The organism is Sphingomonas sp. CD22 (assembly GCF_034556155.1).
Lineage (GTDB): Bacteria > Pseudomonadota > Alphaproteobacteria > Sphingomonadales > Sphingomonadaceae > Sphingomonas.
The window spans coordinates 1-55014 of the sequence record NZ_JAYDYX010000008.1 but is presented as its reverse complement, the minus strand read 5'-3'; the positions used below and the strand labels follow the sequence as shown (position 1 = coordinate 55014).

The following is a 55014-nucleotide window of genomic DNA, read 5'->3' as shown; positions in this document are numbered from 1 at the left end:
CGCCGAGTTCGGTGAGGCCGATGCCCGAGCGCGAGCGGTAGACGCCGTCGATGAACACCGCGACCGAGCTTTCCAGCCCGGGATTGTCGCCGACGGTGCCGATGCCGCGGATACGCGCCGAGCCGTTCGATTCCGACCCGGTCGAGGACACCAGCAGCGAGGGCGCGAGCTGGTTGAGCTGGCGGATGTCGCTGGCACCCGAATTCTGCAACGTCTCCGCGGTGATCGCCGACACCGCCACGGGCACGTCCGACAGCGCCTGGGCGCGGCCCTGCGCGGTGATGACGATATCCCCCTGATCGCCCTCGTCCTGCGCGACCGACCCCGCCGCGGTCGGCGAGGTGGTCTGGGTCGCCGGGCTCGACGGTTCGGGCGAATTGTTCTGCGCCATGACGGGCGAGGCAATTGCGATCGTCGCTGCCGACAGCAGATACGCAGTAAGGCGCATGGTCATCCTCTCCTCTGCCGATTTCGATTTTCGAATATCGGGTTTTCTTTTGAGGCTAGGGTCGCGCAGGTGTGAGCGTCTAGTAATTTGTGGTTGGGGTTCGCATTTTCGAACCAAGTGTCGCCAAAGCGCAACACCGGGCCCGTTGCCGGACCCGGTGTTCGAAAAATCCTTGACGTCGCGGCAGGTGCCGGATCGGCGGGATTATTTGGGCGCGAGCACCATCAGCATCTGACGGCCTTCCATGCGCGGATAGGCCTCGACCTTGGCGACCTCGGCAACCTGCTCCGCGACGCGCTGAAGCACCGCCATGCCGAGCTGGCCGTGGCTCAGCTCGCGACCGCGGAAGCGCATCGTGACCTTGACCTTGTCGCCCTCCTCGATGAACTCGACGACCTTCTTCATCTTGGTGTCGTAATCGTGGTCGTCGATGTTCGGACGCATCTTGATCTCCTTGATCTCCTGCGTCTTCTGCGACTTGCGGGCGAGGTTCGCCTTCTTCTGCGCCTCGTATTTGAACTTGCCGACGTCGAGGAACTTGGCGACGGGCGGATCGGCGTTCGGCGACACCTCGACCAGATCCAGGCCGAGTTCCTGCGCTTGCGCCATCGCCTCGCGCGTGTACATCACGCCAAGATTCTCGCCCTCATGGTCGATCACGCGGACCTTGGGGCTGACGATCCACTCGTTGAAACGAGGGCCATTCATTGGCGGCGCCTGATTCGGTCGGCGCATCATGGGAGGACGTATGGGTATAGCTCCTGTGGTGGTTTGTTCGCTATATAGGCGAATACCGAGCAGATTTGAAGGCTAGTCGAGGTCATTCAATCGGATCGTCACGCCGGCGAGCAACGCGGCCACCGGCTGATCGGCTTCGAACTCCTCGACGTCGGTATACATGCCGTCAACGGGCGCACGATGAACGCGGATCGTCTGTCGTACGGCGTCGACCACCCAGTAATCGCGAACGCCATGTTCCGCGTAAAGCGGCGCCTTGACGCGCAGGTCGTAACCCAGCGAGCTGTCGGCGACCTCGATCACCAGCACGAGATCCGGCCCCCTAACCTGTCGCGGCAGGCCACCGACGGCCCATATCGCCAGATCGGGTTCAAGGAGCCGGACCGGCGACAGCGTAACCGAGGGCTCGACGAACAGCCGCAGGTCGTCCGGCAGGGCCCGCGCGAACGCCCGTGTCAGCCGCGACTTCATGAGCTCGTGCCAATCCGCCTTCGCCGCCGCCATCGGTACGATCTCCCCGTCGATCAGCTCGAAATTGTCGTCTTCCACGAACACGCCCGCCGCCGTCAGATCATAGACCTGATCGACGGTGAGCCGCTGTGGGATCGTACCGGCATGGATCGCCTGCAGGATCGTCATGACACCTCCATCAGCGCAGATCGGGCGGAGTCGCCTCCTCGCGCAGCATAGCGACCACCTCGTCGACCGTCACGATCTGTTGCGCCTGGCTGCCGAGGCGGCGGACGGCGAGCTTGCCCTCCTCCGCCTCGCGCTTGCCGACGACGAGCAGCACCGGGACCTTCGCCACCGAATGTTCGCGCACCTTGTAGTTGATCTTCTCGTTGCGCAGGTCGGTCTCGACGCGGATACCCGCCTTGCCCAGCGTCGCCGCCACGTCTTCGGCATAGCCGTCGGCATCCGAGACGATCGTCGCCACCACCGCCTGCACCGGCGACAGCCAGAGCGGGAAGCGGCCGGCGTGATGCTCGATCAATATGCCGATGAACCGCTCGAACGTGCCGAGGATCGCGCGGTGGAGCATGATCGGGCGGTGGCGATTGCCGTCCTCGCCGACATAGCTGGCGTCGAGTCGCTCGGGCAGCACGGTGTCGGTCTGGATCGTGCCGACCTGCCACGTCCGGCCGATCGCGTCGGTCAGGTGGAATTCGAGCTTGGGCGCGTAGAAGGCGCCCTCGCCCGGCAGTTCCTCCCAGCCATATTCGGGCGTGTCGCGGCCGGTCGCGGCGACCGCGTCGCGCAGCGACTGTTCCGCCCAGTCCCACATCTCCTCCGAGCCGAAGCGCTTCTCGGGCCGCAGCGCCAGCTTGATCGCGTAAGAATCGAAGCCGAGATGCTGGTAGACCGAGTCGAGCAGCTCGCAGAACTTGCGCACCTCGTCGACCAACTGGTCCTCGCGCACGAAGATATGCGCGTCGTCCTGCGTGAACTGGCGGACGCGCATGATGCCGTGCAGCGCGCCGTGCGGCTCGTTGCGGTGGCAGCAGCCGAATTCGGCCATGCGGATCGGCAGGTCGCGGTACGATTTGATCCCCTGTTTGAAGATCAGCACGTGCGCCGGGCAGTTCATCGGCTTGAGCGCCATCAGATCGCCCTCGCCCGACAGGACCGCGCCCTCATCCTCGGTATTGGGCACCTCATCGGGCACGACGAACATATTCTCGCGATATTTGCCCCAGTGGCCCGACTGCTCCCACTGTTTGGCGTCCATCAGCTGCGGCGTCTTCACCTCGGCGTAATCGGCGGCGTCGAGCCGGCGCCGCATATAGGCTTCGAGCTGGCGCCACAGAAGGAAGCCCTTGGGGTGCCAGAACACCGAACCCTGCGCCTCCGACTGGAGGTGGAACAGGTCCATCTCCTGGCCGATCTTGCGATGGTCGCGCTTCGCCGCCTCCTCCAGCATGAAGAGATGCTGGTCGAGCTGCTTTTTGTTGAGCCAGCCGGTGCCGTAGATGCGGCTCAGCATCGCGTTCTTCTGGTCGCCGCGCCAATAGGCGCCCGACACGCGCGTAAGCTTGAACGCTTGTGGGTCGAGCTTGCCGGTCGACGCCATGTGCGGCCCGCGGCACATGTCGAGCCATGCGCCCTGACGATAGATCGTCAGTTCCTCGTTGTCGGGCAGTTCGGCGGCCCATTCGGCCTTGAAGGTCTCGCCCTGCTTTTTCCACGTCTCGATCAGCTGCTCGCGCGTCCACACTTCCCGCGTGAAGGGCTCGTTCCTCGCGATGATGCGGCGCATCTCGGCTTCGATCGCGGGCAGGTCCTCTTCGGTGAAGGGGCGGTCCTTCGGCGCGAAATCGTAATAGAAGCCGTCGTCGGTCGCCGGGCCGAAGGTGATCTGCGTGCCGGGGAACAGATGCTGCACCGCCTCGGCCATCACATGCGCGAGATCGTGGCGGACGAGTTCGAGCGCGTCCGCCTCGTCCTTCGCGGTGACGAGAGCGAGGTTGGTGTCGCCCTCGAATGGCCGGTTGAGATCGCGCACCTGCCCATCGATCCGCGCGGCGAGCGCCGCCTTGGCGAGGCCGGGACCGATCGCAGCGGCGACGTCCGCCGGGGTAGTCCCGGGCGCAACCTCGCGGACGGAACCGTCGGGCAGCGTGATACGGAACATGGCGGACATGATGGACTTTCAGGTTGGTTGAGGGAGCCGCGAATAAAGCGCCGCGGGGTATATAGGCAAGCGTTGCCGTAATTCCTCCCCGGCACGCGGAAGTGGCACGGCACAGACGTGACGGAGGGGGGGCCTCCACGAGCGCAGCGTCTGCGGCGAGGCCCCCTCCACCACTCGGCTGCGCCGAGCGGTCCCCCTCCCCGTACCGGGGCGGATTCAGGCGATACCGAACGGCACGACGCAATTGGTCTGCGTATGGCCGATCTCCGCCCGGCCGAGATACGGCACGCCGAGATCCCCGCACCAGCGCCGGATCATGAACTCCAGCGTATCGCCCCATTCGGGCTCGTTGGGCTGGACCGCGGTCACCGCGCCGAGGCGGACGCCGGCGATCCCCTTGAGCTGCGTCGCATGGCCCATGTGGAACAACAGCCGGTCGATATTATACATCGGCTCCGACACTTCCTCGATCAGCAGGACATGGTCGGTGAGGTCGGGCAGATAGGGCGTGCCGATCAGCGCGCCGAGGATCGACAGGTTGAACGCCGCCGCGGGGCGGCCATCGAGCCCCGGCTCCAGCCCCTGCCGGTCGCCGCGTGCCAGCCAGCCGAGCGACCGCGCGATCGTCTGGTCGCCTTGCCGGCGGCGGATGTCGCTTGCCATCGGGCCATGGCAGGGCCGGCCGATCCGCCGCGCGTAGAGCGCGCCGAGCAGGAACCCCATGTCGGAATAGCCGAGATAGCTCTTGTGCCGCGCCGCCGGGCCGAGTTGCGGCATCACCAGCGGCAGGATGCGGTTCGAGCCATAGCCGCCGCGCAGGAACCAGATCGCGTCGAAGCCGGGATCGTTGGCGAATTCGAGGAAGGCCGCCGCACGCCGCGCGTCGTCGCCGGCGAAATGGCCTGCGGTCTCCCAGCATTGCGGATGGACGACCAGATCGACCTCGGGATAGGCCAAAGCGGCGAAGGCGATGAACGGCGCCTCGGCATCCTTGTTGCCGATGCTCGCCGGCGCCACCACCCCTATCCGCATCGTCTCGTCGCTCCGCCTCGTCGCAGAGCCTTGCCCCTACGCGGCCGCGTCGATAGCGCAGCGTCATGGCGAACGGCAATCTTTCCGGCCCGGTGGCGGGCAAGCGCTTCTTCCTCGTCGGTATCGGCGGATCGGGGATGATGCCGTTGGCGACGATCCTGTCGGGGCGCGGCGCGATCGTCGCCGGCTCCGATCGCGGGCTCGACCAGGGCCGCGTCCCCGCCAAGTTCGACGCGTTGCGCGCGCGCGGCATCGCGCTGTTCCCGCAGGACGGCAGCGGCGTGGCGTCGGCGGAGCAGATCGTCGTCGCCTCCGCCGCGGTCGAGGACAGCGTCGCCGATATCGTCGCGGCGACGCGGCTCGGTTGCGCGAGGGCGAGTCGGGCGGAATTGCTCAGCGCGCTGTTCAACCAGAGCGCGCTGCCGATCGGCGTCGCCGGCACCAGCGGCAAGTCGACCGTCACCGGCATGATCGGCTGGATCCTCCATGCCGCCGGGCGCGATCCGACGGTCATGAACGGCGCAGTGATGAAGAATTTCGCGCGCCCCGAAGCGCCCTTCGCCAGCGCGCTGGTCGGCAACGGCGAGGCGTTCGTCAGCGAGGTCGACGAGAGCGACGGGTCGATCGCGCATTATCGGCCGCGGATCGCGGTGCTCAACAACGTCAGCCTCGACCACAAGGGGCTGGAGGAGTTGCGCAGCCTGTTCGCCGGCTTCATCGCGCGCGCGGAGACCGCGATCGTCAACATCGACAATGCCGAGGCGGCGGCGCTCGCCACGGCGCTGCCGGCGGCGCAGGTCGCGAGCTTCGGGCTCGATCGCGACGCCGATTTCGCCGCGCGCGCGATCGTCGAGGCGCCGTTCTCGGTGAGCTTCGACCTCATCGCCGGCGGCGGTGCGCCGATCGCGGTGCGGTTGCAGGTACCGGGGCGCCACAACGTATCCAACGCGCTCGCCGCGATCGCCGCCGCGGTCGCCGCCGGCGTGCCGCTCACCGTTGCCGCCGCGGCGATCGGCGGCTTCACCGGCCTGCGCCGCCGCTTCGACCTGGTCGGCGAGGCGGGCGGCGTCGCGGTGATCGACGATTTCGGCCACAACCCCGACAAGATCGCCGCGACGCTCGACACGCTGCACGCCTTTCCCGGCCGGCTGCTGCTGCTGTTCCAGCCGCACGGTTATGGCCCGCTCAAGGTGATGCGCCGCGAATTGGTCGGGACGCTGGCGGGCAAGCTGGCGCCGGGCGACGTGCTGGTGCTGCCCGATCCGGTCTATCACGGCGGCACCGTCGCGCGCGAGGTGACCAGCGCCGACATCGTCGCCGACCTCGCCGCCGCCGGCCGCGATGCGCGCCACGTCGCCGATCGCGCTGCGGCGGCGGCGATGCTGGTCGCCGGGGCCCGCGCGGGCGACCGGATCGTCGTGATGGGCGCGCGCGACGACACGCTGAGCCTGCTCGCCGCGGACATGCTGGAGTCGCTGCGCGCGCGCGGCTAGACCGGCGGGCAGGAGGTACGCGTCATGAAGCTCTTCACCCAGCATCCGGCATCGGTCGGGGAAAGCTATATCGAGCATTGCGGCGTCGCGACGCGGTTCGGGCTGCGCATGATCGGCGGCGGTGTCGCCGCACTGATCCACGGTGTGCTGCCGTTCGTCTTCACCACCACCGGCAGCCGCACGATCGCCGCGCTCCACGCCGAGATGGTCGCCAAGCGCGGCGACACCGCGCAGACGCATACGGTGGAATTCGTCATCTGATTGTCAAGTTCGCTTGACGTAAAGCGTCCTTTCCATGTAAAGCTTCCTTCACAACGAGTCGAAGGAGGACGGATCATGTTCGAGATGTGGCGTGAGCGGCGGGGCGAGCAGCAACGCAATCCGGCGCAGCGGCGCTACGTACGGCGGTTCCTGCCGACGATGGCCGCTTATGTCGTGATCCTGTTCGCGGTGACCGGCTATTTCCGCGATCATCACCCGTCCGGCGCGTTGCTCGTGCTGCTGTCGGTGCTGCCGGCCTTGCCGCTGGTGGCGGCGATCGGGGTGATCGGCCTGTATCTGAGCGAGGAGCGCGACGAATTCGTCCGCCATCGGCTGATCCTCGCGATGATCGGCGGCACCGGCGTCTTGCTGACGATCACCACCGTCTGGGGCTTTCTCGAAATGAATGCGGTGGTGCCGCATTTCCCGACCTTCCTCGCCTTTCCCCTGTTCTGCGCCGCCTTCGGGCTGATCCAGTGCGCGATGGGCGTGCGCGACCGGATGACGGGGGAGCGGCCGTGACCAACCGCCTGCGCGACCTGCGGAGCGATCGCGGCTGGTCGCAACAGCACCTCGCCGAGCACCTCGATGTCAGCCGGCAAAGCGTCAATGCGATCGAGACGGGCCGCTACGATCCGTCCCTGCCGCTCGCATTCCGCATCGCCGAACTGTTCGGCCTCGCCATCGAAGACATTTTCGTCAGTCCGTCGAAGGAGCAATGACATGATCCGACATCTCGCCCTGCGCCTCGCAGTGACGGCGTTCCTCGACGACGCGGACGGGCGAGGATGACGCGCCACGCCGCGCGCGATACACAGCCGGCATGACAGACCCGCGCCCCCGCCTCGCCTATCACCACACGCCCGGCACCGGGCCGACGATCGTCTTCCTGCCGGGCTATGCCTCGGACATGCAGGGCGCCAAGGTGCTGGCGTTGGAGGCATGGGCGCGCGCCGGGGGCCGCGCGTTCCTGCGCTTCGATTACGGCGGCTGCGGGCAGAGCGAGGGCGCGTTCGAGGAGCAGACGCTCGCCGGCTGGCGCGACGACGTGCTGGCGATGCTCGATCAGGTCGCGACCGGGCCGGTGGTGCTGGTCGGCTCGTCGCTGGGCGGCTGGCTGATGCTGCTCGTCGCCAAGCTGCGCGCCGAACGGGTGGTCGGGCTGGTCGGCATCGCGCCGGCGCCCGATTTCACCGACTGGGGCTTCACCACCGAGGAGAAGATGGCGATCCTCACCGAGGGACGGCTGGAGCGCGCCAATCCCTACGGCCCGGCGCCGACCGTCTATACGCGCGCCTTCTTCCAGTCGGGCGAGGCCAATCGGCTGATGTTCGGGACGATCCCGGTCGACGGCCGGGTGCGGTTGGTGCAGGGCCAGGCGGACAAGGACGTGCCGTGGCATCGCACCGTGCGACTCGGCGAGATGATCCGTTCAGCCGACGTGCAGACGCTGCTGATCAAGGACGGCGACCACCGGCTGTCGCGCGCGTCCGATATCGCGCTGATCGTCCGGGCGACCGAGGATGTGTTGCGATGATCCTGATCCTGGCCGCGTTGCAGGCCGCCGCCGCGCCCGCACCGAAGGCGACTATCCCCAACGTCGATCCGCGCGAGGCGCGCTACGATCGCTGCCGCCAGCTCGCGGTCAGCGACCCCGCCGCGGCACGGGTCGAGGCGACGCGCTGGGCGACGGGCGGGGGCGCGTGGTTCGCCCGGCAATGCGCCGGGCTGGCGCTGGCGCAGCAGGGCGAGTTCGCCGCCGCCGCGACCGAATTCACCGCCGCCGCCAGGGCCGCCGACGCAGCGCACGACAAGCGCGCCGCCAATTACTGGGCGCAGGCGGGCAATGCGCGGCTGGCGGCTGGCGACGTCCCCGGCGCCCGCGCGGCGCTCGACACCGCCCTGGTCGCGGGAACGCTGGAGGGGCTGGCGCTCGGCGAGGCGCAGCTCGACCATGCGCGCGTCCTCGTCGCCGCGGGCGAGCTGCCGGCGGCGCGACGCGACATCGATCTGGCGCTCGCCGGGGCGGGCGACGATCCGCTCGCCTGGCTGCTGTCGGCGACGCTGGCGCGGCGCATGGGCAACGTGACGCGCGCGAAGACGGACATCGCCGAGGCGCTGCGCCGCTCGCCCGACGACGCCTCGGTGCAGCTCGAAGCCGGCAATATCGCCGCCTCGACGCAGGACGAAGCGGGCGCACGCGCCGCCTGGGCGGAAGCGGCGCGGCTCGCCCCCAATGCCCCGGCGGGCCAGCATGCGCGCGCCGCGCTGGCGCAGTTCGGCGACGCGCCGGTGTCCGCCAAGGTGCCGGCGGGGCGGTAACGTCTTCGCGCGTGCGATGACCCGGCGTTCGGAGACTTCGCCCGGACACCCTCTGGCGCGCCGTGCGTTGGCATCTTAAATCCGGACCATCAACCGCAGGACCCCCGCATGCAGTATCTCCACACGATGATCCGCGTCAGCGATCCCGACGCGACGATCGCCTTCTTCCGCGTCCTCGGGCTCGAGGAAGTGCGGCGGATCGAAAACGAGGCGGGACGCTTCACGCTGATCTTCCTCGCCACCGCCGAGGACCGCACGATCGGCGATCGCCGCGCCGAGGTCGAGCTGACCTACAATTGGCCCGCCGAGGACGGTACGCCGCCGGAGACCTATACCGGTGGCCGCAACTTCGGCCATCTCGCCTATCGCGTCGACGATATCTACGACAGCTGCCAGCGGCTGATGGCGTCCGGCGTGACGATCAACCGGCCGCCGCGCGACGGCAATATGGCGTTCGTGAAGACTCCCGACGGCATCTCGATCGAGCTGCTCCAGGCCGGCGATGCGCTGGCCCCTGCCGAGCCCTGGTCGTCGATGCCGAACACCGGGAGCTGGTGACATGACGCTGGCGATCGTCCGCGTCCCCGTGCTGACCGACAATTACGCCTGGCTGCTCCACGATCCCGCGAGCGGCGAGACGGTGGCGGTCGATCCGGGCGAGGCGGCACCGGTACAGGCCGCCGCAGCCGAGCGGGGCTGGACGATCGACCAGGTGTGGACGACGCACTGGCACCCCGACCATACCGGCGGGAATGCCGCGTTGCAGGCGGCGGGCGCGCGGATCACCGGCCCCGCCGCGGAGGCCGCCAAGATCCCGACGCTCGACGCGACCGTCGGCGAGGGCGACGTGGTACGGATCGGCACCGAGGTGGCGAGCGTGTGGCACGTGCCGGGCCACACCGCCGGCCATATCGCCTTCCACCTCGCCGGGGCGGAGGCGATCTTCACCGGCGATACGCTGTTCGCGCTCGGCTGCGGGCGATTGTTCGAAGGCACGCCGGCGGAAATGTTCGCCAACATGCAGCGCTATGCGACGCTGCCCGACGCGACGCAGGTCTATTGCGGTCACGAATATACCCAGTCGAACGGTCGCTTCGCGCTGACCGTCGAGCCGGACAATGCGGCGCTGGCGACGCGGATGACGGCGGTCGATGCGGCGCGCGCGGCGGGCGAGGCGACGGTGCCGACGACGATCGCGCTGGAGCGGGCGACCAACCCCTTCCTGCGTGCCACCGACGCCGCGGAGTTCGCCAAGCTACGTGAACTAAAGGATAATTTCCGCGGCTGAAACGTTCCGGTCGCGGTGCAGGAGACGTGCTGATGATGACCGTGAGACCTTTCGTCGCGTTGCTCGCTGTCTGTGCGGCGGGCTGTACGCAGACCCCGAAGCAAGTCGCCGCCGCGGAGCAGGCGAGCGCCGTCGCCGCCACCGATCTGGCCAAGGAACTGGCCGGGCTGACGCCGGGCAGGTCGGGAACCTGCATGCCGCCCTTCCCGAGCACGCAGGTCAAGGCTTTCGGCCCGACGATCGTCTATGTCGCCAGCAACGGCGTGAAATACCGCAGCGATACCGCCGGCGGCTGCGAGCGGATCGCGCGCGGCGACATCCTCATCACCCGCACGGTCACCGGCCAATTGTGCCAGGGCGACATCGCCACGACGGTCGATTCGGCATCGCGCACGTTCACCGGCAGTTGCTCGTTCGGGCCGTTCGTCCGCTACAGCCGAGACGGCAAATGATCCGCCCGCTGCTGATCGCCGCACTGGCGCTGCCGCTGCTCGCCGCCAAGTCCGATCCTCTCGCCGGGCGGGTGGCGGAGGCTCCCGCCAATTGCATCAGCCTGTCGTCGATGCAGGGGCCGTCGATCGTCGACGCGCATACCATCCTCTACACGCAGGGTGCGCGCGTGTGGAAGACCGGCCCGGTCGGTGCCTGCCCGTCGCTGGCGCCGCTGACGACATTGGTGATCGACGTCTATGGCGGGCAATTGTGCAAGAACGACCGGTTCCGGGTGATCACGCCGGGGATGACGATCCCGTCGGGCTATTGCCGGTTCACCGAGTTCACGCCGTACGTGCGGGTGAAGAAATAGCGTTCACACCGGTCGCTCGACGCATGGTGAAGGGCGTCGCGCCTCGATGTGCTTCGACGGGCTCGGCCACGAACGATCGGGTCCGTGGCCGTGCCGATTACAGCACGAACCGGCTGAGGTCGGTATTGCGCGCGATCCCCGCGAGCTGCTTGTCGACATAGGCAGCATCGACCGTCACCGCATCGGTGCGGTCCTCGGCATCGAAGCTCACCTCTTCCAGCAGCTTCTCCATCACCGTCTGCAACCGCCGCGCGCCGATATTCTCCACCTGGCCGTTCACCTCGGCGGCGATGCGCGCGATCGCGGCGATGCCGTCCTCGGTGAAGCTCACCTCGGCGCCTTCGGTGGCGAGCAGCGCCTTGTATTGCAGCGGCAGCGACGCCTTGGTGTCCGACAGGATCGCGATGAAATCCTCTTCGGTCAGCCCCTTCAGCTCGACGCGGATCGGCAGGCGGCCCTGCAGCTCGGGCAACAGGTCGCTGGGCTTGGCGACGTGGAACGCGCCGCTGGCGATGAACAGGATATGGTCGGTCTTCATCGGCCCGTATTTGGTCGCAACCGTCGTGCCCTCGATCAGCGGCAACAGGTCGCGCTGCACGCCCTCGCGGCTGACCGAGCCGCCGCGCACGTCGCTCACCGCGATCTTGTCGATCTCGTCGAGGAAGACGATGCCGTTCGCCTCGGCATCGGCGAGCGCGGTGCGGCTGACCTCGTCCTGGTCGAGGCGCTTGTCCGCCTCTTCCTCGACGAGCTTGTCCCAGGCCGCGCGCACCGACAGCTTGCGGCGCTTCAGCGGCTGACCGCCGCCGAACGACTTCATCATTTCCGACAGATTGATCATCTGCGGCCCGGCACCGGGCACCTCGAACGGGGTGGCGGCAGCCTGTTCCAGCTCGATCTCGATCTCGGTCGCGTCGAGATGGCCGTCGGCGAAGCGCTGCTTGAAGCTCTCGCGCGTCGCCGCGCTCGAATCCTTGCCGACCAGCGCGTCGAGCAGGCGCTTCATCGCCGCCTCCTCGGCCTTGTCCTTCACCGCGACGCGGCGGCGTTCCTTCTCCAGCCGGATCGCTTCCTCGACCAGGTCGCGCGCGATCTGTTCGACGTCGCGGCCGACATAGCCGACCTCGGTGAACTTGGTCGCCTCGACCTTGACGAAGGGCGCGTCGGCGAGCTTCGCCAGCCGGCGGCTGATCTCGGTCTTGCCGCAGCCCGTCGGCCCGATCATCAGGATGTTCTTGGGCGTCACCTCGTCGCGCAGATCGGCGGACAGCTGCTGGCGGCGCCAGCGGTTGCGCATCGCCACCGCGACCGCACGCTTGGCGTCGCGCTGGCCGATGATATGGGCGTCGAGGGCGGCGACGATCGCCTTGGGGGTGAGGTTCTGGTTCATGGTCTGCCGGGTTGCCCGAGGCCGGGGTAACGGCCCGGGATCAAGGAAAGGTCAGGGAAAGTCGGGGGTCCGAACGACGACGGATCAGGTGGTGCTGTCCATCACCTCGATCGTCGTGCGATCGTTGGTGTAGACGCAGACCTCGGCGGCGATCGCCATCGCCTTGCGGCAGACGGTCTCGGCATCGGCCTCGTAATCGACCAGCGCGCGCGCCGCGGCGAGTGCGTAATTGCCGCCCGAGCCGATCGCCGCCACGCCGTTTTCGGGTTCGAGCACGTCGCCGTTGCCGGTGAGGATCAGCGTCACGTCCTTGTCGGCGACGATCATCATCGCTTCGAGGTTGCGGAGATATTTGTCGGTGCGCCAGTCCTTGGCCAGTTCGACCGCGGCGCGCATCAATTTGCCCTGATGGCGTTCCAGCTTGGCCTCCAGCCGTTCGAACAGCGTGAAGGCGTCGGCGGTGGCGCCGGCGAAGCCGCCGATCACCTGGCCGTCGGCGCCGAGGCGGCGGACCTTCTTGGCGTTGGGCTTCATCACGGTCTGGCCCATCGAGACCTGGCCGTCGCCGATGACGACGACCTTGCCGTTACGACGGACCGACAGGATGGTGGTGCCATGCCAGACGGGCATGGAATGGGGATCGCTCATGGTGGGCGATGTAGGGTGCCGTTGCGTCGGGGCAACCATGCGATCACTTGGGGTCGCTAAGCCGCGAAGCGCGCCCCACCCCATCGTCATCCCGACTTTCGTCAGGATGACGAAGCGTGCGAGCGGATGCGTCTCCGCACACACTCACCTGTCCACCCCCCGCACCTTCCCCCATGTCCGCGCCGCGGTGTAACCGAGATAACCCGTTCCGAAGAGCGCGTAGAGCGGTTCGGGAATCGCCGACAGATACGCCCCCATCCCCCGCGCCATCGCCGCCGCGACATCGGGACGGACCGCCGCAACGATCCCCATCGGAATCGACCAGAGCAGCAGCGCGTACATCACGTAGAGGAACGCCGGCCGCGCCCGCGTCACCCAGCGATCGGGCGGCGTCGCGGCGGTCATGCGACGCGTCCCGCCAGCCAGCCGTACAGGAACGCCTCGTCGGCGGGGCGGCGCTCGGCGAGCGAGAGATAGCGTTCGCCCTGCAGCGCATCGACCGCCTTGACCAGCACCGCCTCGCCGCCACGGCCGCGATGGGCGAGAAACGCGTCGAGCGCGGCGAGCGTCCGCGCGCCGATCGTCCGATCGAGCGCGAGATCGGGATAGTCGCGCGCATCGCGGTTGAGCGCGTTGAGCGCGCGCTGGAGAAAGCCGATCGCGGTCGCCGTCCCCATATTGACGCCGGTATCGAACAATTCCGCCGCCAGCGCCGGCGCGCGCGTCGCGACCTGATCGAAGCCCGGCGCTTGCCAATAAACCCGCTCGTAGATGTCCGCCGCCACCGCCTGCGGCAGGTCGCGGATCGCGCCCTGATAGCCATTGGCGCGGGCTACGGCGGCGGTGATCCCCCAGCGCGTCGCGCCGCCGCGGTCGGCGGGATGATCGACGTAACCGCCTTCGCGGTCGATCAGCTGGTCGATGAGGGTCCGGATCGTCATAACGCACTCCCTTGCCGTTGCGAGGCAAAGGCGGACCATGGCTTTTCCAAATAGGACAGCGGACTTTGCGAGGCAGCGAAAAGGCGAGCCGCACCAGTGACATGGCCGGGCAGGCCGCGACGGCCGGTCCAACATGCGAATCGGCCCCGGTGGCCCCTTGAGCGGGACCACCGGGGCCGAGATAGGTGTGATTATGCGCTAGATCAGGCCAGGCGCCTCAATACACGCGCTTCTTCGGCTTGATATAATCGATGTCGTCGGTGAGCGTGTAATCGTGCACCGGGCGGTAATCGATCGCGGTGGCGCCGCCGACGCCACCCCAGCCGATGAAGCTGGTGATCGTGTGCTTCATCCACTCGCCGTCGTCGCGATCCGGATAATCCTCGTTGACGTGGGCGCCGCGGGATTCCTTGCGATTCGCCGCCGAATCGATCGTCACGACCGCTTGGGCCGCGAGATTGTCGAGTTCGAGCGTCTCGATGAGGTCGGTGTTCCAGATCAGGCTGCGGTCGTTGACCGACACGTCGGCGATCTGCCCGTAGATGTTCTTCATCAGCGCCTGGCCCTCGGTGAGCAGGGCGTTGTCGCGGAACACCGCGCAATGCTTCTGCATCGTCCGCTGCATCTGGCCGCGGATCTCCGCGGTCGGGATGCTGCCGGTGGCGTTGCGGAACTTGTCGAGCCGCGTCAGCGACAGCTCTTCCGAGCCCTTGGGCAGCGGATTGTGCGTGCCGTTGGGCTTGCAGATGTCGGCGATGCGCTTGCCGGTGGCGCGGCCGAACACGACGAGATCGATCAGCGAGTTCGAACCGAGCCGGTTGGCGCCGTGGACCGAGACGCACGCCGCCTCACCGACCGCGAACAGGCCGGGCACGACGGTGTCGGGATTGCCGTCCTTGAGGTGGACGACCTCGCCGTGGAAGTTGGTCGGGATGCCGCCCATATTGTAATGGACCGTCGGCGTGACGGGCAGCGGCTGGCGGGTCAGGTCGACGCCGGCGAAGATCTTGCCGGTCTCGGTGATGCCGGGCAGCCGCTCGTGCAGCACCGCGGGATCGATGTGATCGAGGTGCAGGAAGATATGGTCGCCGTTCTTGCCGACGCCGCGGCCCTCACGCATCTCCATCGCCATCGAGCGCGACACGACGTCGCGGCTGGCGAGGTCCTTCGCCGACGGCGCGTAGCGCTCCATGAAGCGCTCGCCCTCGGAATTGGTGAGATAGCCGCCCTCGCCGCGCGCACCCTCGGTGATGAGCACGCCCGCGCCGTAGATGCCGGTCGGATGGAACTGGACGAACTCCATGTCCTGCAACGGCAGGCCCGCCCGCAACACCATGCCGCCGCCGTCGCCGGTGCAGGTGTGCGCCGAGGTCGCCGAGAAATAGCAGCGGCCGTAGCCGCCGGTCGCGAGCACCGTATTGTGCGCGCGGAAGCGGTGGATGCTGCCGTCTTCCATGCACAGCGCGACGACGCCGCGGCACTGGCCGTTCTCCATGATGAGATCGAGCGCGAAATATTCGACGTAGAAGTCCGCGTCGTAGCGCAGGCTCTGCTGATAGAGCGTGTGCAGCATCGCATGGCCGGTACGGTCCGCGGCGGCGCAGGTGCGCTGCGCCGGCGGGCCTTCGCCCATGTTCTGCATCATGCCGCCGAACGGGCGCTGATAGATGCGGCCCTCGTCGGTGCGGCTGAACGGCATGCCGGCATGTTCCAGCTCGTAGACCGCGGCGGGTGCCTCGCGGACCATATATTCGATCGCATCCTGGTCGCCGAGCCAGTCGGAACCCTTGACGGTGTCGAACATATGCCAGGTCCAGTGATCCGGACCCATGTTGCCGAGGCTGGCGGCGATGCCGCCCTGCGCCGCGACGGTGTGGCTGCGGGTCGGGAACACCTTGGTGATGCAGGCGGTTTTGAGGCCGTTCTGCGCGCATTCCATCACCGCGCGCAGGCCGGAGCCGCCCGCGCCGACGACGACCGCGTCGTAACTATGGTCGATGATCTTATAGGCGTCCGACATTATGCGGCGGCTCCGAAGGCGACCTTGAGGATCGCGAAAATGGCGGTCGCCGCGGTGGCGACCGTGAAGAAGTTGAGCAGCAGGATCGCGGCGACGCGCTTCTGCTCGTGCTGGTAATCCTCGATCACCACCTGGAGGCCCAGGCGGAAGTGATAGAAGACCGAAACGATCAGCAGCAGCATCGGCACCGCCGCCCAGCTGTTCTGCAGCCAGCTATGCACGCTGGCGTAATCGTAGCCCGGCATGCGCAGGATCGCGAAGACGAACCAGAGCGTCAGGAACAGGTTCGAGCCGGCGGTGACGCGCTGGCGCCACCAATGGTGCGCGCCTTCCTTGGCGCTGCCGAGACCGCGGACGCGGCCGATATGCGTACCCGAACCCATCACTTCATCCCCAGGTAGAGCCAGAAGGCCGCGGTCAGCACGAAGCCGCCGGCGATCACGATCAGGCTGAACATCTTGTTGCGCTTCAGTTCGAACGCCGCGCCCGCATCCATGACGAGGTGGCGGACGCCGTTGAGCGCGTGCGTGAAGAAGGCATAAGTGATGCCGACGAAGACCACCCAGCCGATGACGTTGAGATTGCCGGCATCGGTGGTGAAGACGTTGAGGAACGTCGCATAGGCTTCCGCCCCGGACGCGATCGCGGCGAGCCACCAGACGAGCAGCACGGTGCCGACCGTCGCCATGCCCGAACCGGTGGCGCGGTGGAGGATGGAGACCAGCATATGCGGTCCCCAGCTATAGTGGAGCTTCAGGAAGCCCGAAAAGAGATGCGGGCTGCGCGGACGCGCCGGAGTGCGGGATGCCATGAACGGTCCTCGGGCAAAATCGAATGACTGCCTATTAGGCCTGGCGTGCTGCGATGCAACCCATAGCGGCCGCATCCGCCGCCGTCGCCGAACCCTGCGCGCAGCGGTTTCGCGCCGCTGACCGGCGCACGCCTCTAACCGCACATTAACCAGTGAAGTCTAATTCGGACAATATCGTTCACGCCCCCGCTGATCGCCGGAGACGCTCTTGCCCGACATTGCCCTTCCCAAGCCGGCCAGCATCGCCGCCGCGATCGACCTGCGCAGCCGCATCGTCGCCTTCGACGGCGGCGAGAATACGCTGATCCCGCGCGCGGCGGAATTGTGGACGATCATCGAACCCGACGCGCCGACGATCGTCGAGGCCTATTGGGCGCATTGGCGGCGCGCGCACCCCGGTGCCGCCGAATGGACGCCGCTGGAGAATGAACGCCGCATCGTCGCCGGTATCACCTATCTGCGCAACCGCTGCTGCCACCTCGACGGGCTCGCCTGGGTCGAATCGCTCGAACGCTCGGTCGCCGCCGCTTATGCCGCCGGCGTCTCGACGATGGAGGTGCTGGCGATGTCCTGCGCCAGCGACCGTGCCGCGCTGCGCGCGTTGTTGGCCCGCGTGCCCGCCGACGATTCGCGTCAGGGGGCGTTGGTCGATGCGCTGATGCGGCTGTTCGGCATGGAGACCGAGCTGACCGTCGAACTGTTCGCCGGCTATGCCGAACACGGCGCCCGCATCGCCCGCGAGGGGCTCGCCTCCGAATTCCGCGAGGGCATCGCCACCGCGGTCGAGACCGCCACCGACGAAGGCCGTTCGCTGCGCGACCAGGCGCAGCGCAGCTCGGGATCCGCGCGCGGCATGCTCGGCAAGGCGAGCGAGGTCGCCGCCGCCGCCGAACAATCCGCCGTCGCGATGCGCGAGGCGGCGCAGACCGCCGCCGGCCTGATCCGTGCGATCGAGGATGCCCGCACCGAGGTCGAGGCCGCCGCCGAGATCGCCAGCCGCGCCAGCGTACAGGCGACCAACGCGGTCGGCATGTCGGAGACGTTGAGCGATCACGCCAAGTCGATCGAATCGATCCTCAGCCTGATCCGCGACATCGCCGGGCAGACCAATCTGCTCGCGCTCAACGCGACGATCGAGGCGGCACGCGCTGGCGACGCCGGCCGCGGCTTCGCGGTGGTGGCGCAGGAGGTGAAGAGCCTCGCCAACCAGACCGCGCGCGCCACCGACGACATCGCCGCCAAGATCGCCTCGATCCAGTCGGCGACCCGCTCGACGGTCGAGACCAACGCCAGCATCAAGACGACCGTCGCGGAGGTGCAGGAGAGCGCCGACCGCATCCGCTATGCGATGGAGGCGCAGGCGCAGACCGTCACCGCGATCACCGCCGCGGTCGACGAGACCGCACTCGCCGCCGATTCGATGTCGAGCACGATCGCCGCGATCCGCACCGATACCGAGACGGTGGCGGCGGAGATTGACGATGTCGGCCGCGGCTTCGACCGGCTCGACGGCCAGCTCAACTCGCTCAAGACCAGCGCCGGCGAGTTCGTCGCCAAGGTCGCCGCCTGATATGGTCTCCGCTCCGATCCGCCGGCATCAGATCACGGGCGAGACGCTGCAGGCGCGGCGTAGCATCGTCGAGCATCTCGGCGAATATGACTGGGACGGAACGCTCGCTTCGGCGTGCCGCCAAATTTCGGCGCTGCTGCGGCCCGACGATTACCGCGAGATTTCCAGCCGTTTCTGGGATCATTATCTGTCCCTGCCCGCCGCGCAGCACTTGCGATCGCTGTTCACCCCCGAACGGCTCGACCGGCGGGTGCGCGAGAGCGCGCATTACGCCTTCCTCAAATACAATGCGCCGTTCGACGAGACATGGGGCGAGATCGCCATCACCCATGCCGAACGGTCGGAACAATCGGGCATCCCGCTCCCCAGCCTGCAGGCGGCGCTGGCCCAGTCGCATAGCTTCACCGTGCAGACGATCGAGCGGCATTGCGAGGGCGACACCAAGCGGCTGCTGCGCCTGTGCGATGCGGTGCAGCGCATCGCGCTGGTCGAATCGGATCTGATGACCGGGCGGCTCGCGACGCTGCGCGCCGAGGCGGCGCGGCAGGAACGCCAGACGCGCTCGGCCGCGTTCCGCGAGAGCATCGCCACCTCGATCGAGGGCGCGGCGACGCTCGGCGCACGCATCCGCGTCCAGGCCAGCGCCGCCTCCGCCTCGACGCGCGAGGTGCTCGGCAAGGCGAGCGAGGTCGCCGCCGCCGCCGAGGAATCGGCGGTGGCGATGCGCGAGGCGGCGCAGACCGCCGCCGGGCTGATCCGCGCCATCGAGGATGCCCGGATCGAGGTCGATTCGGCCGCCGGCATCGCGCTGCGCGCCAGCGAACATGCCGGCGAGGCGGTGCGGGCGAGCGGCCTGCTCAGCGACCACGCGCAATCGATCGAATCGATCCTCGGTCTGATCCGCGCGATCGCCGGGCAGACGAATCTGCTCGCGCTCAACGCGACGATCGAGGCGGCGCGTGCGGGCGACGCCGGCCGCGGCTTCGCGGTGGTGGCGCAGGAGGTGAAGAGCCTGGCCAACCAGACCGCGCGCGCCACCGACGACATCGCCGCCAAGATCGCCGCGATCCAGCATGCGACGCGCACGACGGTGGCGACCAACGCCTCGATCAAGGCGACCGTCTCCGAGGTGCAGGAATCCGCCGACCGTATCCGCGACGCGATGGCGGCACAGGCGCACACCGTCACCGCGATCACCGCCGCGGTCGACGAAACCGCGCTCGCCGCCGATTCGATGTCGAGCACGATCGCCGCGATCCGCGCCGACACGCAATCCGTCGCCGGCGAGATCGATTCGCTCGGCGAAGGCTTCGGCGAGGTCGGCGACCGGCTGGGGCAGTTGCAGCAATCCGCGGACAGCTTCTCGGCCAGCGTGGGGTGACCGCGGGGGAGTTGTCCAACGCACCCCCCCGGTTGCCGCCCCCTCCCCCGCCGCCTAAAGCCGCGGCATGGCTATCCTTCTCACCGGATCGAGCCGCGGCATCGGCGCGGCGATCCTCGACATTCTCACCGCCGGCGGCGCCGAGGTGATCGGACACGGCACGCGCAGCGGCATCGCCGCCGACTTCGCCGATCCCGCCGCCCCGCAGGCATTATGGGACGCCGCGCTCGCCCGGGCCGGCACGATCGACGTGCTGATCAACAACGCCGGCGTCTTCGAAGCCAATCCGCTGACCCGCGACCATGACGAATGGGTCGCCGATTGGGAGCGGACGCTGCGCATCAACCTCACCGCTTCAGCCGAACTCTGCCGGCTCGCGGTGCGCCACTGGCAGGAAACGGGCACCGGCGGCCGCATCGTCAACATCGCCAGTCGTGCCGCCTATCGCGGCGACAGTCCGGCGCATTGGCATTATGCCGCCGCCAAGGCGGGCATGGTCGCGATGACCAAGACGATCGCGCGCGGCTATGCGAGGGAGGGCATCCTCGCCTTCGCGATCTGCCCCGGCTTCACGATGACCGGCATGGCCGACGACTATCTCGCCAGCCGCGGCGGCGATAAGCTGCTCGCCGACATCCCGCTCGGCAAGGTCGCCGACCCCGAGGAGGTGGCGGCGGTCGCCCGCTTCTGCGCGCTGGAGGCACCGCCGTCGATGACCGGCGCGGTGCTCGACGTGAACGGGGCGAGCTATGTCCGCTGACGCGACCGGCACGAGCTGGAAGGTCAGCCTGCCCTGCACCCGCGCCGAGGCGGAGGCGATCGACGGCGCGTCGGACCTGACGATCGACGCGGTGCTGATGACCACCGAAGAGGTCGAGGACGATGTCGAGCGCTGGCGGCTCGACGCCTATCTGGAGCAGGAACCCGATGCGGCGACGCTCGCGACGCTGCACGCCTTGGTGCCGAGCGCGAGCGGCCACGACCCGGTGGTCGAGCGCCTCTCCGACCAGGATTGGGTGGCGATGAGCCAGGCCGGGCTGGAGCCGATCCGCGAGGGGCGGTTCGTCGTTCACACCAGCGCGCATCCGGTCGCGCCGCCCGCGGGCGGCCGCGCCTTCCTGATCGAGGCGGGACAGGCGTTCGGGACGGGGCATCACGGCACGACCAGCGGCTGCCTCGCGATGCTCGATGCGCTGGCGAGCGCCGGGCGCGACTTCGCCAAGGTGATCGACGTCGGCACCGGGACCGGGCTGCTCGCCTTCGCGGCGGTGGACCTCTGGCCCGCGGCGACGGTGGTCGCGACCGACATCGATCCGGTCGCGATCGCGGTGACGCGCGAGAATGCCGCGCGCAACGACATCGCGGGCGTCGCGCTGTTCGTCGCCGACGGCGCGCGCCATCCGGACATCGATGCCGCGGCGCCCTATGATCTGGTCATCGCCAACATCCTCGCCGGACCGTTGGTATCGATGGCGCCCGAACTGGCGGCGATCGCCGCGCCCGACGCGGTGATCGTGCTCGCCGGCTTGCTGGAGACGCAGCGCGAGACGGTGGTCGCCGCCTATGCGGCATGCGGCTGCACGCTGGAGACGATCGACCGCCGCGGCGACTGGACGGTGCTGCGACTGCGCGCGGGCGCCGAGCGCTACGTCCCCACCGCCCCGTTCGACCCCAAGGGCCGCGACGGCTGGGCGCTGGATCTGTAGCCTCCCGTTCGTGCCGCGAACGGTTGAGGTCGTGGCTTTACTGGCCGCGATGCGCGCCCCGACCCGTCACCCCCGCGCCTTGCTCCGCGCGTAATGCTGCGTGCCCTGGGTCAGCACGCGGTCACCCGCGACGATCGCCGCGACCGGAATATCCTCCTGCGCCTTCAGCTCTTCGTACAACGGAGCGAAATCCGTCTCGACCGTCACCCGCAACAGCTCCTCGAAGCTCGGGATGACGAAATAATTCTGCTGGAAATCGTCGATGCGATATTCGGTGCGCATGACGCGGGCGATGTCGAAGGCGATGCGGTTGGGGCTCGGATCGTCGAGCGCGAAGCGGCTTTCGGCGAAGCTCGACACGATGCCCGAGCCGTAGATGCGCAGGTCGTCGCCCTCCTGGATCAACCCGAACTCGACCGTGTACCAGTAGAGCCGCCCGAGGTACTTCAGCGCGTCGAGCCCCAGCGCGCGCTGCCCGCCGCGGCCATAGGCTTCGAGGTAATCGGCGAACACCGGATCGGCGAGCATCGGCACGTGGCCGAACACGTCGTGGAAGACGTCGGGCTCCTGCAGATAGTCGAGCTGGTCGGGCCGGCGGATGAAATTGCCCGCGACGAAGCGGCGGTTGGCCATATGGTCGAAGAACACGTCGTCCGGCACCAGCCCCGGCACCGCGACCACCTGCCAGCCGGTCAGCTTCATCAGCCGCTCGGACAATTCGGCGAAATCCGGAATGCCCGGCTTGGACAGCTTGAGCACGTCGAGCCCGCGCAGATAGGCGTCGGAGGCGCGCCCCGGCAGCAGTTGGGATTGGCGCGCGAACAGGGTATCCCAGGTCGCATGCTCCTCCGCGGTATAATGCTCCCAGTCCTGGGCGATCGTCCAGTCGGCGGCGGTGGGGGGCGTTTCGGTCATGTGCGATTCATCGGCCATGGCGTCAGACTAGCATAAGGTTTCGGATGATACGACATCAGGTCCTGGCGATCGCATGGCGCTGGATCGGACGGGCTGCGGCGCTGCTCGCGCTGCTCGCCGGCGGCTATGCGGCGGCGGGGCTGGTCGGCGGGGCGATTCCGGCGCATGCGGGGTGGCGACCGCCGGCGCGGGGCATCCGCGTCTATATCGAGTCGAACGGCATCCACGTCGGGCTGGTGGTGCCGAAAGTGGCGGCGGGCGTCGACTGGCGCGACTGGGCGCCGGGAGCGGACCTCGCCGATCCGCGTTACGGAGGATATGACCATCTTGCAATCGGCTGGGGCGACAAGGCCTTCTACCTCGAAACCGCGACCTGGGCCGACGTCAGGCCACGCACGCTGCTGGCCGCGGCCCGCGGCAGCGACGCGACCTTGATGCACGTCGAGCACGTACCCGCGCCGCGCGGCGGCGACGTGCGCAGCCTATTGCTGCGCCCGGAAGAATATCGCCGCCTTGCCAGCTATATCCGTGCGAGCATCGCACCGCGGCGGACGCGCTATCGCGGCTATGACGCCAACGACGTCTTCTATGCGGCGCGCGGCCATTACAGCGCGGTGCAGACCTGCAACGCCTGGGCGGGCGACGCGCTGCGCCAGGCCGGCATACGGGTCGGACGGTGGACGCCGTTCCCGGTGACGGTGATGGCATGGTTTTAGAGCGGTTGCAGGCGGGGATCGCGCGCTGGCGCGCCGAGCCCCCCGCGCATGCGCGCTTCGGCGCCGATTTCCTCGCGCCGCCACCGCCGCCCAAGGCGCTGGCGGCGAGCGAGGTGCCGCGCGTCGCCTGGATGCTGGCGACGCGCTGGCGCTATGCCGCGGCGCTGGCGGCGGTGCCCGCGGGACGCGGCGGCGCGGTGATGGTGCTGCCCGGGCTGTTCGACGCCGACGGGTCGAGCGTCGTGCTGCGCGATTTCCTCACCCGGCTCGGCTATCGCGCCGAAGGCTGGGGGCTGGGCCGCAATCTCGGCGTCAAGAGCGTCGGCATCGAGGCGGAGCGGCTGCTCGCGCGCGTCGAGGCCTTGTGCGCCGAGGCGGGGCCGGTGACTTTGGTCGGGGTGAGCCTCGGCGGGATCATGGCGCGGCTGGTCGCGCACCGCCGGCCCGAGCTGGTCGCCAAGGTGATCACGGTAAGCTCGCCTTATGCCGGCGGCGGCCGCGCGACCAACGTCTGGCGCGCGTTCGAATGGGCGACCGGCGAGCGCGTCGACGACCCCGCGGTGATCGCGCGCAGCCAGGCGATCGCCGCGCCGCTGCCCGTCCCCTGCACCGCGATCTGGAGCCGCAGCGACGGCTTCGTCAACGGCTTCATCTGCCACGATCCCAGCGCCGAGGCGGTCGAGGTGAGCAGCGGCCATCTCGGCGTCCACATCCATCCCGAGGTGCTGATCGCGATCGCCGGCGCGCTGGCGCAGGATGCGGTGGTGCAGGATAGGTGACGGGGTCGCCGTCGCGAGAGCGAGGGTAGGAGCCCCCCTTCGTCATCCCGAGCCCCCCTTCGTCATCCCGACGAAAGTCGGGACCCACGGATACGGGCGGCCGATGGGTCGCGCCGCCGCCGACGTCCCGCAACCATGGGTCCCGGCGTTCGCCGGGATGACGAAGGGGGGAGGGTATCTGCGCTACCTGATCCGTCCAAGATTATCGGAGCCACCACCCCTCCCCCACGTTCGTCATCCCCGCGCAGGCGCGGATCTATACGCGCGGACCTTCGTGAGACCCACCAGCGCCAGCGTTTATGGATCCCCGCCTCCGCGGGGATGACAGAAAGAGAGCGGACGACGACGCCCCCTCCTCAATACCCCGCGCGATACCCCGAATAGCGGCAGGCATCCTGATCGTCCGGATGCCTGCGGCATTGCTCCGCCGCCTTCTTGCGTTCGCGGCCTTCCTTGGCCTCCTGCTTGCGCATCTTGCGGCCGTAGTTGCGGTCCGCCTCGGACTGGCTGGTGGTGGTCCAGTCCACCGCCTTGCCCGCGACCTGGAACGGTGCCTTGACGATCGACGCCGCGGTGCTGACGCAGCCCCCGGTCGCCAGCGTCAGGGGGAGAAGAACGAGGAACGCGATACGCATGTTACGGATGATCCTTGACCGCACGGCGGGTTTCGACGCCGATTAGCGGATAATCCGTGAAGAATCCGTCGATGCCAAGGCCGAGCGCGCGGCGGATCTCGCCGGCGACGTCGCCGTGCGTCGCGGGATCGTCGCCGCGACGGAAGCGCGCGGGCAGGAAGACGTTTTCCGCCCGATAGGTCCAGGGATGCACCTTGAGCCCGGCGGCATGCGCGTCGGCGACCAGGCTGGTGGGCACGTCGCCCTGCCACAACTGCCCCTTGTCCGGCCCCAGGCCATAGGCATAGGTCGCGATTTGCTTGAGCCCCGCCGGGGTCAGCATCGCCGCATAGCTCGGCGCGGCGCCGTCGGCCGGGCCGCCCTCGCCCGCCATCAGCTGGATCAGCCGCACCTTGGTGATCGTATGCAGGTGCTGGAGGTTCTTGACCTCGAACGACTGGATGAACACCGGCGCGTCCGCACGGTCCCACCCCGCCTGGCGCAGCGCCGCCACCAGCGGCGCGTCGGTCGGGTGGCCGATGCGCGCGAAATAGGTCGGATGCTTGGTCTCGGGATAGATGCCGATCGTCCGCCCCGTCTCCCGCGTCCGCCGCTTGGCGAGGTCGATGATCTCGGCGAGCGTCGGGATGGCGAACTGCCCGTCATAGGCGGCATTGCCGGCGCGCAGCTTGGGCAGCCGTTCGCGCGCGCGCAGCGTCTTCAGCTCGGCGAGCGTGAAATCCTCGACGAACCAGCCGGTGATCGTCTGGCCGTCGATCGTCTTGGTCGTGCGGCGGTCGGCGAATTCGGGATGCGTCGCCACGTCGGTCGTCTCGGCGATCGCATTCTCGTGCCGCGCGACGAGCACGTCGTCCTTGGTCGGCACCAGATCGGGCTCGATGAAGTCCGCGCCCTGCGCGATCGCCAGCTCGTACGACGCCAGCGTATGTTCGGGACGCGAGCCACTCGCGCCGCGATGCGCGATGACGATCGGGGTGGGGAAAGCGGTCGGCATCCGCCGATTCTGCCCGTTCGAGGGGGCCGACGCCAGCAATGTGGCAGTGAGAGCGATTCGCAAACCGGAAACCATCATGATGAAGCGCGTTAGGGGCATAATCCTTCACGGATATGACTCCCCGATTCCTGCGAGGCAGCGCATGCATTTCACGATCAACGGCCAATCCTTCGAGGCCGAACCGGATATCCGTACCTCGCTGCTCGATCTGTGCCGCGAGCACCTCGGCCTGACCGGCAGCAAGAAGGGCTGCGACCACGGCCAGTGCGGCGCCTGCACGATGCTGGTCAACGGCCGCCGCATCAACTCATGCCTCAGCCTCGCGGTGATGCATCAGGACGACGAGATCACGACGATCGAGGGGCTCGGCACGCCCGAGGACCTGCATCCGCTGCAATCGGCGTTCGTCCGGCACGACGGCTATCAATGCGGTTATTGCACGCCGGGGCAGATCTGTTCGGCGGTCGGCATGCTCGACGAGGTCCGCAAGGGCTGGCCGAGCCACGTCACCGGCGATCTCGACACGCCGCGCTTCAACGACGACGAGATTTCGGAGCGGATGAGCGGCAACATCTGCCGCTGCGCCGCCTATCCCAATATCGTCGATGCGATCCGCGAGGTCGCCGAGGCCGACGGGACGGTCGATATCGCCCTTCGCCAGAAGGTGGGAGCCGGCGCATGAAGACCTTCACTTATGCCAAGGCGGACGACGCCGAGACCGCGGTGCGCGACGCGCACGTCTCCGGCGCCAAGTTCATCGCGGGCGGCACCAACCTGCTCGACCTGATGAAATTGCAGGTCGAGACGCCGGAGAAGCTCGTCGACATCAGCCGGCTGCCGCTCGGCGAGATCGAGGAGCGCGAGGACGGCGGGCTGACGATCGGCGCTTTGGTGCCGAACTCCGACCTTGCCGCCGATCCGCGCGTCATCGAGAAGTACGAAGTGCTCAGCCGCGCGCTCCTCGCCGGCGCCTCGGGCCAGTTGCGCAACAAGGCGACGACCGGCGGCAATCTGCTCCAGCGCACGCGCTGCTATTATTTCTACGACACCGCGACGCCGTGCAACAAGCGCGAGCCCGGCACCGGCTGTTCGGCGGTCGGCGGGTTCAACCGCGTGCTCGCGGTGCTCGGCACGTCCGATCATTGCATCGCGACGCATCCCGGCGACATGCCGGTGGCGATGCGCGCACTCGACGCGACGATCATCACGCTCAAGGCGGACGGTGACAAGCGCCGGATCTCGATCCACGATTTCTATCGCCTGCCCGGCGACACGCCGAACATCGAAACCGTGCTAGAATCCGGCGAGCTGATCACCCATGTCGAACTGCCCGCCCCGCCCAAGGGCAAGCAGACCTATCGCAAGGTGCGCGACCGCGCGTCCTACGCCTTCGCGCTCGTCTCGGTGGCCGGCGTGGTCAGCGTCGAGGACGGCAAGATCGCCACGGCGGCGCTCGCCTTCGGCGGCCTCGGCCCGATGCCCTGGCGCAACCCGGCGATGGAAGCCGCCCTGGTCGGCAAGGCGCCGTCCGACGCGGTGTTCAACGAAGCCGCCGACATCCTGCTCGCCGATGCCAAGGGCTATGGCTCGAACGACTTCAAGATCCCGCTGACGCGCCGGGTCCTGATCGCCACGCTGCGCGACCTTACGGGAGAATGAGTATGTTCGGTTTCGGCAAGGGCGACACCAACGCGCTCACGATGAACAAGGCGCACCCCGACAGCCTGCTCGACCGCGGCGTGCAGGACGTGATCGGCAAGCCGCTCGACCGCATCGACGGCCCCAAGAAGGTGTCGGGCAAGGCGACCTATGCGGCGGAATATGCGCTCGACAACGTCGCCTACGGCTATCTGGTGCGCGCCACGGTCGGCGCGGGCAAGATCAAGCATCTCGACGCCGAGGGCGCCAAGGCGATGCCCGGTGTGATCGACGTCATCACCGATTATGCGAGCTTCATCCGCAACCCGCAGCAGGGCGGCGAGACCAGCGCGCCGACGCAGGGCGTCGAGAACGTCGCCTATCACGGCGAGATCATCGCGATCGTCGTCGCCGAAAGCTACGAGGCGGCCCGCGACGCGGCGCTGCGCATCACGGTCGATTATGCCCCCGCCGAGGGCCGCTACAGCTTCCTCGCGCATCGCGAGGAGGCGGAGAAGCCGAGCGCGCAGCAGATCCCGCCGCACCACAAGCAGGGCGACGTCGACAAGGCGATGGGCGAGGCCGCGTTCGGGGTCGACGTCACCTATACGACGCCGAGCCAGAATTCGGCGGCGATGGAGCCCCACGCCAGCCTCGCGGTGTGGGAAGACGGCGCGCTGACGCTGTACGGCTCGTACCAGATGCCCTCGTCGGACAAGCAGCAGCTCGCCAAGGCGCTCGGCGTCTCGGCTGACAAGGTGCGGATCGTCGCCGCTTATGTCGGCGGCGGCTTCGGCTCGAAGCTGGGCATCGCGCCCGAGAGCGTCGCCGCGGCGATCGCCGCCAAGCGCCTCAACCGTCCGGTCAAGGCGGTGATGGCGCGCCAGCAGGTGTTCGACGCGACCGTGCGCCGCTCCAACACCGAACAGCGGATGCGCCTCGGCGCGACCGCCGAGGGCAAGCTGACCGCGATCGGCCACGAAACCCTCGTGTCGAACCTGCCCGGCGAGGATTATTTCGAGCCCGCCGGCGTCTCGACGCACTTCCTCTACGACGGCGAGAACCGGCTGATCACGCACGATATCGTCCGGCTCGACTGGATGCTGGCGGGATCGATGCGCGCGCCCGGCGAGGCGGTCGGCCTGATCGCGCTGGAAGGCGCGATGGACGAACTGGCGGAGAAGATGGGGATCGACCCGATCGAACTGCGCCGCCGCAACGAGCCCGAGCAGGACCCGGAAAAGAAGATCCCGTACTCGTCGCGCGCGTTGATCCCCTGTCTGGAGCGCGGCGCCGAATCGTTCGGCTGGTCGCGGCGCAAGCCCGCCGGCACCGACCGGCGCGGCGACTGGCTGTACGGCATCGGCGTCGCCTCGGCGGCCCGCTCGAACCAGTTGCTCAAATCGGCCGCCAAGGTGTCGATCGACGGCCAGGGCAAGGCGCATGTCGAAACCGACATGACCGATATCGGCACCGGCACCTATACGATCCTCGGCCAGATCGCCGCCGAGATCCTCGGCCTGCCGCTTGAGGACGTCATCGTCCATCTCGGCGACACCGATGCGCCGCCGGGCGCCGGCTCGGGCGGGTCGTGGGGGGCGAGTTCGTCGGGCTCGTCGGTCTATCTCGCCTGCGAGGCGTTGCGCGGCCAGATCGCCAAGGCGATGGGCGTAGACGAGGGCGCGATGACGCTGAAGGACGGCCGCGTGATCGCCGACAATCGCAGCGTGCCGCTCGCCGAACTCGTCGGCGAAGGCATGGAGGCGACCGGCGAAATCTCGCCCGGCAAGCAGGAAAAGACGTTCAACCAGGCGAGCTACGGCGCGCATTTCGCCGAGGTCGCTGTGAACGTCGTCACCGGCGAGGTACGGGTGAAGCGGATGCTCGGCGTGTTCGCCGCGGGGCGCATCCTCAACGAGAAGACGGCGCGCTCGCAATGCCTGGGCGGCATGACCTTCGGCATCGGCTGCGCGCTGACCGAGGAGCTGGTCCACGACCCGCGCAACGGCAAGATCGTCAACCGCGATCTCGGCGAATACCACCTCCCGGTGAACGCCGACGTGCCGCAGCTCGAGGTCGAGTTCCTGTACGAACGCGACATCGAGGCCAATCCGTTGCACGCCAAGGGCCTCGGCGAGGTCGGCATCTGCGGCGCGGCCGGCGCGATCGGCAATGCGCTGTACAACGCCACCGGCGTGCGCGTCCGCGATTTCCCGCTGACGCTCGACAAGCTGCTGGCGGGCCTGCCGGCGGTGTGACGCAGGGTGCGGGACGACCACTCTACCCTCCCCGTCACCCCGGACTAGGTCCGGGGTCCCGCTTCTTCTTTTCCGCCGCAGGAGAAGCGGGACCCCGACTCAAGGCCGGGGTGACGAGTAATGGGACGGCCCATCCCTCCCTTCACCCCGCCTCCCCCGCATCCTACATCACCCGTCCGGGGCTAGAGGATCGACGCGATGAACGAGATGACGATGGATCGCGCCTACCGGCCCGCCGGGCTGGCGCAGGCGCGGCAGGGGGTGCTCGGCGCGCCGGTGCCGCGGATCGAAGGGCCGGTGAAGGTCAGCGGCACCGCCACCTACGCCTATGAAGGCGCGGAGCCCGGCACCGTCTATGCCGCGATCGTCGGCGCACCGCTCGGCAGCGGCCGCATCACCGGCGTCGACACCGCCGCCGCCGAGGCGCTGCCCGGCGTGCTCGCGGTGATCCACGGCGACCCCAGGATGGTGACCGGCGGCAGCAATTCGCAGGCGCAGGCGCACAGCAACACCGATACCATCTTCCATTACGGCCAGCCCGTCGCGATCGTCGTCGCGGAGGACCAGACGATCGCGCGCGACGCCGCGGCGCTGGTCGTCGTCCACGCCGAACCCGGCAGCAACCGCTTCGACCATGATGCCCAGCCCGTCCAGCGCGACCACAATATCGGTTTCCTGAAGCCGGTCGACATCGGCGATCTCGACGCCGCGCTCGCCGCCGCACCGGTGGTGATCGACCGCAGCTATACGACGCCGGTGCATTTCCCCGCCGCGCTCGAACCGCATGCCAGCACCGTCGCCTGGGCGGACGGCAAGCTGCTGGTGCGGACCAGCAACCAGGTGATCGGCGGCGCACGCGGCACGATCGCCAAGGCGCTCGGCCTCGCCAGGGAGGACGTCCGCGTGCTCGCGCCCTATGTCGGCGGCGGCTTCGGCGGCAAGACCGGCGTCGGGCCGGAGGTGATCCTCGCCGCGATCGCCGCCGAAACGGTCGGCCGGCCGGTCAAGATCGCGCTACCGCGCGGGCAGACCGCCTATCTCGTCCACCACCGTTCGGCGACGACGCAGCGCGTGCGCATCGGCGCCACCGAGGACGGCCGCATCACCGCCTTCGCGCATGAGGGCGTCGCGTCGCAGAACGACGATGCCAGCTTCCTCGAACCGATCCCGTTCGGCTCGCTGCCGCTCTATGCCGGGGACGCGCGGCGCTTCCGCACCGATCTGGTCCGCGTCGACCTGCCCGCCACCGGCGCGGTACGCGCGCCGGGCGAGGCGATCGGCACCTTCGCGGTCGAATGCGCGATGGACGAACTCGCCGAACAACTCGGCATCGATCCGGTCGAGCTGCGCCGCCGCAACGAGCCCGCGGTCGATCCGGTCAACGGCAAGCGGTTCTCGACGCGGCGGCTGCTCGATTGCTACGACGAGGGCGCGCGCCGCTTCGGCTGGGCGGAGCGGCGCAGGCGGCGCGAAGGCGACTGGCTGATCGGCCACGGCATGGCGGCGGCGCTGCGCGGCAATTTCACCGTCAAGGCGGAGGCGCGGGTGACGCTCGGCGCCGACGGTCGCGCGACGGTCGCCTGCGACATGACCGATATCGGCACCGGCACCTATACGATCCTCGCGCAGACCGCGGGCGAGATGCTCGGTCTGCCGGTGGCATCGGTCGCGGTGACCATCGGCGACAGCGACCTGCCCGCCAGCGCCGGCTCGGGCGGATCGTTCGGCGCCGGCAGCGCCTGTTCGGCGGCGGTGCTCGCCTGCGAGGACATCATCGCCGCGCTCGCATTGCGCATGAACGCATCCCCTGAGGAACTGACGCTACACGACGGCTGCGTCGTCGCGGGCGGGCGCAGCGTCGCGCTCGCCGACCTGCTCCACGGCGAACCGATCGTCGCCACCGGCAAGACCGGCCCCGGCGCCGAGACGCAGGCGACCAGCCAGGCGAGCCACGGCGCGCATTTCGTCGAGGTCGCGGTGAACGCGATCACCGGCGAGGTCCGCGTGCGGCGGATGCTCGGCGTGTTCGACGTCGGCCGCGTGCTCAACGCGAAGACCGCGGCGAACCAGCTCATCGGCGGCATGGTCTGGGGCCTGTCCTACGCGCTCGGCGAGGAAGCGGTGGTCGACACGCGCAACGGCCATTTCGTCAATCCCGACTTCGGCGAATATCACGTCGCGGTGAACGCCGACGTGCCGCGGATCGAGGTGCATTTCATCGAGGAGGTCGACGACAGCGCCAACCCGGTCGGCGCCAAGGGGGTCGGCGAGCTCGGCATCTCCGGCGCGGGCGCGGCGGTGGCGAACGCGATCCACGACGCCTGCGGTGTCCGCGTGCGCGACTTCCCGGCGACGCTGGATAAATTGCTGGCAGGATTGCCGGACGTATAATTCCTCCCCGGCACGGGGAGGGGGACCGCGCCCGAAAGGGCGTGGTGGAGGGGGCTCTCCACCTGCGGCATCGCCCGTGGAAGCCCCCCTCCACCAGCCTGCGGCTGGTCCCCCTCCCCGTGCCGGGGAGGATTTCAAGGATAAGATCATGGCCGAAAACGATTCCGTCCTCACCGCCGCCCGCCATTGGCGGGACGAACCCCTCGCCCTCGCCACGGTGGTCTCCACCTGGGGCAGCGCGCCGCGACCCAAGGGCAGCCACATGCTCGTCCACGCCGACGGCCGCTTCGAGGGCTCCGTCTCCGGCGGCTGCGTCGAGAGCGACATCCTGCAGACCGCCGCCGAGGTGATCGCCGGCGCGCCCTTCCAGCTCAAGCGCTACGGCGTCGCCGACGATGCGGCATGGGAGGTCGGCCTGCCCTGCGGCGGCGAGATCGCGGTGATGGTGCAGCCGGTGTCTGCGACGGGCTTCGACCCCGAATTGTTCGACCGCATCGCCGAGGCGCGCGAGCGCGGCGAGGCGCTCACCGTCACCACCGATCTCGCCACCGGCCACAGCGACCTCAAGCCGTTGGAAACCGGAGAGGTCTTCGCCAACCGCTACGATCCGGCGCGGCGGCTGCTGATCGTCGGCGCGGTGCAGATCGCGCAGGCGCTCGCCGAACTGGCGCGCACGCTCGGCATCGCGACGACGGTGATCGACCCGCGCGCGCGCTTTCTCACCGAAGAGCGCTTCCCCGGCGTGACGCTCGACGACCGCTGGCCCGACGAGGCGATCGAGGCGCTGAAGCCCGGCCCCGCCACCGCGGTCGTTACGCTCAGCCACGACATCAAGATCGACGATCCCGCGCTGATCGCCGCACTCGCCAGCAACGCGCCCTATGTCGGCGCGCTCGGCAGCCGGCGCAGCCATGCTGCGCGGCGCGAACGACTCGCCGCGGCGGGTCTGAGCGCGGAGCAGATCGACCGGATCGACGCCCCCGTCGGCATCGACATCGGTGCGATCGGCCCGTCCGAGATCGCGCTGTCGATCGCCGCGGCGATGGTGGGGGCGTTCCATGATCGCGGTTGAGGATTGCGTCCTGGTGCTACTCGCCGCGGGGCGGTCGCGACGGATGGGTGATATCGGCAGCAAGCTCGACGCGCCCTTCCTCGGCCGGCCGCTCGGGCTGCATGTCGCCGTCGCGCTGGAAGACATGCCGTTCCGCGAACGCGTCGCCGTCGTCGGCCGCGCCGAATGCGATTATGCCGCGCATGGCTTCACGACGGTGCAGAACGACGATCCCGCGATGGGGATGAGCCGCTCGCTCGCGCTCGGCGTCGAACGCGCCCGCGCGCGCGGGGTCAAGGCGGTGGTGGTGGCGCTCGCCGACATGCCGCGCGTGACCGCGACGCACATCTACCAATTGCTCGACGCCGCCGACGACGAAAATGCCATCGTCGCCTCCAGCGACGGCCACGCGCCCAAGCCCCCCGCGGTGTTCGGCGCAGGCCGGTTCGATGCCCTTGTGGCGCTGGAGGGCGATGCCGGCGCGCGGGCGATGGTCCGCGCGGGGAAGCACGTCGTCACGACCCCGGCGGAACTGATCGACGTCGACACGCCCGAGGAACTGGAGCGCTTGCGCGAACTGGTCCACGCACCGGAAGCCCATACCCGCCGCGGGCGGCCATCGTTCGGCTGACGATAAAAATTCCTCCCCCGCCAGGGGGAGGTGGCATGCCGCAGGCATGACGGAGGGGGAGGTAAGCGACACGTCTGTTCCGTGTCCTCCCCCTCCGTCACGGCTGCGCCGCGCCACCTCCCCCTGGCGGGGGAGGAATTAGCTTCGACGTTGAATATCGAATCCGCCGCTACCACCGCGCCGTCCGCGATTGGACCAAGCGCAACCCAACCCCCTGCTCAGCCGCGATAATCCGGCCGATCTGTCCTACACGTCACCGCGCTGCTATCGCCCGCCCCGACGAACGCTCTTTCTCATCAACACAGAAACGGAAACGATAGGAGGCGATCGTTTCCGTTCAGGTGTCCAACTTGTCCATGTTCGGCGCCTGCGTCATTCATGCCGCAACGCATCGATCGGATTGAGCGCCGCCGCCCGCCGCGCCGGGAAATAGCCGAACACCACCCCGATCACCGCCGAGATCGCGAAGGCGATGATGTTGATCTGCGGATCGAACGTCCACGGCACCTGCATCAGCGGCACCAGCGCCAGGATGACCCCCTGCGCGATCACCAGCCCGATGATCCCGCCGAGGCACGACAGCGCCACCGCCTCGACGAGGAACTGGAGCAGCACCTCGCGCGCGACCGCGCCGATCGCCAGCCGGATGCCGATCTCGCGCGTCCGCTCGGTCACCGACACCAGCATGATGTTCATGATGCCGATGCCGCCGACGACGAGGCTGATCGCTGCCACCGCCGCGACGATGCGCGTCAGCAACGTCGTCGTGCCGGTCAGCGTGTCGGAAATCTGCTTGGTGTCGAAGATGTTGAAATCGTCGTCGCGCGCCCCGGTGATATGCCGCCGCTCGCGCAGCAGGTCGGTGATCGCGGTCTGGACGGTGCTCGTCTGGTAATCGGTGTCGACGCCGACCAGCATCAGCCGCACGTCGCGGTTGCCGGTGAAGCGGCGCTGCACCGTCTTGATCGGCATGACGACGACATCGTCCTGATCGCCGAACCCGCCCTGCCCGCGCGTGCTCAGCGCACCGATCACGTCGCAACTGACGTTGCCCAGCCGGATGCGCGCACCGATCGGATCGCCACCCCTGAACAGGTTCTGGCGCACGGTATTGCCGATCAGACACACCGCCTTGCCAGCCTCCTGCTCGGCCGGCGTCCAATAGCGCCCGGATACCAGCGGCCACGGCTGGACGGTCAGGAAGGCGCTGGTGGTGCCGTTGATCGTCGTCGACCAGTTCGCGCCCTCGTAGATCGCGGTGGCCGAGGCGCTCGCCTGCGGCGCGACCGCGGTGACGCCGGCGATCTGGTTGGCGATCGCCTCGACATCCTCGGGCTTGAAATTGGGCGGCTGCGGCCCGCCGCCGCCACGGCCGAAGCCCTGACCGGGTCGGATCTGGAGGATGTTGCTGCCCAGCGCGGAAATCTGCTGCTGCACCGCGGCGGTGGTCGCCTTGCCCAGCGTCACCATCGTCACGACCGCGCCGACGCCGATCACGATGCCGAGGATGGTCAGGAACGAGCGCAGGATATGCCGCCGGATCGAGCGCAGCGCGAGGATGAGCGTGGTGCCGAGCATCTAGGCCTCCACCGCCGTGCCCTGCCGGTGCTGCGCCTCGATCTTCTCGACCAGCCCGTCCTTGAAGTGGATGACGGTGCGCGCGAAGGCGGCCATGTCGGGTTCGTGCGTCACCATCAGCACGGTGATGCCGGCGGTGCGGTTGAGATCGGTGAGCAATTCCATGATCTCCACCGATCGCTCGCTGTCGAGGTTGCCGGTCGGCTCGTCGGCGAGCAGCACGTCGGGCTCGGTGACGATCGCGCGGGCAATGGCGACGCGCTGCTGCTGGCCGCCCGACAATTCGGCCGGCGTATGATCCCACCAGCGGTCGAGTCCGACCTTTTCGAGCGCCGCCATGCCGAGCTTGCGCCGCGCCTTCTTGTCCTCGCCGCGATAGAGCAGCGGCAGCTCGACATTCTCCAGCGCGCTGGTGCGGCTGAGCAGGTTGAACCCCTGGAAGACGAAGCCGAGATAGCGCCGCCGCAGCAGCGCGCGCTGGTCGCGATCGAGCGTCTCGACATGATGACCGCGGAACAGGAACGTGCCCGCCGACGGGACGTCGAGGCAGCCGAGGATGTTCATCGTCGTCGACTTGCCCGATCCCGACGGTCCCATGACGGCGACGAAATCGCCCGCCTGGATATCGAGGTCGACGCCCTTCAACGCCTGGAACTGCGTCGCGCCGGTGCCGTAGACCTTGGTGACGTCGCGCATCGTGATGATCGGGTCAGCCACGATGCCCTCCCCACCGCGCCGGGGGCGCGTTACTGCCCACCCGCGCCACCCTGCCGTCGCTGCCCGCCACCGCTGCGCTTGCCGGCCGCCGCACCGTCGTTGCCGGTCGACAATTGCCCGGTGATCACCTGCTGCCCCGGCTTGAGCGCACCGCCGAGCACCTCGGTCATCGTGCCGTTGGTGTCGCCGGTGGTCACCTGCACCGCCTGCGGCTTGCCCTCGGCATCCCTGACGTAGATCGTCTGCGACGCGCCGCGGCCGAGCGTCGCGGTCCGCTCGGGCCGGTCGCGGCGCGGGCGGAAGGTCAGCGATCCCGCGATACCGCCGCTCGATCCACCCGCTCCCGCCGCGGCAGGCTTGAAGCGCAGCGCCGCATTGGGGATCAGCAGCACGTTCCGCTTGTCCGACGTGACGATGTCGGCGGTCGCGGTCATGCCGGGGCGAAGCTGGAGCGACGGATTGGCGACGGTGAGGTCGGCGGCATAGCTCACCACCTGCCCCGTCGTCGACGTGGTGGTCGTCGTGCTGGTCGAGCTTGCCGAGCTGACCGTCAGGTTCGAACCGAGATCGACGCGCGTGATCGTCGCCGGAAAGGTGCGGCCGGGAAAGGCATCGACGGTGAAATTGGCCTTCTGCCCGATCTTCACCTCGCCGACATCGGCCTCGTCGATCGCGACTTCCAGCTTCATCTTGCTGAGGTCCTCGGCGATCACGAACAGCGTCGGCGTGTTGAACGAGGCGGCGACGGTCGCGCCCGGATCGATCTGCCGCGCGAGCACCACGCCGTTGACCGGCGAGCGGATGATCGCGCGGGCACGCTGCGTCTGGTTCTGCGCCAGCGCCGCCTGCGCCGCGGCGACGTTCGCCTGCGCGACCTTCAACGCGGCGACGCTGCGCTGGTAATCGGCGCGGCCGGTCTGGAGCTCGGTCCCCGACGGCACCCGGCCGTTGGACAATTTGTAGACCTCTTCCAGCCGGGCGAGCTGCGCGCGGCTCTCGCCGACGGTCGCCTGCGCCTGATTGACCTGCGCCTGGTTGGCGGCGATCTGCGCCTGTTGCTGGCGGATCTGATCCTCGATCTGCTGCGGATCGATCAGCGCGAGCGGCTGGCCGGCGCTGACGCGGTCGTTGACGTCGACCACCACCTTGGTGACCAGCCCCGACAGCTGCGAGCCGACCGTCACCTGATTGGTCGGCGCGAGCTTGCCCGTCGCCGAGACGGTGACGGTCAAATTGCCGCGCCCGGCCGGCTGCGTCGCATAGCCCGCTTCCGGCTTCGGCCCGAAACAGCTCTTGAGCAGCAAGGCGAGCAGCACCACGCCGATCGCGACGAACACCCATTTGAGGTAGCGGCGCCAGACCGGCACGGGCTTCACGCCCAGGAAATCGTCGATCGGTTCGGCCATCAGCGGGTCTCTGACACGGGGGTTTGGGGAGCACGCTCCGGCGCCTGCGGGACGACGTTCGGGTCCCAGCCACCGCCGAGCGCATTGTAGAGCGCGACCAGCGCGGTCGCCTGATCCGAGCGCGCCTGCGTCAGGCCGTTCTGCGCGGAGAGCAGCGCCGCCTCCTGCTGGTTGAGCGTGGTGAAGTCGGTGAGGCCGCTGCGATACTGGCTGCGCGCCAGGATCGCGGAGGCGTTGGCGGCGTCATAGGCGATACGATACTGCGTCTCGCGCTGGCGTGCGGCGTCGAGCGAGACGATGGCATTCTCGATATCCTCAAGCGCGGTCAGCACCGTGCCGCGATAGGCGGCGAGCGCGGCATCCGCCGCCGCCTCGTTCGACCGCACCTGGCTGCGCAACCGGCCGCCGTTGAAGATCGCCTGCGTCAGCCCGGCGAACAGGCTGCCGGTGATCGCATCGCCGAGGCTGCCGATGCCGGTCGCATTGGTGTTGATATTGCCGCTGATCGCCAGCGCCGGATAGAGCTGCGCCTTGGCGACGCCGATCTGCGCGGTCGCCGACGCCAGCGACCGCTCCGCCGCGCGCACGTCGGGACGACGGCGCAGCGCATCGGCGGGGATGCCGACGCCCACCATAGCCGGGCCGCGCGGGATCGGCTTGGCCGCCGCCAGCGCGGTCCTCAGCGCGCCGGGCGCCTGCCCGGTCAGCACGCCGAGCCGTGCGACCGCGGCGGCATATTGCTGCTCGATCTGCGGCACGGTGGCGGCGGTCTGCGCACGCTGGCTGCGCGCCTGCTCGACATCGACCGAGGAGACGAGCCCCGCCTGCACGCGGAACCCCGCGATCTCCAGATTGTCGTCCTGGATCGCGAGGCTGGCGCGGGCATTGGCGAGCTGCGCCTGATAGGCGCGGGCGAGCACGTAATTGGTCGCCACCTCGCTCTCGACGGTGAGCAGCGTGGTGGCATAATCGAAGCCGCTCGCCTCATATTGCGCGCGCGTCGCCTCGACGGTGCGGCGCACCTCGCCGAACAGGCCGAGCTGGTAACTCGCCGACAGGCCGGCGGAGAAGCTGTTGGTGCCGCCGCCGCCGGTGTCGACCACGGTGCCGTCTGGCAAGGTGAACGAGCGCCCGCCGCCGCGCAGGTTCTCGTTGCGCTGGTAACCCGCCGAGCCGGACAGCGTCGGCAGCAGCGAGGCACGGCTCTGCACCAGCGATTCGCGCGCCTGCCGCAGCCGGGCGATCGCCTGCGCGACATCGGTATTGGTGCGCCGCGCGTCTTCGACCAACGCGCCGAGCACCGGATCGTCGAAGTTCGACCACCAGCGCGTCAGATCCTCCGCCGTCTGCTGCGCCGGAACCGAATAGCCGTCGGGCACGCCGAGATCGGCGGCGCTCTTGGGATGATAATCGGGACCGACGGTGCAGCCGGCCAGCGCGGCGGTGACGAGCAACAGGGCGGGAACACGGGCCATCGCCGTATCGTGTGGTCAACACACTGCGCCGTCCAGCCTTTTTGTGTCGCAATATGTGTCGTGGCGATGTCCGCGCCGACACATGAGCGCGGCGTCAGCGGCCGGTGAAGACCGGCTTGCGCTTTGCGAGGAAGGCGATCCCGCCCTCGTGCGAATCCGCCGAACCCCGCGCCTCGCGCTGCGCCGTCGCCTCGGCAGCGAGCGCGCTGGCATAGTCGCTTTCGAGCGCCCGGCCGAGCGCGCGGCGCATCAGCCCGAGCGCGCGCGTCGGCCCGGCGGCGAGCCGCGTCGCCAGCGCCAGCGCCTCGGCGTCGAGCGCATCGTCGGCGACGACCTTGTGGATCATCCCCCAATCGAGCGCCTTCGCGGCGGGGACGCGCTCGCCGAGCAGCATCATCTCGGTGGCGCGGGCACGGCCGATCAGCCGCGGCAGCATCCAGGTCGCACCGCCGTCGGGGATCAGGCCGATGTTGACGAACGCCTGGAGGAAATAGCCGGTCTCGCTCGCGACGCAGAAGTCGGCGGCGAGCGCGAGGCTGCAACCGATGCCCGCGGCGGGGCCACGCACCGCGCTGACCACCGGCACCGCAAGGTCGAAGAGCGCCGCGATCGTCGGATTGTAATGGTCGGTCAGCGCCGCATGGGTCGCCTCGCCCGGATCGTCGCCGCCGAGTGCGCCGCCGGCGACATCGGCGCCCGAGCAGAACGCCCGCCCCGCCCCCGTGATCAGCACCGCGCGCGCGCCGCCGAGATCGCCGAGCGCATCGCGCAACTCGTCGAACAATGCCGGCGGCGCGGCATTGAGGCGGTCGGGACGGTTGAGGGTGAGGACGCGGACGTCGCCCTGCGACTCGGCCAGGATATGCTGGTAGGTCATCGGGCGCCCCTCCTCGGCGATGCGCAGCGCGCCGGTGCGGTCGACGGCGATAGCTGGTGCACCCGACTGGATTCGAACCAGTGGCCTCTGCCTTCGGAGGGCAGCGCTCTATCCAGCTGAGCTACGGGTGCCTGAGGACGGCGCCTAGCAAAGCCGCGGCGGCGGCGCCAGTGGGTTTATGCCGCAACCGCCTTGGGCGGCGGTGTCTTGGGCTTGAAGGCGCAGAGGTCGGCGACGATGCAGCGCCAGCATTCGGGCCGCCGCGCCTTGCAGACGTAGCGGCCGTGCAGGATCAGCCAGTGATGCGCGTGCAGGCGGAACGGCTGCGGCGTCGCCTTGTCCAGCTTCAGCTCGACCGCGAGCGGGGTCTTGCCGCGGGCGAGGCCGGTGCGGTTGCCGACGCGGAAGATATGCGTGTCGACCGCGAAGGTCTCGGCACCGAAGGCGACGTTCATCACGACGTTGGCGGTCTTGCGGCCGACGCCGGGCAGGCGTTCGAGCGCGTCGCGGTCGGCGGGCACCGCGCTGCCGTGCTCGGCGACCAGCGCCTGCGACAGCGCGATGACGTTCTTGGCCTTGGTGTTGAACAGGCCGATCGTGCGGATGTGCCGCTTGAGATCGTCGGGGCCGAGCGCGACCATCTGTTCGGGGGTCTTCACCTCCGCAAAGAGCTGGCGCGTCGCCTTGTTGACGCCGGCGTCGGTCGCCTGCGCGGACAGTACCACCGCGACGAGCAACTGGTAGGGATTGCCCGATTCGAGCTCCGTCTCCGGATGCGGGTTCGCCTCCGCGAGCCGGCGGTAGAATTCGAAGACGTCCGCCTTCTTCACAGGCCGAGCACGTCGCCCATACGATAGCGGCCGGCAGGCTGGCCGGCGATCCACAGCGCCGCACGTACCGCGCCCTTGGCGAAGATCGAACGGTCCTGCGCGAGGTGCGACAGCTCGATCCGCTCGCCCTCGCTGGCGAACACTACGGTATGATCGCCGATGATCGAGCCGCCGCGCAGGCTCGACATGCCGATCGTCCCCTCGGTGCGCGCACCGGTGAGGCCGGCGCGGCCGTCGACGCGCAGCTCGGACAGGGTCGTCCCCCGCCCCGCCGCCGCCGCCTCGCCGAGCAGGATCGCGGTGCCCGAGGGCGCGTCGACCTTGTGGCGGTGATGGCTCTCGACGATCTCGATGTCCCAGTCGGTGCCGAGCCGCTCCGCCGCCTCGCGGACCAGTTGCGCGAGCAGGGTGACGCCGAGCGAGGTGTTGCCGGTCTGGAGCACCGCGATCTCGGTAGCGGCGGCGTCGATCGCCTCGTGCTGCGCCTGGGTGAGGCCGGTCGTGCCGATCACCAGCGGCGTGCGCGACGCGCGCGCGGCGGCGAGGTGCGAGGCGAGCGCCGACGGCGTCGAGAAGTCGACCAGCACGTCGGAGACGCGGGCGAGCACCGCCGGATCGCCGCCGGCATCGACTCCGCCGGCGAGCGTCGCGCCCGCCGCGGCGATCTGTTCGGCGATCGCGCGACCCATCCGGCCGCTGCTGCCGTAGATGCCGATCGCGGTCATGCGAGGCTCCTAACTTCACCAATGTCGCGCAGAACGGAGGGGGCTTGGGTCATGCCGGCCTTTTGGCACAGGGCCGGGCAGTAGGACAGCGCAACGCGCAAGCCTTTGTTAACGCAACCGTTTATCGCGGACCTGTCGGACATGACCGCCTTTTGCCGCCGGAAACGTTGCAGGACCGGGCGATGCGTCTATCTGGAACGAGATGACCGACATCCGCAACATCGTCGTGCTGACCGGGGCAGGCGTGTCCGCCGAATCGGGGATCGCCACCTTCCGCGGGCCGGGCGGGCTGTGGGAGGGGCATCGCGTCGAGGACGTGTGCACGCCCGAAGCGCTCGCCGCCGATCCGGTGCTGGTGCATCGCTTCTACGATCTGCGGCGGGCGGCGCTCGCCGGGGTCGAACCCAATGCCGCGCATCGCGCGCTCGCCGACCTCGACGCGGCGTGGCCGGGCGAATTGCTGATCGTGACGCAGAATGTCGACGACCTGCACGAGCGTGCGGGCGCGCGCCGGTTGCTGCACATGCATGGCGAGCTGACCTCCGCCCTGTGCGCGCGTTGCGGCGTGCGGCGCGGGTGGCATGATGCGCTGCCGCCGGGAACGCGGTGTGCGGCATGCGGGGCGGCGGCGCTGCGGCCCGACATCGTGTTCTTCGGCGAGATGCCGTACCAGATGGAGCGGATCGAGGCGGCGCTGGCACGTGCCGATCTGTTCGTGTCGATCGGCACGTCGGGGGCGGTGTATCCGGCGGCGGGGTTCGTGCAGCTCGCCGAGGCCTATGGCGCGGATACGCTGGAGCTGAACCTCGAACGGTCGGCGGGGAGCGGTTTCTTCGCGGAGACGCGGCTGGGGCCGGCGGGGGTGCTGGTGCCGGACTGGGTGCGCGGGGTTTTGGGGGCCGTGTAGGTCCTCCCCCGCAAGGGGGAGGATTGGTGGTTACTCCACCCAATCCAGGCCCAGGCCGCGATAGACTTCGCGGTCTTCGTCCCAGCCCGGCTTGACCTTGACGTGGAGGTAGAGGTGGACCGGCGATCCGAGGATGCTCGCCAGTTCGGTGCGGGCGCGGGCGCCGATTTCCTTGATGCGGCTGCCGCCCTTGCCGAGGATGATCGCGCGCTGCGTCGGGCGTTCGACGAGGATCTGCTGGTGGATCTCGACCGAGCCGTCCTCGCGCTCGCTGTATTTCTCCGTTTCGACCGTGCTGGCATAGGGCAGTTCGGCGTGGAGCTGGAGGTAGAGCTGTTCGCGCGTCACTTCGCTGGCGAGCGCGCGCTCGGTGGCATCGGACACCTGATCCTCGGGATAATGCCACGGGCCCGCCGGCATCGCCCTGGCGAGCGCCGACTTGAGTTCGGCCAGGCCGTCGCCAGTCTGCGCCGAGACGAACCAGGTATCGGCGAAGGGCATCAGCGCGTTGAGCTTTTCCGCGTGGAGCAGCAGCCGCGGCTTGTCGGCGAGGTCGACCTTGTTGAGGATCAGGATCTTCGGCTCGGGACGGTCTTTCAGCGCCTCGGCGATCCGCTCGACCTTGCCGCCGATGCCGCCCTTGCCGTCGACGACGAGCGCGATGAGGTCGGCGCCCTCGGTGCCGGTCCAGGCGGCGGCGACCATCGCGCGATCGAGCCGGCGCTGCGGTTCGAAGATGCCGGGGGTGTCGACGAGCAGGATCTGCGCGTCGTCCTCGATCGCGACGCCGAGCAATTTGGTGCGCGTGGTCTGCGCCTTGGGGCTGACGATCGCGACCTTCTGGCCGACGAGCGCATTGACGAGCGTCGACTTGCCCGCATTGGGCGCGCCGACCACGGCGACGAGGCCGCAATGTTGGGTCTGGGTCATACGGCTCCTTACGAAATGTTGGGGGAGCGGGCGATACCCATTCCCGTGCGGGTGATCGCGGCCGGACGGGCCTGGCTTGGCCCTACCCGCGCCTCCCCCTCCAAAGCGAGGGCGGCGTTAGCCGGTCAGCTTCTCCAGCAGCGCTTTCGCCGCCGCTGTTTCCGCGATCTGCTTGTTCGCGCCGGTCGCGGTCGCCTCCGCGAAGCTGCCGATCCTCACCTGTACGGTGAAGCGCGGCGCATGGTGGGGGCCGGAGCGATCGACGACGACATATTCGGGGGTGCGACGGCCGGCGGCGGCGGCCCATTCCTGAAGCGCCGATTTGGGATGTTGCGGCGCCTTGTCGCCGTGCTGGACGCGGCTGCCCCACGCCTTGCGGACGAAGGCGCGGGCGGCGTCGAGACCGGCTTCGCGATACCAGGCGCCGATCAGCGCCTCCATCACGTCGCCGAGGATGTTGTCGCTCTCGTGCGCGCCGTCGTCGCGGGCCTGTTTGCCGAGCCGCAGATGGGCGCGCACCCCCAGCTCGCGCGCCACGTCGGCGCAGACCGCGCCGGTGACCAGAGCGTTGAGCCGCTTCGACAATTGCCCCTCGGGCTCCTTGGGGAACAGCTCCCACAGCCATTCCGCCATGACGAGGCCGAGGACGCGGTCGCCGAGGAATTCGAGCCGCTCGTAATTCTCGGCCGCCTGGCTGCCGTGGGTCAGCGCGCGCTGATAGGGAGCGATGTCGGCAGGACGGCGGCCGAAGGTCTCGGCCAGCCATTCGGGCAGCGCGGTGCTCAGAAGCCCTCTCCGATCCGCTGCCAGCGCGCGGCGGTGAACCAGCTCACGGGATTGATCCACGCGGCGTTGCCGTCGGTCGAGAAGAAGGTGACCACCGCTTTGCCCTCGATCCGCTCCATGGGGATGTAGCCCATGCCGATCGGCGCGGGGAAGCGGCTGTCGGCGCTGTCGTCGCGATTGTCGCCCATCAGGAAGACGTCGCCGGCGGGCACGGTGTAGAGGCCGGTATCGTCGGCCTGCGGGATGTCCGCCTGGTCGAGCACCATATAGCTCTTGCCGTTGGGCAGCGTCTCGCGGAAGCGCGGATAGCGGCAGATCGGCACGCCGGCGGCATCGACGTCCTGGAAATTGGCGCCGCATTTCTGCGCATCGAAATTGGCGGTGAGCGGCAGCACGAAATCGGCGACGCGCTGCTTGGGGATCGGCTTGCCGTTGAGGATCACCTGGCCGCGGCGGACCTGGATCGTGTCGCCGGGCAGGCCGATGACGCGCTTGATGACGTCGTGATCGTCGGGCTCGGGCGAGCGGAAGACGACGACGTCGCCGCGCGTCGGGTCTCGACCGAGGATGCGGCCGGGGATGAGCGGCAGCCCGCCCGGCAGCGACCAGCGTGAATACCCATAATTCCATTTGGTGACGAACAGATAGTCGCCGATCAGCAGCCGCGGCAGCATCGATTCCGAGGGGATCGAGAACGGCGCGAACAGGAAGCTCCGGAGGATCAGCACCGCGATCGCCAGCTTGACGAGGAAGCGCAGCGTCTCGTTCAGCTCCGAACGCGGCGGTTTGGCGGTCGTGGCGGTGGCCGCTGGGGCCGGCGTCGGTGTCTGATCCATAGTCAGGGAGCCTTAGCGTCCCCCGAGCGTCCTGAGTAGTCGTTCCGACCGACCGGGGCTTGCCCGCCCGCGCAGGTTCGATACGGAGCTGACACGAACATCCCTTCCCCCAAGGACGGAAAAACGACATGAGCGACTGGTCTGCGATCGAAGCCCTCCCCTCCCCCAAGCTGGTCGATCTGTTCGAGCAGGATAGCGAGCGCCTGTCCAAGTTCAGCCTCGACGTGGGGGGCATCCACTTCGACTGGTCGAAGACGCATCTGACCGCGCAGGCCGTCGATGCCTTCGTCGCGCTGGCGCAGGCCAAGGACCTCGCCGGCAAGCGCGATGCGCTGTTCGGCGGCGAGCATGTCAACGTCACCGAGGACCGCCCGGTCGGCCATACCGCCGAGCGCGGCGAGGGCGATCCCGAGAGCGTCGCGCTGGCGCGCAAATTCCACGAGCGGATGCGCTCGCTGATCGACGCGATCGAGGGTGGCGCATTGGGCGACATCCGCCACGTGCTGCATATCGGCATCGGCGGATCGGCGCTGGGGCCGCATCTGCTGGTCGATGCGCTGGGTCGCGAGGATGCGCGCTACGACGTCGCGATCGTCTCCAACGTCGACGGGGTCGCGCTGGAGGATGCGATCAAGGATTTCGATCCGGCGGCGACGCTGCTGGTGGTGGCATCCAAGACCTTCACCACCAAGGAGACGATGCTCAACGCCGAATCGGCGCTGCAGTGGATGACCGAACATGGCGTCGAGGACCCCTATGGCAAGGTGATCGCGCTGACCGCGGCGCCCGACAAGGCGATGGAATGGGGCGTCGACGAGACGCGCATCCTGCCGTTCGGCGAGGGTGTCGGCGGACGCTATTCCTTGTGGTCGTCGATCGGCTTTCCGGCGGCGATCGCGCTCGGCTGGGGGGCATTCGAGGAATTGCTGGAGGGTGCCGCGGCGATGGACCGGCATTTCCGGCTGACCGCGTTGCACGAGAATGCGCCGGCGTTGGCGGCGTTCGCCGACCTCTATTACACGCAGGTGCGCCACGCCGAGACGCGCGCGCCCTTCGCCTATGACGAGCGGCTGCGGTTGCTGCCGAGCTATCTCCAGCAGCTCGAGATGGAGTCGAACGGCAAGGGCGTCACCGTCGACGGCCAGCCGGTCGGGCGGCCGACCGCGGCGATCACCTGGGGCGGGGTCGGCACCGATGCGCAGCATGCGGTGTTCCAGTTGCTGCATCAGGGCACGCATCTGGTGCCGGTCGAGTTCATCGCGGTGATCGAGCCGGGCGATACGTTGGCCGAGGATCATCATCGCCAGTTGCTGCTCAACGCCTTCGCGCAGGGTGCGGCGCTGATGAAGGGCAAGCAGGTCGAGGACCCCGCACGCTCGTACAGCGGCGACCGGCCGTCTTCGACCCTGCTGCTCGACGTGCTCGATCCGCGGACGCTGGGGGCGCTGATCGCCTTCTACGAACATCGCGTGTTCGTGAACGGGGTGCTGCTCGGCATCAATTCGTTCGACCAGTTCGGCGTCGAGCTGGGCAAGGAGATGGCGAAGGCGGCGGACCAGGGCGGCCAGTCGTTCGACGCCTCGACCGAGGATCTGATCCGGCGCGCCGGGCTGGAGTGAGCGGGGCGTTCGGGATCGTCGCGCGTTGAGGCGCGATGATCCCGTTCCTGCTCGCCGCCGCGCTCGCGCCCCTTCCCGCCACCGTCGCCGCGATGCGCTGGGAACGGCGGGTGTTGCTGCTGTCGGCGGCGCGCGGGGACGATGCGGGGCTGGCGGCGCAACGGCGCGCGCTGGCGGGATGGGATGCGGCGGCGCGCGAGCGCGACCTGGCGGTGGTGACGATCGTCGGCGACCAGGTGAGCGGCGCGGATGATCGCGCGGCGGCGCTGCGCAAACGCTATCGGCTGCCGGCGGGGCGGTTCGTCGCGATCCTGATCGGCAAGGACGGCGGCGAGAAACTACGGTCTGCCGAGCCGATCGCGCCCGAGGTTCTGGCGGAGACGATCGACGCGATGCCGATGCGGCGGGCAGGAGAGCGGTGACGTTGCAGAGCAAGCGCACGCCTTCTATGTGTACGATTCTGCGGAGCCATACACATGCGGACCAATATCGAGATCGACGACGCTTTGATGGCGGAAGCCACCCAGTTGAGTGGCTTGAGGACCAAGCGTGACGTGGTCCACTTCGTCCTGAACCGTTACGTCAAGATCGAGCGCCAACGCAAAGCGCTGGAAGGATTGCGCGGGCTCGGCTGGGACGGTGATCTTGAGGCGATGCGTACCGACGATCCGGTGCGCGAATGGGGATGATCGTCGTCGATTCCAGTGTGTGGATCGACCTGCTGAGCAATCGGGATACGATCCAGACGCGAGCATTGACGGGATATCTCGATCGGGGCGATCTCCTAGGCATCGGCGACCTCGTCCTTATGGAAGTGTTGCAGGGCGCACGAAGCGAGACCCGCGCGGATGAGGCGATGCGGTTCTTCGCCCGCTTCGATCGACTGACGATCGGCAACCACCGCGTCGCCGTTGAAGCCGCCCGCCACTATCGCCATCTGCGCAGCCTCGGCATCACGATACGCAAGACGATCGACACGCTGATCGCCACCCGCTGCATCCTCGACCGTCTTCCGCTGTTGTACAGCGATCGTGATTTCGACCCTTTCGTCCAGCATCTCGGCCTCCGGTCGGCGCTGACCCTCCCGGAGTGAAGTGATGTCCGACTATGATTACGACCTGTTCGTCATCGGCGCAGGGTCCGGGGGGACGCGGGCAAGCCGGGTCGCCGCGGCGCATGGCGCCAAGGTGGCGGTCGCCGAGGAATATCGCGTCGGCGGCACCTGCGTCATCCGCGGCTGCGTGCCCAAGAAACTGCTGATCTACGGCGCGCATTTCGCCGAGGACCTGAAGGACGCCAAGCGCTTCGGCTGGCAGGTGCCGGATCAGTGTGCGTTCGACTGGAAGACGCTGCGCGACAACGTGCTCGAAGAGGTCGACCGGATCAACGGTGCCTATACGCAGACGCTGGAGACGCATGGCGTCGAGATCATCCACCAGCGCGCGGTCGTCACCGGGCCGCACAGCGTGCGCCTCGCCGACGGCAGCGAGAAGACCGCGGGACGCATCCTCGTCGCGGTCGGCGCGCATCCCGCGGTGCCCGATTGCCCCGGCGCGGAGCACGGCATCACCAGCAACGAGGCGTTCCACCTCGACGCGATCCCCAGGCGCATCCTGATCGCGGGCGCGGGTTACATCGCCAACGAATTCGCCGGCATCTTCCACCAGCTCGGCGCGCACGTGACGATCATGAACCGCACGCAGGACATCCTGCGCGGCTACGACCTGTCGATCCGCGACCGGCTGCTCCAGATCAGCATGATGAAGGGCCTGGAGTTCAAGTTCGACGCCAATTTCGAAGGGATCGAGAAGGGCGCGAACGGCTGCCTCACCGTCCATATGTCGAACCACGATCCGGTCACGGTCGACATGGTGATGTTCGCCACCGGCCGCGTGCCGAATACCAAGGGGCTCGGGCTGGAAGCGGCGGGCGTCACGCTGGAGAAGGGGGCGATCGTCGTCGACGCGCAGAACCGGTCGAGCGTCGACAGCATCTTCGCGGTCGGCGACGTCACCAACCGCGTCCAGCTGACCCCGGTGGCGATCCGCGAGGGCCAGGCGTTCGCCGACACCTTCTACGGTGACAAGCCGACGACGGTCGATTACACCAACATCCCCGCGGCGGTGTTCAGTCATCCGCCGATGGCCGGCGTCGGCATGACCGAGAGCGAGGCGAAGCAGAAGCTGGGATCGATCCGCGTCTATTCATCGGATTTCCGGCCGATGAAGAACGTGCTCGCGGGCCGTAACGAACGCGCGCTCTACAAGATGGTCTGCGACGGCGAAACCGGGCGGATCGTCGGTCTGCATATGATCGGGCCGGACGTGCCCGAAATCCTGCAGGCGGCGGCGATCGCGGTGAAGGCGGGGCTGACCAAGGCGCAGTTCGACGACACCGTGGCGCTGCATCCGACGATGGCCGAAGAATTGGTGCTGATGAAATAAGCGTCGGCCAAACGCCAGGATGAATCATTCGAGATTCCTTCCTTTCCGGACGACGACGGGCGTCGACGTACCTCTCTTTTCGTCACCCCGGGCTCGACCCGGGGTCCCGCTTCTTCCCGATCCGCACCGGTAGAAGGCAGCGGGACCCCGGATCAAGTCCGGGGTGACGGATAGAAGGTGCAAGGTTGCGGCGGTGCTGAATGTCGATTTGTCCCAAGCCACCCGATGGGCGCAGCGGCGCTAACGCTGCGCCTGGAGGTAAGCGATCACGTCGGCGCGATCGAGCGGGTCGGGCAGGCCCGGGAAGCCCATCGAGGTACCGGGCGCGAAAGCCTGGGGATCGGCGAGCCAGGCATCCAGCCGCTCCGGCGTCCAGCGGCCACCGACGCGTTGCAGCGCGGCGGTATAGCCGAAGCGCTGGCTGACCCCGGCGACCGGCGCGCCGATGACGCCGGCCAGGGTCGGGCCGTTGCGGTCGGGCGCGCCGCGGCGACTGGCGTGACAGGCGGCGCAGCGCGCGAACTGGCGATCGCCGGCGGCGACGCTGGCGACGCGCAGCAGCGCGGCAAGATCGGGGGACGGTCCGGCGGCGGCGCGGCGGGCGGCGCGATCGTCGTTCGAACACGCGGCGAGCATCAGGCCCGCCGCCAGCCAGAGCGCACGCGCCGTCACGCTCTTGCGGGCCTCTTTACCTTTGTCCGTTACGGACCGACCATGAACCATAAGATTCTTGTCCTCGCGCTGTCCGGCGCCATCGCGGTGACCGGCGTGCCGATCCCGCCCGCGACGTCGATCCCCGCTTATGCGGCGCAGCGACGCCTGATGGCGAGCCGCGGCGTGCAACAGCAAGCCTATTTCGCACGCCGGCTGACGCTGGTCGCCGAACGACTCGACCGGCAGCGCCGCGCCGGACTGATCGCGGCGGGACCGGCGGCGTTCATGCGCGACGATCTGACGCGGATATGGATCGGGATGGACCGCTACGTCCAGCGCGGTGCGGCGCTCACCCCGAACGAGCGGCGGAGCTATTGCGCGATGCTCCGCCGCGTCGAGCAACGGCTGGCGCGGGCGGAGGCGCGGCAGCATGCCGGCCCCCGCCTCGCCGATCGGTCAGTCCGCGAACAATAAGACCGGCGTTTCGAGCTGCGTCTTGAGCGCCTGGACGTAGCTCGCCGCATCCCAGCCATCGACGACGCGATGATCGCAGCTGATCGACAAATTCATCAGCTTGGCGCGGCGGATTTCGTCGCCGCGGCCGGTGAAGACCGGGCGTTCGACGATCTTGTTCGGACCGATGATCGCCACTTCGGGGCGGTTGATGACCGGCGTCGTCGCGATGCCGCCGAGCGGCCCCAGCGAGGTGACGGTGATCGTGCCGTTGCCGAGTTCTTCCGGCTTCAGCTTGTTGGCGCGCGCCGCCTCGGCGAGGCGGGCGATCTCGGTGGCGAGCTGCCAGACGTTCCTGTCCTGCGCGTCGCGGATCACCGGCACGGTGAGGCCGGCGTCGGTCTGCGCCGCCATGCCGAGATGGACGCGGCCCGAGCGCGTGACCACGCCCGCCTCGTCGTCGTACCGCGCGTTGAGCATCGGGAATTGCGGCAGGGTGCGGCAGATCGCGACGATCAGCAGCGGCAGAAGCGTCAATTTGGGGCGCTGGCCGCGGTGATCGTTGAGGTCGGCGCGCATCGCCTCGAGCGCGGTGACGTCGATCTCATCGACATAGGTAAAGTGCGGGATGTTGCGCTTCGACGCGGCCATGTTCTCGGCGATGCGGCGGCGCATCCCGATGACGCGGATCTGCTCGTCGGCACGCGCGCGGCTGGCGCCGGGGGACTGATAGCCCTGGCCCGCATTGTAGCGCAGGAAGGCGTCGAGATCGGCATGGCGGACGCGGTCGGCGTCGGTCTTCACCTGCGCGAGGTCGATGCCGAGATCGCGCGCGCGGGCGCGCACCGCGGGGGAAGCGAGGGCCTTAGGCTCCTCCCCGGCACGGGGAGGGGGACCATCCGAAGGATGGTGGAGGGGGGCTGCCACGGGCGGCGCGCTCGCGTCTTGCCTTACGGGCGGGGTCGCTTGTGGAGCGCCACCTCCACCACCGGCTTCGCCGGCGGTCCCCCTCCCCGTGCCGGGGAGGATTTCCTCCACCCCCGGATTCTCCGCCTCATATTGTTCGGCGACCTCCGCCTGCTCGGCACTCGGCGGCGCGGCGGCGACCTCGCCCCCGCCGGCATCCTCGGTCTCGATCACCACCAGCGCGGCGCCGATCGCGACCTGGTCGCCGACCTCGCCGGCCAGTGCGACGACGACGCCCGACACCGGCGATTCCATCTCGACGGTCGCCTTGTCGGTCATCATGTCGGCGATATTCTGGTCTTCCTCGACCCGGTCGCCGACGCGCACGTGCCAGGCGACGATCTCGGCCTCGGCGATGCCCTCGCCGATGTCCGGCAGCTTGAAGGTGAAGCGGGCCATTATGCGTCCTTCATGATCTTCTTGAGGGCCTGGCCGATGCGCACCGGCCCCGGGAAATACGCCCATTCGAGGCTATGCGGATACGGCGTGTCGTAGCCGGTGACGCGCTCGATCGGCGCTTCGAGATGGTAGAAGCAGCGCTCCTGCACCAGCGCCGACAGTTCGGCGCCGAAGCCGCTGGTGCGCGTCGCCTCGTGGACGATCATGCAGCGGCCGGTCTTCTTGACCGAGGCCTCGATCGTCTCGATGTCGAGCGGGACGAGCGTGCGCAGGTCGACGATCTCGGCGTCGATATCGTGCTCGGCGATCACCGCGGCGCAGACGTGGACCATCGTGCCGTAGCACAGGATGGTCAGCGCCTCGCCCTCGCGCACCACCGCGGCCTTGCCGAGCGGCACCTTGTAATAGCCGGTCGGCACCTCGCCCGCGGGATGTTTCGACCAATTCTCCGACGGCTTGTCCCAATAGCCGTTGAACGGGCCGTTGTAGATGCGCTTGGGTTCGAAGAAGAGGACGGGGTCGTTGTCCTCGATCGCCGAGATCAGCAGGCCCTTGGCGTCATAGGGCGTCGCCGGGATCACCGTCTTGATGCCGGAGACGTGGGTGAAGATGCCCTCCGGCGATTGCGAATGCGTCTGGCCGCCGAAGATGCCGCCGCCGAACGGCGAGCGCACCGTCATCGGGCTGATGAACTCGCCCGCCGAACGATAACGCAGCCGCGCCGCCTCGGACACGAGCTGGTCGAGCGCGGGATAGATGTAGTCGGCGAACTGGATCTCGGGGACCGGGCGCAGGCCGTAGGCGCCCATGCCGATCGCGACGCCGATGATGCCGGTTTCGGTGATCGGCGTGTCGAAGACGCGGGTCTTGCCGTATTTCGCCTGCAAGCCCGCGGTGGCACGGAACACGCCGCCGAAATAGCCGACGTCCTCGCCCATCACCAGCACGTCGGGATCGCGCGCCATGCAGATGTCGAGCGCGCTATTGATCGCCTGGATCATGTTCATGCGGGCGGTGCCGGTGTCGGCGGCGGGTTCTGGCTGGGTGGTGGTGTCGGTCATTCCACAATCCTCGTCACCCCGGGCTCGACCCGGGGTCCCGCTATCGTGCGCGGAAGGAAAGAAACAGCGGGACCCCGGGTCAGGCCCGGGGTGACGGCGTGCGCGGCCATCACTTGCGCGCCCATGGCCGGCCGCTCGCCTCTTCCTCGGCGATCATCTGCGCCTGCTGTTCGCGCAAATGCCACGGCATCTCCTCGAACACGCCGTCGAACAGCGTGTCGAGCGGCTGGTGCAGACCGTGGCCGAGGATGCCGTTCTTCTCGGCCTCCTTCTGCTCGGCCTTGACGTATTCGGCGAGCTCGCGGTCCTGCGCGGCGTGGCGCTCCTCGTCCCATTCGCCGATGACGATGAGGTGCTGCTTCAACCGCGCGATGGGGTCGCCGAGCGGCCAGGCGGTGGGTTCGCCGGCGCTGCGATATTGCGTCGGATCGTCGGAGGTCGAATGGCCCTCGGCGCGATAGGTGAAATGCTCGATCAGCGTCGGCCCGGCGTTGGTGCGCGCGCGCTCCGCCGCCCACAGCGTCGCGGCATAGACCGCGAGCGCGTCATTGCCGTCGACGCGCAGCCCGGCGATGCCATAGCCGATCGCGCGCGCCGCGAAGGTCGTCGCCTCGGCCCCGGCGAACCCCGAAAAGCTGCTGATCGCCCATTGGTTGTTGACGACGTTGAAGATCACCGGCGCGCGATAGACCGCGGCGAAGGTGCAGGCGGAATGGAAGTCGCCCTCCGCGGTCGAGCCCTCGCCGCACCAGGTCGCGGCGATCCGCGTGTCGCCCTTGGCGGCGGACGCCATCGCCCAGCCGACGGCCTGCGGATATTGCGTGGTGAGATTGCCCGAGATCGAGAAGAAGCCGTGGTCGCGCGCCGAATACATGATCGGCAGCTGCTTGCCCTGGAGCTTGTCGCCGCGGTTCGAATAGATCTGGTTCATCATCTCGACCAGCGGATAGCCGCGCGCGATGAGCAGCCCCTGCTGGCGATACGACGGGAAGCACATATCCTCGAAATCGAGCGCCTGCGCGGCGGCGATCGCCACCGCCTCCTCGCCCGTCGCCTTCATGTAGAAACTGGTCTTGCCCTGCCGCTGCGCGCGGAACATCCGCTCGTCGAAGGCGCGGAGCAGCGCCATGTTGCGCAGCATCCGCCGCAGCATGTCGGGCGACAATTTGGGGTCCCACGGGCCGACCGCGCGGCCGTCCTCGTCGAGGACGCGGACCAGCGTATAAGCGAGATCGGTGAAATCGTGCGCCGAGGCGGCGGTATCGGGTCGCCGCGCGGCGCCGGCGGGCGGCACGTCGACGCCGACGAAGTCGACCGCATCGCCCGGCCGGAACTTGGGTTCCGGCACGTGCAGCGTCAGCCCGGGAAGATTCCGGGGCGGCTGCCCATTGGCGCGAGGATACTCGCTGGCCACATCTCTCTCCTGCACGTCCGACGAGGGTCGTCGGCGCTGTTGTTGGATCGTGTTGCGCGGCTGTAATTAAATTTCAAGCGGCTTTTCGGTGGGCGGAGCGATTCCGCTGTACCGGTCGAAACGGATGGTATGCCGGGCAGACCCCATTCCTCCCCGGCACGGGGAGGTGGCAGCGCAAAGCGCTGACGGAGGGGGGCGTCCACAAGCGCGACGCCTGCGGCCCGCCCCCTCCACCACCCGCTTCGCGGGCGGTCCCCCTCCCCGTGCCGGGGAGGATTGGCTCACGCCACGGTCTGTTCGATCACGCCGAAGATCGGGTGGTGCCGGTCGTCCTCGGCCCAGATGCGCACCGTGTCGCCCTTGCGCAGGAACGGCGTCGTCGCCTTGCCGGTGGCGATCGTCTCGACGGTGCGCAGTTCGGCGAGGCAGGAATAGCCGACGCCGCCCGCCGCGATCGTCTGGCCCGGGCCACCATCGGGGCCGCGGTTCGAGACGGTGCCGGAGCCGACGATCGTCCCCGCGCCCAGCCGGCGCGTCTTGGCGGCGTGCGCGACCAGCGTGCCGAAGTCGAAGGTCATGTCCTCGCCCGCCTCGGCGCGGCCGAACGGCTGGCCGTTGAGATCGACGTGGAGCTTGCGGTGCAGCTTGCCGTCCCGCCACCAGTCGCCAAGCGCCTCCGGGGTGACGAACACCGGCGAGAAGGCGCTCGCCGGCTTGGACTGGAAGAAGCCGAAGCCCTTGGCGAGTTCGCCGGGGATGAGGTTGCGCAGGCTGACGTCGTTGGTCAGGCCGACCAGCCGGATGCCGGCAAGCGCCTCCTCGCGGCTCGCGCCGAGCGGCACGTCGCCGGTGACGACCACCACCTCGGCCTCGAGATCGCAGCCCCAGGCCTCGTCGGCAAGCGGGATCGGATCGCGCGGACCGAGGAAGCCGTCCGAGCCGCCCTGATACATCAGCGGATCGTGCCAGAAGGTCTCGGGCATCTCGGCACCGCGCGCCTGCCGGACGAGTGCGACATGGTTCACATAGGCCGATCCGTCCGCCCATTGATAGGCGCGCGGCAGCGGCGAGGCGGCGTCATGTTCGTGGAAGCGTTCGCGGGGGATGACCTCGTGGTCGAGATCGGTGGCGAGGTTCTTGAGATCGGGCAGCAGCCGGTCCCAATCGTCGAGCGCGGCCTGCAAGGTCGGCGCGACATGCGTCGCATCGGCGCACCAGGCGAGGTCGGTGGAGACGACGACGAGCCTGCCGTCACGGCCCTGCTTCAGACTGGCGAGTTTCATCCGGCGCATCCTCTCATGTCGTTGGCCCGACGGTGTATCGGCTGGCGTGCCGGGTTGCGACGGAAAAGTATCGGCGGATACGAGATGCGCCGGCCCACCAATCGCCACCTCACCCCTCCTTCGTCATCTCACCCCTCCTTCGTCATCCCACCCCTCTTCG

At 68.6% G+C, this 55014-nt stretch carries 59 protein-coding genes and 1 tRNA gene (1 of these 60 only partly in view); 29 read left to right on the top strand and 31 right to left on the bottom strand.

Annotated features, from left to right (window positions below):
• The 5 genes from SFC76_RS15605 to SFC76_RS15585 form a co-directional block, all read right to left on the bottom strand.
• Positions 1 to 448, bottom strand: partial view of a TonB-dependent receptor gene (locus SFC76_RS15605; protein WP_322850333.1) — the 5' portion only. 2387 nt of this gene lie to the left of the window's left edge; only the first 448 of its 2835 coding nucleotides appear in the window; its start codon is at positions 446 to 448; its stop codon lies off the left edge, out of view.
• A gap of 204 nt (positions 449 to 652) precedes the next feature.
• Positions 653 to 1186 (bottom strand): translation initiation factor IF-3, encoded by a 534-nt coding sequence (infC, locus tag SFC76_RS15600; protein WP_037534495.1) that lies wholly within the window; start codon positions 1184 to 1186, stop codon positions 653 to 655.
• 72 nt (positions 1187 to 1258) lie between these two features.
• Positions 1259 to 1825 (bottom strand): Uma2 family endonuclease, encoded by a 567-nt coding sequence (locus tag SFC76_RS15595; RefSeq protein WP_322850332.1) that lies wholly within the window; start codon positions 1823 to 1825, stop codon positions 1259 to 1261.
• A 10-nt stretch (positions 1826 to 1835) separates the two neighbouring features.
• The gene (gene thrS / locus SFC76_RS15590) at positions 1836 to 3827 is read right to left on the bottom strand and encodes a threonine--tRNA ligase (RefSeq protein ID WP_322850331.1); all 1992 of its coding nucleotides are present in this window, start codon (positions 3825 to 3827) and stop codon (positions 1836 to 1838) included.
• 207 nt (positions 3828 to 4034) lie between these two features.
• A complete protein-coding gene (locus tag SFC76_RS15585; RefSeq protein ID WP_322850330.1) occupies positions 4035 to 4850 on the bottom strand; it encodes an LD-carboxypeptidase in 816 nt (271 codons plus the stop codon).
• Positions 4851 to 4915: 65 nt separating this feature from the next.
• On the opposite strand from SFC76_RS15585, the gene SFC76_RS15580 reads away from it, so the two are divergent.
• The 10 genes from SFC76_RS15580 to SFC76_RS15535 all read left to right on the top strand — a co-directional run bounded on the left by SFC76_RS15580 (position 4916) and on the right by SFC76_RS15535 (position 11019).
• Positions 4916 to 6343: a Mur ligase family protein gene (locus tag SFC76_RS15580; RefSeq protein ID WP_322850329.1), complete on the top strand. Its 1428-nt coding sequence runs from the start codon at positions 4916 to 4918 to the stop codon at positions 6341 to 6343.
• Positions 6344 to 6367: 24 nt separating this feature from the next.
• Positions 6368 to 6604: a DUF6356 family protein gene (locus SFC76_RS15575; protein WP_322850328.1), complete on the top strand. Its 237-nt coding sequence runs from the start codon at positions 6368 to 6370 to the stop codon at positions 6602 to 6604.
• Between the two features lie 75 nt (positions 6605 to 6679).
• The gene (locus SFC76_RS15570) at positions 6680 to 7126 is read left to right on the top strand and encodes a hypothetical protein (RefSeq protein ID WP_322850327.1); all 447 of its coding nucleotides are present in this window, start codon (positions 6680 to 6682) and stop codon (positions 7124 to 7126) included.
• Positions 7123 to 7326, top strand: coding sequence for a helix-turn-helix transcriptional regulator (locus SFC76_RS15565; protein ID WP_322850326.1), 204 nt, complete (start codon positions 7123 to 7125; stop codon positions 7324 to 7326). The genes SFC76_RS15570 and SFC76_RS15565 overlap by 4 nt, the downstream gene beginning before the upstream one ends.
• Before the next feature lie 101 nt (positions 7327 to 7427).
• On the top strand, positions 7428 to 8141 hold the full coding sequence (locus SFC76_RS15560; RefSeq protein ID WP_322850325.1) for an alpha/beta hydrolase: 714 nt from the start codon (positions 7428 to 7430) through the stop codon (positions 8139 to 8141).
• A complete protein-coding gene (locus tag SFC76_RS15555) occupies positions 8138 to 8926 on the top strand; it encodes a tetratricopeptide repeat protein (protein ID WP_322850324.1) in 789 nt (262 codons plus the stop codon). Before SFC76_RS15560 ends, SFC76_RS15555 begins: the two co-directional genes overlap by 4 nt.
• A 108-nt stretch (positions 8927 to 9034) precedes the next feature.
• The gene (locus SFC76_RS15550; protein ID WP_322850323.1) at positions 9035 to 9484 is read left to right on the top strand and encodes a VOC family protein; all 450 of its coding nucleotides are present in this window, start codon (positions 9035 to 9037) and stop codon (positions 9482 to 9484) included.
• Between the two features lies 1 nt (position 9485).
• Entirely contained in the window at positions 9486 to 10214 is a 729-nt protein-coding gene (gene gloB, locus SFC76_RS15545) for a hydroxyacylglutathione hydrolase (RefSeq protein WP_322850322.1), read from the top strand.
• A gap of 32 nt (positions 10215 to 10246) precedes the next feature.
• Positions 10247 to 10666, top strand: a complete 420-nt coding sequence (locus SFC76_RS15540) for a hypothetical protein (protein WP_322850321.1) — start codon at positions 10247 to 10249, stop codon at positions 10664 to 10666.
• On the top strand, positions 10663 to 11019 hold the full coding sequence (locus SFC76_RS15535; protein WP_322850320.1) for a hypothetical protein: 357 nt from the start codon (positions 10663 to 10665) through the stop codon (positions 11017 to 11019). Before SFC76_RS15540 ends, SFC76_RS15535 begins: the two co-directional genes overlap by 4 nt.
• Before the next feature lie 97 nt (positions 11020 to 11116).
• Here the strand turns inward: SFC76_RS15535 and hslU are convergent, their stop codons facing one another.
• From hslU to sdhC, 7 genes are all read right to left on the bottom strand, one after another.
• Positions 11117 to 12409 carry an ATP-dependent protease ATPase subunit HslU gene (gene hslU / locus SFC76_RS15530; RefSeq protein WP_322850319.1) on the bottom strand — a complete coding sequence of 431 codons (1293 nt, stop codon included), beginning with the start codon at positions 12407 to 12409 and terminating at the stop codon, positions 11117 to 11119.
• A gap of 84 nt (positions 12410 to 12493) precedes the next feature.
• A complete protein-coding gene (gene hslV, locus SFC76_RS15525; protein WP_322850318.1) occupies positions 12494 to 13039 on the bottom strand; it encodes an ATP-dependent protease subunit HslV in 546 nt (181 codons plus the stop codon).
• A gap of 162 nt (positions 13040 to 13201) precedes the next feature.
• Positions 13202 to 13462 (bottom strand): 3TM-type holin, encoded by a 261-nt coding sequence (locus SFC76_RS15520; protein WP_038662994.1) that lies wholly within the window; start codon positions 13460 to 13462, stop codon positions 13202 to 13204.
• On the bottom strand, positions 13459 to 13998 hold the full coding sequence (locus tag SFC76_RS15515; protein ID WP_322850317.1) for a glycoside hydrolase family 108 protein: 540 nt from the start codon (positions 13996 to 13998) through the stop codon (positions 13459 to 13461). Before SFC76_RS15515 ends, SFC76_RS15520 begins: the two co-directional genes overlap by 4 nt.
• Before the next feature lie 217 nt (positions 13999 to 14215).
• Positions 14216 to 16018, bottom strand: coding sequence for a succinate dehydrogenase flavoprotein subunit (sdhA, locus tag SFC76_RS15510; protein ID WP_322850316.1), 1803 nt, complete (start codon positions 16016 to 16018; stop codon positions 14216 to 14218).
• Positions 16018 to 16401 (bottom strand): succinate dehydrogenase, hydrophobic membrane anchor protein, encoded by a 384-nt coding sequence (sdhD, locus tag SFC76_RS15505; RefSeq protein WP_322850315.1) that lies wholly within the window; start codon positions 16399 to 16401, stop codon positions 16018 to 16020. The genes sdhA and sdhD overlap by 1 nt, the downstream gene beginning before the upstream one ends.
• Entirely contained in the window at positions 16401 to 16829 is a 429-nt protein-coding gene (sdhC, locus tag SFC76_RS15500; RefSeq protein WP_322850314.1) for a succinate dehydrogenase, cytochrome b556 subunit, read from the bottom strand. The genes sdhD and sdhC overlap by 1 nt, the downstream gene beginning before the upstream one ends.
• A gap of 208 nt (positions 16830 to 17037) precedes the next feature.
• On the opposite strand from sdhC, the gene SFC76_RS15495 reads away from it, so the two are divergent.
• The 4 genes from SFC76_RS15495 (at position 17038) to SFC76_RS15480 (ending at position 21486) form a co-directional block, all read left to right on the top strand.
• Positions 17038 to 18399 (top strand): methyl-accepting chemotaxis protein, encoded by a 1362-nt coding sequence (locus SFC76_RS15495; RefSeq protein WP_322850313.1) that lies wholly within the window; start codon positions 17038 to 17040, stop codon positions 18397 to 18399.
• Position 18400: 1 nt separating this feature from the next.
• Positions 18401 to 19780, top strand: a complete 1380-nt coding sequence (locus tag SFC76_RS15490; protein ID WP_322850312.1) for a methyl-accepting chemotaxis protein — start codon at positions 18401 to 18403, stop codon at positions 19778 to 19780.
• A gap of 67 nt (positions 19781 to 19847) precedes the next feature.
• Complete coding sequence (locus tag SFC76_RS15485; protein ID WP_322850311.1) at positions 19848 to 20540, top strand: SDR family oxidoreductase; 693 nt, start codon at positions 19848 to 19850, stop codon at positions 20538 to 20540.
• Positions 20530 to 21486 carry a 50S ribosomal protein L11 methyltransferase gene (locus SFC76_RS15480; protein ID WP_322850310.1) on the top strand — a complete coding sequence of 319 codons (957 nt, stop codon included), beginning with the start codon at positions 20530 to 20532 and terminating at the stop codon, positions 21484 to 21486. The genes SFC76_RS15485 and SFC76_RS15480 overlap by 11 nt, the downstream gene beginning before the upstream one ends.
• Before the next feature lie 66 nt (positions 21487 to 21552).
• Here the strand turns inward: SFC76_RS15480 and phhA are convergent, their stop codons facing one another.
• On the bottom strand, positions 21553 to 22401 hold the full coding sequence (gene phhA, locus SFC76_RS15475; RefSeq protein WP_416222432.1) for a phenylalanine 4-monooxygenase: 849 nt from the start codon (positions 22399 to 22401) through the stop codon (positions 21553 to 21555).
• A gap of 44 nt (positions 22402 to 22445) precedes the next feature.
• Here phhA and SFC76_RS15470 point away from each other — a divergent pair, with 44 nt between their 5' ends.
• Both SFC76_RS15470 and SFC76_RS15465 read left to right on the top strand, forming a co-directional pair.
• On the top strand, positions 22446 to 23117 hold the full coding sequence (locus tag SFC76_RS15470; protein WP_322850308.1) for a TIGR02117 family protein: 672 nt from the start codon (positions 22446 to 22448) through the stop codon (positions 23115 to 23117).
• Positions 23108 to 23896 (top strand): alpha/beta hydrolase, encoded by a 789-nt coding sequence (locus tag SFC76_RS15465; RefSeq protein WP_322850307.1) that lies wholly within the window; start codon positions 23108 to 23110, stop codon positions 23894 to 23896. Before SFC76_RS15470 ends, SFC76_RS15465 begins: the two co-directional genes overlap by 10 nt.
• 356 nt (positions 23897 to 24252) lie before the next feature.
• Here the strand turns inward: SFC76_RS15465 and SFC76_RS15460 are convergent, their stop codons facing one another.
• On the bottom strand, positions 24253 to 24531 hold the full coding sequence (locus SFC76_RS15460) for a hypothetical protein (protein ID WP_322850306.1): 279 nt from the start codon (positions 24529 to 24531) through the stop codon (positions 24253 to 24255).
• A gap of 1 nt (position 24532) precedes the next feature.
• Positions 24533 to 25525: a glycerophosphodiester phosphodiesterase gene (locus tag SFC76_RS15455; RefSeq protein ID WP_322850305.1), complete on the bottom strand. Its 993-nt coding sequence runs from the start codon at positions 25523 to 25525 to the stop codon at positions 24533 to 24535.
• Between the two features lie 142 nt (positions 25526 to 25667).
• On the opposite strand from SFC76_RS15455, the gene SFC76_RS15450 reads away from it, so the two are divergent.
• The 6 genes from SFC76_RS15450 (at position 25668) to SFC76_RS15425 (ending at position 33494) form a co-directional block, all read left to right on the top strand.
• Positions 25668 to 26207: a 2Fe-2S iron-sulfur cluster-binding protein gene (locus tag SFC76_RS15450; protein ID WP_322850304.1), complete on the top strand. Its 540-nt coding sequence runs from the start codon at positions 25668 to 25670 to the stop codon at positions 26205 to 26207.
• Positions 26204 to 27184, top strand: a complete 981-nt coding sequence (locus SFC76_RS15445; RefSeq protein ID WP_322850303.1) for an FAD binding domain-containing protein — start codon at positions 26204 to 26206, stop codon at positions 27182 to 27184. The genes SFC76_RS15450 and SFC76_RS15445 overlap by 4 nt, the downstream gene beginning before the upstream one ends.
• A 2-nt stretch (positions 27185 to 27186) precedes the next feature.
• Positions 27187 to 29421 (top strand): xanthine dehydrogenase family protein molybdopterin-binding subunit, encoded by a 2235-nt coding sequence (locus tag SFC76_RS15440; protein WP_322850460.1) that lies wholly within the window; start codon positions 27187 to 27189, stop codon positions 29419 to 29421.
• 198 nt (positions 29422 to 29619) lie between these two features.
• Positions 29620 to 31812 carry a xanthine dehydrogenase family protein molybdopterin-binding subunit gene (locus tag SFC76_RS15435; RefSeq protein WP_322850302.1) on the top strand — a complete coding sequence of 731 codons (2193 nt, stop codon included), beginning with the start codon at positions 29620 to 29622 and terminating at the stop codon, positions 31810 to 31812.
• A 148-nt stretch (positions 31813 to 31960) separates the two neighbouring features.
• Positions 31961 to 32884: an XdhC family protein gene (locus SFC76_RS15430; protein ID WP_322850301.1), complete on the top strand. Its 924-nt coding sequence runs from the start codon at positions 31961 to 31963 to the stop codon at positions 32882 to 32884.
• The gene (locus SFC76_RS15425) at positions 32871 to 33494 is read left to right on the top strand and encodes a nucleotidyltransferase family protein (protein WP_322850300.1); all 624 of its coding nucleotides are present in this window, start codon (positions 32871 to 32873) and stop codon (positions 33492 to 33494) included. The genes SFC76_RS15430 and SFC76_RS15425 overlap by 14 nt, the downstream gene beginning before the upstream one ends.
• A gap of 372 nt (positions 33495 to 33866) precedes the next feature.
• Here SFC76_RS15425 and SFC76_RS15420 read toward each other — a convergent pair whose 3' ends face one another.
• The 8 genes from SFC76_RS15420 to dapB all read right to left on the bottom strand — a co-directional run bounded on the left by SFC76_RS15420 (position 33867) and on the right by dapB (position 41102).
• Entirely contained in the window at positions 33867 to 35072 is a 1206-nt protein-coding gene (locus SFC76_RS15420; RefSeq protein WP_322850299.1) for an ABC transporter permease, read from the bottom strand.
• Complete coding sequence (locus tag SFC76_RS15415) at positions 35073 to 35792, bottom strand: ABC transporter ATP-binding protein (protein ID WP_322850459.1); 720 nt, start codon at positions 35790 to 35792, stop codon at positions 35073 to 35075.
• 26 nt (positions 35793 to 35818) lie between these two features.
• Entirely contained in the window at positions 35819 to 37195 is a 1377-nt protein-coding gene (locus SFC76_RS15410; RefSeq protein WP_322850298.1) for an efflux RND transporter periplasmic adaptor subunit, read from the bottom strand.
• Complete coding sequence (locus SFC76_RS15405) at positions 37195 to 38670, bottom strand: efflux transporter outer membrane subunit (RefSeq protein WP_322850297.1); 1476 nt, start codon at positions 38668 to 38670, stop codon at positions 37195 to 37197. The genes SFC76_RS15410 and SFC76_RS15405 overlap by 1 nt, the downstream gene beginning before the upstream one ends.
• Positions 38671 to 38764: 94 nt before the next feature.
• A complete protein-coding gene (locus SFC76_RS15400) occupies positions 38765 to 39547 on the bottom strand; it encodes an enoyl-CoA hydratase-related protein (RefSeq protein WP_322850296.1) in 783 nt (260 codons plus the stop codon).
• A gap of 54 nt (positions 39548 to 39601) precedes the next feature.
• A tRNA-Arg gene (locus SFC76_RS15395) sits at positions 39602 to 39678 on the bottom strand.
• Positions 39679 to 39723: 45 nt separating this feature from the next.
• Complete coding sequence (gene nth, locus SFC76_RS15390) at positions 39724 to 40377, bottom strand: endonuclease III (protein ID WP_322850295.1); 654 nt, start codon at positions 40375 to 40377, stop codon at positions 39724 to 39726.
• Positions 40374 to 41102, bottom strand: coding sequence for a 4-hydroxy-tetrahydrodipicolinate reductase (gene dapB / locus SFC76_RS15385; protein WP_322850294.1), 729 nt, complete (start codon positions 41100 to 41102; stop codon positions 40374 to 40376). Before dapB ends, nth begins: the two co-directional genes overlap by 4 nt.
• A gap of 202 nt (positions 41103 to 41304) precedes the next feature.
• On the opposite strand from dapB, the gene SFC76_RS15380 reads away from it, so the two are divergent.
• Positions 41305 to 42009, top strand: coding sequence for an NAD-dependent deacylase (locus SFC76_RS15380; protein ID WP_322850293.1), 705 nt, complete (start codon positions 41305 to 41307; stop codon positions 42007 to 42009).
• 30 nt (positions 42010 to 42039) lie between these two features.
• Here SFC76_RS15380 and era read toward each other — a convergent pair whose 3' ends face one another.
• The 3 genes from era to lepB form a co-directional block, all read right to left on the bottom strand.
• Positions 42040 to 42939, bottom strand: coding sequence for a GTPase Era (gene era / locus SFC76_RS15375; protein ID WP_322850292.1), 900 nt, complete (start codon positions 42937 to 42939; stop codon positions 42040 to 42042).
• A gap of 117 nt (positions 42940 to 43056) precedes the next feature.
• Complete coding sequence (rnc, locus tag SFC76_RS15370; RefSeq protein WP_322850458.1) at positions 43057 to 43725, bottom strand: ribonuclease III; 669 nt, start codon at positions 43723 to 43725, stop codon at positions 43057 to 43059.
• Complete coding sequence (gene lepB / locus SFC76_RS15365; protein ID WP_322850291.1) at positions 43722 to 44561, bottom strand: signal peptidase I; 840 nt, start codon at positions 44559 to 44561, stop codon at positions 43722 to 43724. Before lepB ends, rnc begins: the two co-directional genes overlap by 4 nt.
• Positions 44562 to 44689: 128 nt before the next feature.
• Between lepB and pgi the strand changes: the two genes are divergently transcribed.
• Genes pgi through gorA form a run of 5 tightly spaced genes read left to right on the top strand, consistent with a single transcriptional unit; the run spans position 44690 to position 48624 of the window.
• Positions 44690 to 46180: a glucose-6-phosphate isomerase gene (pgi, locus tag SFC76_RS15360; protein WP_322850290.1), complete on the top strand. Its 1491-nt coding sequence runs from the start codon at positions 44690 to 44692 to the stop codon at positions 46178 to 46180.
• A 35-nt stretch (positions 46181 to 46215) separates the two neighbouring features.
• Positions 46216 to 46602, top strand: a complete 387-nt coding sequence (locus SFC76_RS15355; RefSeq protein WP_322850289.1) for a DUF4174 domain-containing protein — start codon at positions 46216 to 46218, stop codon at positions 46600 to 46602.
• Positions 46603 to 46656: 54 nt separating this feature from the next.
• Positions 46657 to 46869, top strand: a complete 213-nt coding sequence (locus tag SFC76_RS15350) for a type II toxin-antitoxin system VapB family antitoxin (protein WP_322850288.1) — start codon at positions 46657 to 46659, stop codon at positions 46867 to 46869.
• A complete protein-coding gene (locus tag SFC76_RS15345) occupies positions 46860 to 47273 on the top strand; it encodes a PIN domain nuclease (RefSeq protein WP_322850287.1) in 414 nt (137 codons plus the stop codon). The genes SFC76_RS15350 and SFC76_RS15345 overlap by 10 nt, the downstream gene beginning before the upstream one ends.
• Before the next feature lie 4 nt (positions 47274 to 47277).
• Positions 47278 to 48624 (top strand): glutathione-disulfide reductase, encoded by a 1347-nt coding sequence (gene gorA / locus SFC76_RS15340; protein WP_322850286.1) that lies wholly within the window; start codon positions 47278 to 47280, stop codon positions 48622 to 48624.
• A 240-nt stretch (positions 48625 to 48864) separates the two neighbouring features.
• Here the strand turns inward: gorA and SFC76_RS15335 are convergent, their stop codons facing one another.
• A complete protein-coding gene (locus SFC76_RS15335) occupies positions 48865 to 49296 on the bottom strand; it encodes a c-type cytochrome (RefSeq protein ID WP_416222431.1) in 432 nt (143 codons plus the stop codon).
• Between the two features lie 42 nt (positions 49297 to 49338).
• On the opposite strand from SFC76_RS15335, the gene SFC76_RS15330 reads away from it, so the two are divergent.
• Positions 49339 to 49752, top strand: a complete 414-nt coding sequence (locus SFC76_RS15330) for a hypothetical protein (RefSeq protein WP_322850285.1) — start codon at positions 49339 to 49341, stop codon at positions 49750 to 49752.
• On the opposite strand, the gene SFC76_RS15325 is transcribed toward SFC76_RS15330, so the two are convergent.
• The 4 genes from SFC76_RS15325 to SFC76_RS15310 all read right to left on the bottom strand — a co-directional run bounded on the left by SFC76_RS15325 (position 49735) and on the right by SFC76_RS15310 (position 54854).
• Positions 49735 to 51096, bottom strand: coding sequence for a dihydrolipoamide acetyltransferase family protein (locus SFC76_RS15325; RefSeq protein WP_322850284.1), 1362 nt, complete (start codon positions 51094 to 51096; stop codon positions 49735 to 49737). The two genes, SFC76_RS15330 and SFC76_RS15325, sit on opposite strands and share 18 nt — an antisense overlap.
• Positions 51096 to 52103, bottom strand: coding sequence for an alpha-ketoacid dehydrogenase subunit beta (locus SFC76_RS15320; protein WP_322850456.1), 1008 nt, complete (start codon positions 52101 to 52103; stop codon positions 51096 to 51098). Before SFC76_RS15320 ends, SFC76_RS15325 begins: the two co-directional genes overlap by 1 nt.
• A 163-nt stretch (positions 52104 to 52266) precedes the next feature.
• Complete coding sequence (locus tag SFC76_RS15315) at positions 52267 to 53571, bottom strand: thiamine pyrophosphate-dependent enzyme (RefSeq protein ID WP_322850283.1); 1305 nt, start codon at positions 53569 to 53571, stop codon at positions 52267 to 52269.
• 281 nt (positions 53572 to 53852) lie between these two features.
• The gene (locus tag SFC76_RS15310) at positions 53853 to 54854 is read right to left on the bottom strand and encodes a fumarylacetoacetate hydrolase family protein (RefSeq protein ID WP_322850282.1); all 1002 of its coding nucleotides are present in this window, start codon (positions 54852 to 54854) and stop codon (positions 53853 to 53855) included.
• Between the last annotated feature and the right edge of the window lie 160 nt (positions 54855 to 55014).

Coding starts and splice junctions, on each gene's coding strand:
- SFC76_RS15445 (WP_322850303.1), top strand. CDS start 26,204: ATGAAGACCTTCACTTATGCCAAGGCGGACGACGCCGAGACCGCGGTG.
- SFC76_RS15470 (WP_322850308.1), top strand. CDS start 22,446: ATGATACGACATCAGGTCCTGGCGATCGCATGGCGCTGGATCGGACGG.
- SFC76_RS15440 (WP_322850460.1), top strand. CDS start 27,187: ATGTTCGGTTTCGGCAAGGGCGACACCAACGCGCTCACGATGAACAAG.
- hslU (WP_322850319.1), bottom strand. CDS start 12,409: ATGAACCAGAACCTCACCCCCAAGGCGATCGTCGCCGCCCTCGACGCC.
- SFC76_RS15455 (WP_322850305.1), bottom strand. CDS start 25,525: ATGCCGACCGCTTTCCCCACCCCGATCGTCATCGCGCATCGCGGCGCG.
- SFC76_RS15540 (WP_322850321.1), top strand. CDS start 10,247: ATGATGACCGTGAGACCTTTCGTCGCGTTGCTCGCTGTCTGTGCGGCG.
- gorA (WP_322850286.1), top strand. CDS start 47,278: ATGTCCGACTATGATTACGACCTGTTCGTCATCGGCGCAGGGTCCGGG.
- sdhA (WP_322850316.1), bottom strand. CDS start 16,018: ATGTCGGACGCCTATAAGATCATCGACCATAGTTACGACGCGGTCGTC.
- dapB (WP_322850294.1), bottom strand. CDS start 41,102: ATGACCGCGATCGGCATCTACGGCAGCAGCGGCCGGATGGGTCGCGCG.
- SFC76_RS15585 (WP_322850330.1), bottom strand. CDS start 4,850: ATGCGGATAGGGGTGGTGGCGCCGGCGAGCATCGGCAACAAGGATGCC.
- SFC76_RS15490 (WP_322850312.1), top strand. CDS start 18,401: ATGGTCTCCGCTCCGATCCGCCGGCATCAGATCACGGGCGAGACGCTG.
- SFC76_RS15330 (WP_322850285.1), top strand. CDS start 49,339: ATGAACCATAAGATTCTTGTCCTCGCGCTGTCCGGCGCCATCGCGGTG.
- SFC76_RS15320 (WP_322850456.1), bottom strand. CDS start 52,103: ATGAACATGATCCAGGCGATCAATAGCGCGCTCGACATCTGCATGGCG.
- SFC76_RS15410 (WP_322850298.1), bottom strand. CDS start 37,195: ATGGCCGAACCGATCGACGATTTCCTGGGCGTGAAGCCCGTGCCGGTC.
- SFC76_RS15570 (WP_322850327.1), top strand. CDS start 6,680: ATGTTCGAGATGTGGCGTGAGCGGCGGGGCGAGCAGCAACGCAATCCG.
- infC (WP_037534495.1), bottom strand. CDS start 1,186: ATGATGCGCCGACCGAATCAGGCGCCGCCAATGAATGGCCCTCGTTTC.
- SFC76_RS15485 (WP_322850311.1), top strand. CDS start 19,848: ATGGCTATCCTTCTCACCGGATCGAGCCGCGGCATCGGCGCGGCGATC.
- SFC76_RS15535 (WP_322850320.1), top strand. CDS start 10,663: ATGATCCGCCCGCTGCTGATCGCCGCACTGGCGCTGCCGCTGCTCGCC.
- SFC76_RS15405 (WP_322850297.1), bottom strand. CDS start 38,670: ATGGCCCGTGTTCCCGCCCTGTTGCTCGTCACCGCCGCGCTGGCCGGC.
- SFC76_RS15420 (WP_322850299.1), bottom strand. CDS start 35,072: ATGCTCGGCACCACGCTCATCCTCGCGCTGCGCTCGATCCGGCGGCAT.
- SFC76_RS15555 (WP_322850324.1), top strand. CDS start 8,138: ATGATCCTGATCCTGGCCGCGTTGCAGGCCGCCGCCGCGCCCGCACCG.
- SFC76_RS15325 (WP_322850284.1), bottom strand. CDS start 51,096: ATGGCCCGCTTCACCTTCAAGCTGCCGGACATCGGCGAGGGCATCGCC.
- SFC76_RS15595 (WP_322850332.1), bottom strand. CDS start 1,825: ATGACGATCCTGCAGGCGATCCATGCCGGTACGATCCCACAGCGGCTC.
- SFC76_RS15465 (WP_322850307.1), top strand. CDS start 23,108: ATGGTTTTAGAGCGGTTGCAGGCGGGGATCGCGCGCTGGCGCGCCGAG.
- SFC76_RS15580 (WP_322850329.1), top strand. CDS start 4,916: ATGGCGAACGGCAATCTTTCCGGCCCGGTGGCGGGCAAGCGCTTCTTC.
- SFC76_RS15560 (WP_322850325.1), top strand. CDS start 7,428: ATGACAGACCCGCGCCCCCGCCTCGCCTATCACCACACGCCCGGCACC.
- sdhC (WP_322850314.1), bottom strand. CDS start 16,829: ATGGCATCCCGCACTCCGGCGCGTCCGCGCAGCCCGCATCTCTTTTCG.
- SFC76_RS15480 (WP_322850310.1), top strand. CDS start 20,530: ATGTCCGCTGACGCGACCGGCACGAGCTGGAAGGTCAGCCTGCCCTGC.
- SFC76_RS15380 (WP_322850293.1), top strand. CDS start 41,305: ATGACCGACATCCGCAACATCGTCGTGCTGACCGGGGCAGGCGTGTCC.
- SFC76_RS15345 (WP_322850287.1), top strand. CDS start 46,860: ATGGGGATGATCGTCGTCGATTCCAGTGTGTGGATCGACCTGCTGAGC.
- SFC76_RS15460 (WP_322850306.1), bottom strand. CDS start 24,531: ATGCGTATCGCGTTCCTCGTTCTTCTCCCCCTGACGCTGGCGACCGGG.
- thrS (WP_322850331.1), bottom strand. CDS start 3,827: ATGTCCGCCATGTTCCGTATCACGCTGCCCGACGGTTCCGTCCGCGAG.
- SFC76_RS15515 (WP_322850317.1), bottom strand. CDS start 13,998: ATGACGATCCGGACCCTCATCGACCAGCTGATCGACCGCGAAGGCGGT.
- SFC76_RS15350 (WP_322850288.1), top strand. CDS start 46,657: ATGCGGACCAATATCGAGATCGACGACGCTTTGATGGCGGAAGCCACC.
- SFC76_RS15310 (WP_322850282.1), bottom strand. CDS start 54,854: ATGAAACTCGCCAGTCTGAAGCAGGGCCGTGACGGCAGGCTCGTCGTC.
- gloB (WP_322850322.1), top strand. CDS start 9,486: ATGACGCTGGCGATCGTCCGCGTCCCCGTGCTGACCGACAATTACGCC.
- SFC76_RS15550 (WP_322850323.1), top strand. CDS start 9,035: ATGCAGTATCTCCACACGATGATCCGCGTCAGCGATCCCGACGCGACG.
- SFC76_RS15450 (WP_322850304.1), top strand. CDS start 25,668: ATGCATTTCACGATCAACGGCCAATCCTTCGAGGCCGAACCGGATATC.
- era (WP_322850292.1), bottom strand. CDS start 42,939: ATGACCCAGACCCAACATTGCGGCCTCGTCGCCGTGGTCGGCGCGCCC.
- sdhD (WP_322850315.1), bottom strand. CDS start 16,401: ATGGGTTCGGGTACGCATATCGGCCGCGTCCGCGGTCTCGGCAGCGCC.
- hslV (WP_322850318.1), bottom strand. CDS start 13,039: ATGCCCGTCTGGCATGGCACCACCATCCTGTCGGTCCGTCGTAACGGC.
- phhA (WP_416222432.1), bottom strand. CDS start 22,401: ATGACCGAAACGCCCCCCACCGCCGCCGACTGGACGATCGCCCAGGAC.
- SFC76_RS15520 (WP_038662994.1), bottom strand. CDS start 13,462: ATGACCGCCGCGACGCCGCCCGATCGCTGGGTGACGCGGGCGCGGCCG.
- SFC76_RS15425 (WP_322850300.1), top strand. CDS start 32,871: ATGATCGCGGTTGAGGATTGCGTCCTGGTGCTACTCGCCGCGGGGCGG.
- pgi (WP_322850290.1), top strand. CDS start 44,690: ATGAGCGACTGGTCTGCGATCGAAGCCCTCCCCTCCCCCAAGCTGGTC.
- lepB (WP_322850291.1), bottom strand. CDS start 44,561: ATGGATCAGACACCGACGCCGGCCCCAGCGGCCACCGCCACGACCGCC.
- SFC76_RS15575 (WP_322850328.1), top strand. CDS start 6,368: ATGAAGCTCTTCACCCAGCATCCGGCATCGGTCGGGGAAAGCTATATC.
- SFC76_RS15435 (WP_322850302.1), top strand. CDS start 29,620: ATGAACGAGATGACGATGGATCGCGCCTACCGGCCCGCCGGGCTGGCG.
- SFC76_RS15400 (WP_322850296.1), bottom strand. CDS start 39,547: ATGACCTACCAGCATATCCTGGCCGAGTCGCAGGGCGACGTCCGCGTC.
- SFC76_RS15355 (WP_322850289.1), top strand. CDS start 46,216: ATGATCCCGTTCCTGCTCGCCGCCGCGCTCGCGCCCCTTCCCGCCACC.
- SFC76_RS15430 (WP_322850301.1), top strand. CDS start 31,961: ATGGCCGAAAACGATTCCGTCCTCACCGCCGCCCGCCATTGGCGGGAC.